Source organism: Gardnerella sp. c11Ua_71 (assembly GCF_055818025.1).
The window spans coordinates 230686-288356 of sequence record NZ_JARFVR010000003.1 but is presented as its reverse complement, the minus strand read 5'-3'; the positions used below and the strand labels follow the sequence as shown (position 1 = coordinate 288356).

Below are 57671 nucleotides of genomic sequence, written 5' to 3'. Positions count from 1 at the left end.
GCTTTCATAGGGCAGCATTTAATTTCACGTATATGCTTGGTACAACACCAAACAACATAGGCTCCATCTTTTTTATGCCGGTCGTGTTTCTTTAACCTACTATGACAATTACCGCAGTAAAGTTTTCCTGAAAACACATATCTAGCAAGATATTTATTACTACCGCCGGTAATATTTAGTTTTAATTTTCTCTTCTGTCTCAGCTCATGCACAAGATTAAAAGTTTCATGACTGATGATAGCCTCGTGATGGTTTTCAATAACATACTGTTTTTTCTCGCCACGGTTTTTATGGCGGTTAAAATTATCGTCTGTAAATGTCTTTTGAAAAATCACATCCCCTGTGTATGTTTTATTGTTCAAAATAGCGTTCACGGTAGTCGAAGACCATTTAGCTCCTTTTTTCGCAGGAATCTTTTTAGCCGTCAGCTCATTAGCTATCACATGCCCGCCTTTACCTAAAAGTGCCATACTAAAGATGTCTTTTATAACCTCAGCTTCCTTTGGAACGATAATCATTTTCCCGTTCTCGTTTTTATAGCCATACGATGGGGAAGAAATGACATAGGTTCCGTTTTCGAACCTTTTTTGAATTGACCACATGCTGTTTTCCGAGATGGATCTTGACTCACTTTGTGCAATGGAACTTAAGATAGAAAGCATGAGCTCTGAACTCATATGCTCGGTATCAATGTTTTCTTTCTCAAAATACAAATAAATACCGAGACCGGTAAGTTTTCTAACTATTTCAAGACAGTCAACCGTGTTTCTTGCAAGCCTACTAATAGACTTTGTAATAATCCTGTCTATCTGACCGCTCTCGCAGTCTTTAAGCAGTTGTTTAAGACTTTCACGCTTATCGATTTTCGTACCGCTAATACCCTCGTCAAAGTAAAGTCCCGCATACTCCCAGCATGGATTAGACTTAATATAGTTTTCGTAATGCTCCTTCTGCACTTCTAGACTGAGAAGCTGTTCATCACTGTCGGTAGAAACTCTCGCATACGCTGCAACCCGTATTTTTCTAAGAGAATTATCCGGCTGTTTGGCTTCCAGTTTTGTTATCATTTTCATCATCTCACCTCACTTTCTTACAGTCATATACATCACTCTAAAAGCAGTGTTTATCAAGCTTTTAGCCCAATAATTCCTTGTAAAACGGGTGAAATTTTTCCCTGTTAAGACGGCTTATTTTTTCTTTTTCTTGCTCGTTGATAAGCCCTTTTTTAAAGAGTGAAGCGGTAAGTTTTTCGGCTATTTCAAAACGAAAATCCGCCTGCATACTCTCTTTCGTCCAAGCCCTCGCTTTAACATCCGTTAGCCCGTGAGCATCATTACTTATTTGCATGATGCTCACCTCCAAAACGATGTTCTATATAGCAGGCGTGGCAGCAGTATTTTCTGGTTTTATTACCGTAAGAGATAAAAGAATTTTTGCAGTTAAGACAAGTGCACTCATAGTTTGCCTGTCTTTTTACCAACTGTGTATGCTTGTTCCACCACGTGTTTCTACACGCATCAGAGCAGAAACGTTTAACTTTTCTTCCTGTGTTTTGCTTGATTGGTTTTGAACAAGATTCACATAATGCCGTCTGTGTTTTCGTAGACTGGATTACGCCCAGGCTGTTACGTTTGCAGTAGCTTTTAATCGTATTAACGGAAATATTCATACGGTTTGCAATCTGCGTATAGCTAAGGCCTTCATCTCTTAGCAATTTGACCTTGCGTTGTTCTTCCATATTCATAAAAAGGCCACCTCCTATGAGGTAGCCTTGGGAAAGAATAAAATCTGACGGTTTTTTAATCTTTTTTGTAAAACTCGCACTCGTAGCCGTCAGCTCGTAAAACAAGCCCTTCTGCCCAAGGTGGTGTTCTTCCCATTAGCTCACACACGCTTTGAACACTCACGCTTTTATCGGCTTCGATAATGGCTTCATCATGCACGTGAGCAACGATGCAATATTCTTTCAGCGTTTGCATGGCGTAAAGTAGAATGTCACGAGCTATAGCTTGCGTAATGTTTTCCACAAATTTAGGCCCGTAGCTTTCCAGCCGCTCCCATTTTTTAGTAGACCCCACACCCTCATAGGTGACTGATTCACCACCGTACTTGTTTTCTTCCACACGTGGCTTCACATAGTAAAGGCATCTTTTAGACGGCAGTTTGATGATAAGAAACCCACTCTTGTAAGTGAACACAATATTGTGTGTTCGAACAGAAATGTGTTCGTGTACGCACTGTTTTACCGCTCTGTCCACATCCCACCACAGTGTGGTTACCATCGGGTTAGATTTTCTCCACGCGTCAACAAGTGGCTGAAGCTCATCCTCTCTAAGACCCATGTCGAGTGCTCCCATAGCTTTTAACGCACCAACAGAGCCGCCGTATCCAAGAGCGAGTTCCGCAATCTTACCTTTCTGCCGCAGGTGCCCGTTTACTCCATGTTTTTCAACAGGTACGCTAAACATTTGAGATGCTGACGAGCAGTAAATGTCTTTACCTTCCGCGAATACTCGCATACGCCATTTTTCACCCGCAAGCCAAGCCAAGACTCTCGCTTCGATCGCTGAAAAGTCTGCGACAATAAACTTCAATCCCGTGCGTGGAATAAAAGCAGTGCGAATAAGCTGGGATAAAGTATCCGGAATATCCTCATAAAGCATTTCCAAAGCTTCAACATTTCCCTGTTTAACAAGACTTCTAGCCTCCGCCAAATCAGGCAAATGGTTTTGTGGTAGATTTTGTAATTGCACAAGCCTTCCCGCAAACCTTCCGGTACGGTTTGCACCATAGAAGCGAAACATGCCACGCTCCCGATAATCCATACAGGCAGCGTTTTTCATCGCCGTATACTTTTTCACCGAAGATTTAGCAAGCTGCTGGCGAAGACGTAAAACTTCCGCCAACTCTTTACCCACTGTTTTAAGCTCTTTAGCGACTTCTTTTTTACCAAGCGACTCCATTTCAAGACCATGCTTTTTAAGCCAAGAGCGCATTTGTAACACTGAGTTCGGGTTTTCTAAACCTGTAATATGCTTAAGCTCATCCATGAGATGCGTTTTCACCTCCTGGTCGAGTTTTATGGCTGATTCAACAAAAAGAGAATCTATTCCTATCCCACGATCGTTAATGGTTTGGTCGAGATAAAACTCCTGCCATAAAAAGTCCGGTACGGGAAAGCGTGAGAGCTTTTCTTGAATACTCATCTCAACTTCCACATCACGCTTGTTATACGATTTAAACAGCTCCCACTTTTCCTTATCGTGAAAATACTTGTTTCTTGTTCTTCCACCGTTTACTTTCGTAGGATTACACGGCAGGCAGAAATATTTAATAAGATTCTTACCCTCAGTGAGCTTCTGCTTATCAAGCCCCAATACTGCTCCCACGCTTTCCAAAGACATGGGAAGTCCCAGGGTGGCTGACCAGATCATTGTGCAATGCCAGGAGCTTGGGTTTAAAAACAAGCCTTCACTTTTTCCTGTCTGACCGGGGTTAACATTGATGCCTTTATCTCGCAGGTAGCGTGATAAGCAGACTCTTTCAAACTGAGCGTTAAACGCCCACTTAGTCACTGTTTCATCCGTTAAAGCAGAAAGCACAACCTCGGGTATGGTTTCACCTTGTGCTAAGTCAACGACTTTAACTTCACTACCGTCCACACTGTAGCCAAAGAGCAGTATTTCAAAATCATCCGATTCTGCGTACTTGTAAACACCACATTTACCAAGATTTACACTCGAAAACGTTTCCAAATCCACACTCAAATTTTCCAAATTACATCACCTCCAAGCTTATAAAAGAGGTGACAGAAAACCTGCCACCCCACTTATAGAATCTTCTAAATCCTATTTTCAGGAATCTTCTAATTCCTATTTAGAATGTGTTTAATATCAACGTAAAGACTCACGAGTTTCTTTACCGTGAAATCAAGAAGTAATACTCCTATAAACACTGAAATAAAAACCGCTATAACAATTTCCATAATTAACTCACGCTCCTTATGCTAGAAAATCATCATCTTCTAAAGTCGTAAAATCATCAGTTGCGAGACTACGTCCGCCGAGCGGCTCACCGTCTCGAATTTTTTGAATATTGCCAAGACCGCAAGCGATACCCTTATTACCGTTAGAGTTAAAAGCGTAGAAGTTGATGGAAACCCTCGCATAGCAGCCTGAATACACTTCACTACGGTCCATGATTGGTTTTACCTGTTTGTCTACAATCTGCGGAGCCGTGGTTGAGTTCGCGTTAATGAAGTAATGTCCTTTATACGCTTCATCATCACGCTCAATATCCCCGTCCCTCAGTGGTGTTTTAAGAGCAGCCTTGTTTGGTTTCTTACCGCCGAACTTGCCGACACCTTCCTCAATCGCAGCATCAATAGCTTTCTCAATAGCGTTTACTGTTTCAACATCACTTTTAGGGATAAGCAGTGAAACACTATATTTTTCAGGGCCGCCGTTAATAGACTTTGGCTCCCAACCATTGAAATAGGAAAGACGCGTGTTCTTACCAGTGATAACCTTCGTGTTATTTAATTTAGACATAGTACTAATTCTCCTTTTTGAATTCTTGATTTACATTTGTTACATTGACTTTTGCCCGCTTATCCGAATCGGGTACGAGCGTAAGTTTTCCAGACGGTTTTATAACGAGGTCGCCCAGAATATCCTCAAATTTTTTCTTGCCCATCAGCTTTTGCATTTCCGTTAAACCGATAAGACTAGTTTTGAAAATGTCGGTAAAGCCATGAGCTTTCGCTTTCTCAATAACAGCTGTCTCATCCTTAAACTTGCGAACTGAACGTCCTTCCACGAGTTTGAAACCGCTCCACTCTTTACCATGGTTTATAGCGGAATCTGTGGCGTAAGCTAAAACATCATCAGCCCACTTCGTTAACTGCGGAATAAGCGTGAGCACTTCTTCAATCTCACTATCTGTTAAAACAGAAGGCGGTTTGAACTCAAATTCTGCAAGTTTAAGGTTTTCTTCCGCACGTTTACGGCACGTGGCTTTTGCCCTGCAAAACCTGCACCAGTCACCGGCTTCAAATTCACCTTCGCCTTTAATAGCAAGCTCTGCTTTAGGTTTAAGCACGCTTTCAGCCCAAGAAATAAGCTCCGCGACAGGTAGTGTGAAAGTGGATACGTTGTCACGTCTTGGCTGAAAAATACTCATCTCAACAGTTTGAATCTCGTACAAGCTGTCGAAAAGCGTTAAAGCTCCAAGAGCGTAGCATTTCATCTGAGGATTCTCGTAAGCATCCACTAGCACGCCTTGACCGTATTTAAAGTCGATAATCTGCAGCGTTTTTTCGCCTACAATAATGCAGTCCGCTGTTCCAAACCCGTCAGGCACGTAAGCTGAAAAATCAACCTTCTGCTCGATGAGAAGGATAGGATCTTGGCAGTTAAGTTTTGCCTGCTCGTATTTTTCCATTACGAAATCCACGTAAGCATCCGAGCATTCCTGCATCTCGTTTGAGTCATACTCGGTGGACGGTTTTTCGCACGGACGGTTAAGAAGCTTATTCAGCTTGTACTCACACCACGCGTGTGCCGCCGTTCCTTCCTCAGCCGCTGCAGAAGTAGTGTTTTCAAACTTTTCTTCTAAAACAGCGCTAGGAGTACACTTAATCCACCTGTGAGCAGAAGATGGGGAAAGTAAAGCATGCTTAGTCACCTTTAATTCCCTCCGCTTCATGCAACAGGCTCTCATACTCGCTTTCAGGAACATCCGAGAGCTTTTGCGCACCGTGCTTAACGATGAGTTTCTTCACCTCAGCTGTCTTTCCCATCTGGCTAAGTTTTGCTAAAACCGCTCGAACCTGCTCAAGACTGACTGTATTCTGCTTTGGTTTCTCTACCGGTTTAGATGGTTTTTCTTTACTAACGTTAGACTCATCAAATAGCGTTTTAAGATGAGCTGTTAAGTTTTCCAAGTCTTTGATGACTTCTTTCATAATTTTCTTGTTCACGGTTTTTCCTCCTTAAACTTCTTTGACATCAACTGACTGAACACTCTTCCCGGAATCTAATAGGTAGACTTGCGAGTAATCACCAAACAGCCAGCGGATAAACCGCTGAGGTAATCGCATCACAGCTCCACGTAGAACCTGTTTCTTCTCACCGTTTTCACCGGTGACGTTAATAACGATCTTGTGTTTCACGAGTTTTGCCTCCTTTCTATAAGGGGTTTCTTCCTTACACATCACAGGCAAAGAAAAAGGAGGAGTTTTTAACCTCCTCCTAAAAAATTTCTAGAATTTTTTTTAACGCGTTTTTCTAAGCTTTTCGAGAGCCTTATCCAGATGCTTTTTCACGCCAGCAGACGAGATACCAAGCATGCTTGCAATCTCTGACTGAGTGTATCCTTCAATAAACATCAAACGAATAACCTGACGTTGCTTGTCAGTGAGTGTTGAAAACGCATTCTCCATTTCTTCTGACATTTCAAAACCATAATCGTTGGTAATAAAACCATAATCATCAGTAGTACTGAGAGCTTCAGCAAGATGACTTTTATCTACTTCAAGCTCACCATCTGCATCGAAGTCAAGCGAAAGATTATAGTTACGCGGGAAATGCTCTTCAGCAGCATAATCAACATCATCCTTGTTAGGCTCATAACCGTGCTTAAGATTAAAATTCCGGATATATTCTTCTTTCCACGCCTTAATCTCAGCTTTTTCTTCAACAGTTCTAGTAGGACGCAGGTTCTTATTGTTGTAGTAAACCTCACTGTCATCCATTGAGTGAAGCATCTTAATATCAGCTTCAGTGACACCATTTTCGCCCGGCTTAATCTCGATAGTTTCTTCACTATAACTACCATCTTCATTACGAACACAACTTGTATACTTATACGTTGCTCAATCATTGCTATTAGTTTTGCGAGTCCTCATGCTCACCCTTCCCGCCTGCAGCGGTAGGGTGAAGACACATACAAAAAAGAGCCGATACTTTATGAAGTACCGACTCTAATACCTGAAAAACAGCCATAGTAGAATAGAGGTACTTCATAGGAGTCATGAAAAACCATGAGGATCCTATTGACGTATCTCATCGCCCTATAGCTAATCAGGCTTTAACTGTTTATTAGTAGTGTCTTATTGATTAATCATTAACCACAATCTTGTTAATTGTTCCAAAAATTCTTACAGCATTTACCCGCTCTTTCTTAAAACCCGTATCATGAGTGTGAAAAAGAGTGGAATAATCTCGTTTTTATAACAGTTTGACATGTAAAAACCACACTTGCCTTGAAAGCTACGTGCTTTGAGGTTTAAGCGTTAACAATGTTTTCACCCCCCTTCTCGTTAAACAACACTCGTTTTAGAAAACAAAACGAGCATTAGCCACGCTCTAATAGAGTCCCAACCGTAGCTAATAAAGTCCAACTGTATTTAATACAATCCCAACAAATCTAATATAATCCCAACCGTATTAATATCAGAAATCCTCACTCCGCAAAAAGTGTTATAGGCCTAACTACTTTTAGTGTTACCGTTAGAGCTTCTGATTAAAACACTTCAGATAAAACGTTAAAGTTATTACTATGCTAAAGAGGCTCTTCAAAAACCTGACAAATACGCACATATACGGGGTTGCATACACGAGATTGCAGGGAAAGAGTATTGCATATTTTTTCATAGAAGCGTACAATAAGAGCAAGGTGTTTTACTATTGTAAAGATGCATAGTATGCCTTCTTATCGAGAAAGAGATATTATGAAAAATATAATAATGCGAAGTCTATCTGTAGTTGTTTCTGCTGCTTGTTTATTTACTTTTTCCCCATTGGCATTTGGACAAGATAATAATGAGAATTATCAGCAAAGACTGGGGGATATATCAACTTATCTGAATCACACACTCAGTGAAAAAGAAATTGATGAGCAGATAAAGGAGACCTCGCGTCGCACTGGTGAGAGCCCTGACTCGATTGCTAGTAGGGTGGAGAAATCGGTTCGTGATTCAGTGTTAGATACTGCGAGGTTCTCTGTAAGAAGTGGGAATACACAGTTACCAAGAGCTCGTCATACAGGAGATATTTTTGTTTCTAATAATTCATCATTTTTCGTTTGGAAGCATGGGCATACTGGAATTTATGTTAATCGTGATGATATTGTCGAAGCAGTAGGGATGTTCCAGAATGCTCATCGAGTATCAAGGAAAAATAGTGTCGCAGCCGGCGGTGCCTCTATTCTTGAAGTAAAAACTTCCCAGGGAAACCGCGATAAAGCGGCGCGTCGGGCAATTGGTTATATTGGTAGGGGTTACAATGCAGATATTACTGATACTAATAGAAATGATTGGGGAGGTCTTAACTGTTCTCAATTAGTGTGGGCTGCATATTATTATGGTGCTGGTATTGATTTGGATACTGGTAGTGGTGAATATGTGTGGCCATATGATATTAAAAATTCTGGATATGTTAGGGAATATCAATATGTTCAGTAGTTGAGGTGCGGTCATTATGTGGAAAAAATTTATTCATGAATCTGAAGCTCACAAGAGAGTGAATGATGATTATGTGCGTAATGCTGCACCTCAATCTTCATTCACAACTGGGAATAAAACTCATAGAGTAGTAGTCTGGATTTTCGGGGTTATAGGTATAATTGCTGTAATTGCAGCCGTTACTGTAGGTGCCTTTCATTGGGTTTTATCGACAGAATATACAGTATCTGCTCATTCGGAGAAATTTGAAAATCTTCGGTTGCAGCATGCGGTTGTTGCAATCCCGCTGCATAACCCTCAGACATCTCTTATTCCCAATGGCAGCGCATTTATGTCAATTGTTTATGAAGATGGCAGTTTTAAGCTGCATAAGGTGAGCAATATAGAAGGCCAAACGCCAATTTGGAATACTGAGGCGCTTCACTATACAGATTCCCGTGATAGTTATTTCATACCAGTGAACGCTGGAAAACCTACGGTAAACTCTATAGAAAAGGTGCAACGTCAGAATTTTGCATTTTCTCTTGCTAATGGCGGTTTTGTTGATCTGTATGACGAAAGCATGATGAAGCATAGAGGTAAAACAACATATAAGATTCTTTCTACGACTTCTAAAGGTGAGAGTAAGCAGCAAACAATACAATTTTCAGAGAACCTATTTATTAAAACTTGTTCTACCTGTGGCAATCAAGCGTATGCAATTGCTCAAACAGACAAGCATGAAGTTGTGTTGTATCGCATGGTCAATGAAGCAAATGTTGGCCTAAATGAGGTATCGCGGCACCATGAAAAAGACATGGTGGGTGAGCAATTATATCAAGGAGAAAATGAATCTACAGGAGTAATTGATGCTGCTTATAGCCCACGATGCAACAATGGTGTGATTACTTTCTTATATTCGTATGGTCCATCGTCTGCTCGCACAAAGGATATGGCAGTAGAACACAGCGATTCTGCTGATGATGTTAAAGCTATTCAGGAACATTTTCTTGTGCGATGGGATGTGAAAACTGGTAAAATAACAACAATTCCATTGAAGAACAGCAAAGGTCAAGTGTTGTATGGTCCGACCACGGTCTCTTATGAGATTGCTGGCTACATAAACGCACAGGCATACGATGAAAAGCTTCTTCATATTGTTGATACCGAGAATGGACGAGTGTTTACTCTTGATACGCAAACAGGTGTTCTTCGCCGATTGTTAGATAAAACTACGCGTCAAGAGTCGTCAGCGGGCGTCAACTATCGTTTGCTGGTAGGAAACCATGAAATAGTTCGTATACCATCGATTATCGATACCTCTGATTTGAAAGATTTTGTTATCGAACGATTTGATAGGAAGACTGGAAAATTATTGAAAAAAATAAAAGTTAATAAAGATTTTCTCTATTTGACAGCTCAGAAAAATACGAATTTATATCCGGGAATTCCAGCTGTGAATCCAAAATGGTTGCAATGATCGGAAATTGACGTATTGGGCTTGATGCTTGTGAATGATTTTGCAGTGTCAAGCCCGATTTATCCTGTCGTGCGTGTAGGGGGAAACTAAGGGTAAGCGGCAAAAAGTGTGTCTATTAGTCGGCGTGTCTTTAACACATAGTCCCTTTTCTGATTGCAATATCTGGATGATAGTCAGCTTTACATAAGTTAAACCCAGTGTCTAAATGAGCTGGTCCAATTGGATTATCATCAATAATAATTCTTTTAGTTTTTGGTTTAAAACATTCAGCAGTTATAAATTGTTTAGGATCTGAAGGATTTTCACTATTGAAGTAACACCACCACTCTATAGCTCTACGCATGTGATCTTCAGATAACCCTTTATGAACACTTACCAATTTATCTATCTGTGAATTTATACCACCTTCTAAAGCATTAGTAGTACTAGGAGAATAGGAACGCTAGTTTTCTCTAACAGTAAAGGATCAAGAAAGGTAAATAGCGTACCATTTTTAACTTGTATAGCAAGCAGATTATAAGCTTTTCGTGCTTTCTGGTGCGTATACCACCATTGTTGATTACTTCTTACCCAAGAAGGAATATTCTCTTCAGAAACATTCCTACGGAACGTTTTTTGATTAAGCCAATCTTTCCACTGGTTATAAGATTTCTGTAGTAAATTAACCCATAAATCAGATTCTTTCAACGTTCTGATTTTAACTAACTTTTTAGCTAAACCCCACAAAGCCTTATGTGATTGCAGCCTAAGCTTGCTTGTAGTTAATACGCGTATATTACGTTTAACATGTACTAAACAGCGTTGTACTCGAGTCTCTGGCCAAACTTGTTTAATAGCGCTCAACGCGCCAGCATTCCCATCAGTAATAACAACAGTAAGAGCTAATAAATTATTAAGTAAACTCTTATATGCTTCAGTATTTTCTCTAATGCAACAACTGGCAAAATAATTCCACTTAAGCAACGTATTGGACTTTTAGAGCGCAAGATTAGAGTAGTTAAAGAGAATAATTATAATGAAACAGACTGGCTCAAATGGTCTAAACATGCATTTTTGAATCTATTTATGGTTTTTAATATCAAGAAGATAGCCTGCTTCTGGCAAGAGAAAACCTTCTTGCAACATAACTGGGATAGTACAGAAGGATTACGTCAAGCTATTCATACTTATATTGATTTTTACAACAATCACAGAATTAAAATGGGGCTTAAAAGACAATTATGGAACATCGTGCTATGATTGCACAAAATGTCTAAAATTGTCCTAAGCCCCTTTTGTTTTCAATGTCAAGTAATACTAAATGTTAAGCTTTTTTAGCTTAACTACAGCAAGTTTTCCTTGGTATTTCAACGAAAACTCGGTTTTTTAGCACACTTTTTGCCGCTTACCCTCAAAAATAGTTCCTTCATTAGGCAACGACATCGTTGTCATCAAAGCAAGCATAAACATAAGCGGACCGAGCGCATTTCCATACGTTTTGAACATCACACCAAAATCATGGCCGAATACCACCATCGACAAGTAAAGGAACATAAAATTCACAGCTGTAAACATAACCAACTTCAGCACGAACATAAGAACCTTGTACATGAGAATATCCTCCTCACTCACTAAACGGAGTCGAACACCAAATAGCAGAAGCTGCTAAACTTGTAGCTAGACCCATAACTCCACCTCTAAATGCGGATGAACCAACTGCCTTTAAAATATACATAGCAGCTTGCTTCCAAAGATGCTTTTCAAGTAACTTTTTGAAAGTAGCAGTAAATACTCCAGTAATACCGATTAGACCAGTAGTCTTAATTATACATTTAACATAATCCTTCGAACGCACTGCATGATTATCATTAGACGAAATCTCACCAACAGATGCATTTGCATTGAGCTTATGAATTAAATTCTCAAGCACTTCTTTCGGAACATGAGAAAACTCCCCTGCTTGTGTTACAGTCCATTTTTTATTAATTTCATCAAACTTGAGATACTTTGAAAAAATAATTTCAAGACGCTTAGCATAATTATCTATATTCGCATCACCGACATTGCTTTCTACAACACTTGGTACGTTATCCACTATCTCATTAGCTTGAGCAGTTGATACCAGAGAAACACAGATTGATAATGCTGCAACAACTACAGCAGTAGACTTAAAAATATGACATTTCATAGAAATTCTCCTTTGTAATTACAATATATAAAAGACCTATCATTGGGTTTAATACTCATTCTATCCAATAATTTTTTGCCATACAATTGTTGTTGTTATTTTTGATAACACATAAAATGTATAAGGTGTTCTAAGTTTTACTTGTAACAAATAGAAATAGGGTTATTCCCCCAAATACTAAATTATGCAAATAGACTACAATTAGAATACTCTAATGAAGCTAACCTAATCTACTGTTGTAATTAAATGATGAACTCTTGCAATAATCCCATTGGTAGTGTATGTAGCAACAAGATGGTTAAGAATGGTAAAACCGGTGCAAAGAAAACACGATGGAGATGCAAAACATGTGGCGCTTATTCAAAGCAACATCGCCAATATATAACACGTCAAAAACCGTTACAATTGGTCATGAAACGACTGTTAAGTTTTTTTAAACAAGAAACTATAAATACTCCTCACGAGGAAAAGAAGAAATAACAGGGTACGGTAACGCGATTAATCCCGTACAAACCATGGGAGGATTCATACTTGTTTATACGAAAAGGGTTGGCAGGAATATGAGAATATGGTAACGACACACCAATTCTATGCACACTTTCTAGGAAATAACCATAAAAATCAAGCATTTGCATTATTAGTTATTCTGAAACAAGATTTCTACTAATCCACATCTCTAGTTCTTTAAGAGAGAATCCGCCATGCTCCTCAAAATCTAGTTTTGTTAACAATTTTCTATGATTATATATAGCCAACGTCGGAGTACCTTTAATGTTATACTTCTTCTTAAACTGAAGCCATTCAGATTTATTTTCGTGAATCCTCTCAACATTGACATAATATAATCTATCACTAATTTTATATTTGTCGATCATTTCCCCCAATATTTGATCAAATTTATTACAATCACCACAACCCGGCCTTCCAAAATAAACTATAAGCTTCTTTCCATCATTATTGCGCAACACAAAATTTTTTTCCAACAGGCTATTTAACTTATCATACATAGTCAATGTAGGATGCGTCATATCCTTTTCGTAAGTTTGTCCAACAATAAAATAAGCATTTGCAATTAGACTTAATACTAAAACAATGTATAAAATAATCTTCTTCATCGCTACTAGCTTTCTACAAAAGTCTTTAACTCTTTCAAATTCTTATATCCTTGAGAAATTACCAGTTTCCCACGCTTCCTCATTACAATAGTTGGAGTATTGTAAATCTTTATTTCAGCTGCCTTTCTCACAATTTTCGTGTCTGTGGCATCCCAATAATAAATTTTAGTATGCGTTTCATCTTGATATTCTTTTAGAACTTTATTGAATTCCTGACATGCTCCACAGCCTGAACTACCAAAATAGAGCACTTCTCCAGTTTTAAGATTTGAGATATTATTCTCCTGTAATACTGAAAATGAGGGTCTTAAGCCACTCAAATGAATATATGCAATAAAACCAACGAATAACATTATGACAATAGCTGGAAGTATACGAGATACTACACTTTTCATAACTCAGTACTCCTTTTTCGTAAATTGTAATAACGACAATAGGAAAAACACAACAATATACATTAGAGCAATAATACAAGTTGCAGACGTAAGAGCGGTGAACGAGTCTGGTGATAAATAATAAAATATCTGAAAAGAATACACGGATGTTTGAGACAATATTATGTTTATTAAATTCGGCAATATCCATAATAATATAAAGGAAAGAATCATTGTAACACCAACTTTTTCAAAATATATCAACAGATTCATATTTATAGCAATATACAAAAGGAAAATTATCGGATATACGAGCAGTTGATGCATAACTATCCCTAGAGACGAGTATTTTAGTGACAAAAATACCAAATTTACGACTAGATAAATGCTTACGTATTCACCATATATAAAACACAATAATTTAATCCTATTAGGAATATACTCTAGATAATGATGAATAATTTTCTTCTCTTGCCATTCACCAATTGATAATATCTGATATAGGCTTAAAAATAGTATAGTTATCGTTGAAAAGAATTTATATTGTGATAAAAATGCACCTCTTTTAGACTGAAATACTATAAACACGCAACATGCCAAATACAAAACAAAAGACAATAAGAAAAGCTTCTGATGACTAAACTTAATAATTTCTGATTTTATATAGTACTTCATCATCATCTTCCTCCAACATAAAATCTTTAATATCATGCGTAATATCACTGTATTCCACGATTTGTACCCCATGCTCAATCAGCAATTTAAGAACCTTGGCAATATCCTCTCTAGGCAATTTAATTCTAAAAGTTGATTCTTTGTTATCTTTGCTACGACAAAAAACCTCATATCTGTTAGAAAGCAATTCACTAATATCCACACCATTTACAACAATCACATTATAAATTCTTAGATTATCATTAAAATTAACAATTTTTTGAATTTTCCCTTTTTTTAAATACCATACAATATCAGCAATTTCACCTAACTCATCTAATATATGACTTGAAATTACAAGGCTTTTACCTTGTGAGCGCAATGACAAGATAGTGTCTTTTAACTGCTTTATAGTAAGAACATCTAATCCATTGAAAGGTTCATCAAGAAGAATAATTTCACTATTTGAGAGCAATATTCTAGCAATATTTAATTTTTGCTTCATACCTAGCGACAATTGTTTAAACTTTTTATTTTTTGCTTCGTCGAGACTCACCTGATGCAATAATTTATCACAATTAAAGTCTTTTCTCCCCATCAAAGCAGCAAACACTCTAAGATTATCCTGTACAGAAAATTCGTCATAAAAAGATGGATTCTCAATAGCAAATGAAAGTGAACCGTCCAATTCAATATTGCCTTGATAATCAACTATCAAATTTGCAATGCACTTCATTAACGTGGTTTTTCCTGAACCATTATTGCCTACTAACGCAATAATTTGCCCAGCACTGCTTTCCAAAGAAATGTCATCTAAAACGACTTTTCCCCCATATGATTTTTTCAAATGAGATATCTTCATAAGATTACCTTTTAACAAATGAAACTAAAAATTTCCGATCTCCTTTTACAGAAATCTTACTATCTTCACCAATAAAAATTTTAGGACTCTCTTCGTAGATAACAGCATTTTTAACATTTCCTGGCTGTTTCTGAGCACGCACAAAAAGAGCATCATCAAGCTTGTACAGCTTTCCAGCAAAGCGTATCTCTCCTTTGCCTCTCTTTGCATAAATAGCATACACTCCTGGCTTTAACGATAAGTTATCGTTATTCTTATAATCTCCTGAAACTAGTGTTGGCAAATCATCACGAATTATACCAAAACGAACATTATTTGTCTTATACCCTACATACAGCAGACTGATAAGACCGAGGATTACTATGGTAGCTGCAAATATCCATTTTTTGCTTTTCATTTCTTAATCACATCCAAATCTATTATTTCATCAGCAATTTTATCGAACATTGCATCATGAGTAACAATAAAAATCATCGCAGTCTTTTTTAACTCCAAGACTTTGTCTATAAAAATCTTCTTAGAAGAATCATCCAAGTTTGAAGTAGGCTCATCAAAAATATACACATCTGCTTCTTTATTCAAACTTCTAGACAATAAAACCTTCTGTCGTTCCCCTTGCGATAAATTCACACCGTTATAAAAAATTATCTTATCTAAATCAAGTTTAAAAATATTATCTACTGGCTGTCTTGCATTCTTATAAATATCATATGCAACATTCTTACCAATAGAAGCATAGTTTAAAAATTGATTTTGCTGATAACAACTTATTCTACTCTGAATCATTTCTATTGGATAACCATACAAATCCCTATCAGAGTCATAATAATGCACACTTCCAGCAGACACTGGTACTACGCCCATAATAACATACATTAAAGTCGATTTGCCTATTCCATTCTTCCCTTTAACCAAAATCAAGCTATGACTACGAAATTGCTTTGATATTCCAGAAAGGACTGAGACTGAAGTGTCTTGACTGTACGAAACTGAAACATTTTCTAAAGATATTCCAGTAATAGTAAAATCTGCTGCATTGTTTCTATCAATAGCAGGTGGTTTACGATAATGGGAATCAAGCGAAGAATATCTCTCCAAATCTAAAAATTTTTGTATAGCGGGCTTGCCAAGACTATAAACCATATAAACGATTACAAAGCTGATAAAAACGCTGACAACTTTCATATCCATTTTGATGGAATACATAAGCATTACATAAACAAAAATCAAACTTAAATTCAGATACATAACCCCATCATAAAGTGTCAAAATATGAGCTGTGCTTTCTCGCTGTTTAGCAAATGAATCTTTCACTTTGAGCAATATGCTTTTCAGATAAGTAGATACTTCCTCTTTACTTGAGAATATGGATCTATCCAGCTTATTATGAATCGATTCCTCAATGAAAACAGAAAGCTCTCCCATATTATTGAAATAATTCCTATTATAATTTTTTCTTGTCACGATGCCTTTTTTGAAGATAATGACGTAGGTAAGCATGCATACGATCGACAACAAAGCTATCCCTCTACTAAAAGCAAAAGTCGCACTAAAAATAAGAACTACACAAACTAATTCGAAATATGAAAGATACCTCTTTAACTGCCAGTCCGACGCATTAAAATTATTCCAAAACTTTATCAGCCTATTATAGATATTCTCATCTTTTTCACTTAACTGGTCTATATCTTCCAAAAAAGAAAAAGCCAACGCTTCTTGCTTTAGAGAATCTTCATTTGATACAATTCCATTATATTCCGTCTTTAATTTTACATAAATACACGTGAGCAATGTCTCAAAAATAAAGATTACCAATACTTGCCATATAACTAGATTCCGCAATTGATAAATCAAAAAATATTGAATTGAGAAAATAATTATAATTGGAATTATGCATAACAACACTGTTAAATATAAAAGATCAACATGTAATTTAAGATTCTTTTTTACATGACTATGTTTTTGCAGTAACTTTTCCTGATGAGTACGCTCCACAACATTTTCAATTATGAAAACATACCCTTTAAATACCCCTTTTAACTCGTTTAAATTAACCTGTTCTAGAACTACATGCGAAGGATCAGATACAATCGCTTTACCGTCTTTAACACCATACGATAGAATATAATGATTTTCGCCATTGCTATCAACCAGTAATATCATAGGCTTAGTAAAATCAAGAAGATGAAAATCTTCAACTTCATAACTAGAACCGTAAACTCCGAATTGTTTCAAAACCTCTTCAATATTAAACAAAGATAAACCTTGCTCAATATCTAAACTAGAAACAACCGATTTAAAACTTCTTTCATTAAATCTATGATAATTTTCTAGCAATGATTTGATAACTGCAATACCGCAATCTGAAGTCAAATTTTGCATATTATGAGGATAAGCCACCATCTATTGAGCTCCTCAAAGTTTCAAGGCGTGGAGGCTATCATAGCCTCCAAGCTACAGATTTAATCACAAATGTTAAAAAGCATCATACAATCAAATCAATTTTCTCAAATACTAAATTACGCAAACAGATTACAGTTAGAACACTACAATGAGACTAACCTAATCTACTGTTGTAATGAAATCTGGTAATATAATCATATGCAGAACTAGAGAATCATCCCCAGCAGATGAAACCCCAGACAACGCACATCCATCCAGCTCTAATCGAGCGAGATTCTTCTAGTGTTAGCTTCTTCATAATAATCATCTCCTCTCTTTCAAGTAAAAACCTCCTATAGAGCTAAATCCGCAACATCATAGACGAATGTTGCATTCTCAACTCTCACCATAGTTATAAATCATTTATAATGTCTTGTCAATACACTGCAACGAAAATGTTATAACACATATATACCAGATATTTCCACCAACTTTCATCCTGGCATTAATGTAATTATCGCGAATTATGTATGATTTTGAAAATAAAATTCACATGAAAATATGCAGACTATCCTCTATTACGATTGCTCATTTTTCTCAATTATCGGGTTATAGACCAAAAAATAAGGTACGACCACACCTTATATGTGAAATCTTACCTTATTTTTGTTTTATGACTTCAATTTCCCACTTCACCAGCTGGGTGCAAGGTGGGTGCACTTTTTAACGTTAACATCCTGTGCACTCAACCCTAGAGCGTCGACATGTTCCCTCATACAGAAAAATCACGCTCAAAAATCGCAAGAACCCAGCTTAAAGCCACCACACGCTAAACCTTTTAACGATAGACCCTGCAAACCCCTGCTACACAAGGGCAAAAATGCACCCACCTAATCAGCCTTTGACATCAATACAACACTCTCGACGTGATGAGTTTCCGGATATAAGTCGAATGCGCGCAAAGACTGAACGCTGTATCCAAGCTCTCTAAACGTGCCAACATCGCGAGCAAGACTAGTCGGATCGCAGGCAACGTACACAACAGCTCTTGCTCCAGACTTCGCAATCTGCTTACAAACTTGAGCTTTAGCACCAGCGCGCGGAGGATCCAACACAACAACATCTGGATGCGCAAATCGGCGCACAATTTTAGACGATTTACTCGCCTTAAACACCTGCGATTCAAGCGTTTGCGCAACATCCCCTTCAAGCGCTTCAACAATATCTCTGCTAAGCCCTGCGCGCCCAATGTTTCGCCTTGCGTTCTTTACAGCAATCGGCGCACCCTCAATACTAAGCACGCGCGCTGGCTCTGCAGAACCAAAAGTGCCAGTAGTACCAAGAGCACCCACAGCACTAGAAGAATCTCCTCCAACATTAGCCAAAGTCGCAAGCGGAATCGTAAACAAACCCGATCCAGAATACAAATCCCACAAAACCGTATTCTTAGTACGACCACCAAGCGCAGAACGAACTAATCCCAAAACGTAGTTCACCAAATGCTCTGGAGCTGCGCGATGAATCTGCCAAAAACCGCGGGCGTCAACATCGTAATCAAAAGTACGCATACGCGATGAATCTCCATCAACAGCAACGCGTACACGCTCACTCAACAATGCCGATCCTGCAACCAACTCATCATTTACTATAAGCGCATAATTTTCGCCAATCGCACTAAGAAGCGCAGCCTTATCATTAAAATCAAAACCATCAACTCTAGGCTCTGGAACAGCAAGACGAATTTGCGCATTTGGCGAGAAAGAACGATTCCACAAGTCCAAAGAATCCGCAACAGCCAAAACCGCGCGCGACGCAAGTGGCATAGTATCAATCGCAATGCGATCATGCGACTCGCGCTTACGCATAGACAATCGCCCTTCATCATCCGCAACCAACTCCATGCGCGTACGCCAATTAAACCCGTTAAGCTCCTCATCCCCCGGCATGCGCTCAACAGTAATATCGCTATCCGCAACATCCATATGCGCTAAACGCTGGAATTGATTGGCAATTACGGACGCCTTCCAACGAATCTGCCCAGGCAAAGAAACATGAATTAAATCCGCGCCACCAACTCCGCCACCCTGAGCCAAAGGACCAGCGAGTTTCCATTGCGGCTCCACACGATCCGCGCTAGGCTCCAAAACTTCTACAACTTCTCCAGTGAAAAAGTGCGCTTTTGCACGCATTGGCTCATCCATGCGCACAACAACCAGCTCACCAGGTAGCGCAAATCGCACGAATACAACGCGTCCGTCAAGATGACCTACGCATCTTCCTTGATCCGCATATCGCTCGATTCGCATCGTCACTTGCATAAACTACCCCTTAGTTTTGCGTTTTGTTAAGCCGATTCTCTAACGCTGATTTTTGTTAAGCTGATTTTACTTCACTTGAATTTACATCGTTTTGATCTTCGTCAATTTGATTTTCTTCACGATAATTTTCTTCGCGATTTTTATGATGAAGACGCATAAACGGCGTTGCAATAATCAAGTAAGAAACCCAAATTGCGAGCGCCCAGAATGGCAATCCCATAAGCAATCGAACTGTACCGAGCCAGACAACGTTATTCGCCAAATACAGCGGCACTTGCAAAACAAGCCTAAGCGCAAAAACACCAATCCACAATCCAGTAACATACATATACGCTCGCTTAAGCGGCTTATAATCAAGCCATTTGTGCAGCCACGAGCCAAAATTTTCCGTAGGCATTTTGCGAATCGATTCAATCACAAGCCCAAGCGCTGGCACGCGCACAATCAGAGAAATCGCAAGAAGCGCACCATACACAGCGTTTGTAATAAAGCCCATCATGTAGTAGTCGCGAGCTTGATGACTCGTCCACACCCAAATAAGGCAAATCCCTACAGAAACCAACCCACTTAGAGCACCCATAATCGACTGGCGTTGAATAAGTCTAGCTACAACTTGCAAAACTGCAAGAGCTGCAGACGCAATAACCGTTGTTTGTACGTTTCGCGTTACAACAAAGCAAATAACAAACAGCAAGCCTGGCAGCATGGATTCAATTACGCCTCGAACTCCTCCAAGGGAGTCAATAACAGAAAACGTGTTTCCTTCAGATCCAATAGAAGCCAAAGAGGCTAATCCTGAGCGTTTTTTGCCGCGCGAATCTTTTTCCAAGACAATATCCTTTGCTGCCTGACTTTTACTATCGACTCTTAACTATCGACTCTTAACTATCTGATTTCAGAAAACATTGGTCCACGAGTTAGCGTGGTTTTGACTTCTACTTGCTGATCTGCACCAAGTGGACCCTTTGGACGACCTAGATTTTCTTCAGAATCGTCAGAACCAGCAGAACCATCTTTACCTGCATTACTTGGAGCAACCAAATCGTGCATTGGAATCATATCTCTAGGAGCAAGTGGCTCTGTTCCGCGGTCTATAACAATATCACTAAACCACTTGTTAAGAAGCACAGTCTCTTCGCTTGTTTTTTGCGACTCTAAAGCAGCACTCCCAGAAAACACTCCGCGAAGCATCCAACGCGGACCATCCACACCAACAATTCTAGTTTCCACTGTCTTATCGTCAACCTTGACTGGAAGTATGAGTTCCTTGCCAAAAACTCCATTCGCTTCCCTAGCATTAGAGTTTCCCTTAAGCAAATCCGCACGAACTTCACTCCATATTCCTTCTGTTTTAGGAGCTGCAAATGCTTCAACCTCAATGCTAGAAGATTTATATGTAACAGTTATGCCAAGAACTTGACCAGTTTCACGCTGCTTTTTTACTCGCAACTCTATACCTTGTAAATATGGTATATATATGGAGCCGAAATCAACATAAGTACCTAAATTAGGTAGTTTCTCATCAGACATGTCCCATGGACCTCTAAGACTTCCGCGTCCTAAGTACGTGTCTGCATCATATCCGCCTGCAGTCAGATCGCTTAGAGCGGAATTTTGGGATTGAAATTCTGCAAGATTCTCAGCATCATCTTTGGCAGCTTTCGACTTGCGCTTGGATTTAAACCATCCCATGGCTCCTCTTTTCTAATGGATTCTTCTTAATAAGCTCTAATTGCCATTTTTCGATGAATACTTTACATATTTCTAATGGCTATTTTTACTCAACTTCACCAGCCTATCACAAGCAAAGCAAAATCACACATTATATTTTATGTTTAAAGCAGCATGGTCAGACCAGCGAGAATCGTAGCTTTGAGCACGATCAATCACGAATCCGCACGCAGTTTCTGCAATTTCAGGTGTTGCAAACTGATAGTCTAATCGCCATCCAACGTTATTATCAAAAGCTTTACCTCGTTGACTCCACCAAGTGTATGGTCCTTGAATATCGCCAGCAAGCATACGCATAACGTCCACAAATTCATACTCGTTAATCCAACGATCAATATAAGCGCGTTCCTCTGGCAAAAATCCAGCACTTTTCTCATTCGCTTTAGCGTTTTTAATGTCAAGAGGCGTGTGTGCAATATTAAAATCACCGCATAAAATCGCCTGATTTCCGCCACTTGCAGCAATATCTCTAAGCTCCCCTAATCGCTTTAACATAGTATCTAGAAAGCGGAATTTTTGCTGCATTTTCTGTGGATCATCAACGTTTCCAGCGTGAACATACACAGATGCAACAGTAATATCATACCCTTGCGGAGTATGTACGTCGGTTTCTACCCATCGCCCAGAATCAACGTCTTCACTTAAACCAGGCAAACCGTAACGCTGCTCTACAACTGGCAAAGTCGTTACAAGCGCCACACCAGCTCTACCTTTTATTTCACAAATCTGATTTGTAACAGAAAATCGCCTGTCATTTTGACCAGATTCACCACTTTTAGACGTATACAAATCCTTGATTTTACTCATAATCGGATCAATCGCATCTTGCGGAGCGCGAACCTCTTGCATACACCACACATCTGGCGTGTGATCTTGAACCCAATCGAGCATCCCCTTGCGCCAAGCCGCACGAATCCCATTCAAATTTGAAGTCGTAATTGTAATCATAAGTTCCACTCTAATATGCACACAACACAAAGTACGCAAAAATAAAGGTGCAGAAGTTTTGACTCCTACACCTTTATTTTAAATTTAAATTTATTTTAAATTTATAGTTTATAAGACACTAGTTTTAAGGCCCATAAACCAGCTTGCGACTAATCCAAGCCAAGTTCCAAATTTCCACCTGGAATTGCATCGAGAAGATCGCGAGTGTACTCCTTTTGAGGATGATCAAACACTTCGTCGGTTGTAGCATGCTCAACAAGTTTGCCATGTTGCATAACAACAACCTCGTCCGCAATCTGACGAACAACAGCCAAATCGTGAGTGATGAACAAGTAGCTTAATCCTCGCTCCGCTTGCAAATCGTTAAGCAAATGCAAAACCTGATCTTGCACAAGCACATCCAAAGCAGACACAGCTTCGTCGCAAACGATTACATCCGGATCCAATGCCATAGCACGCGCAATCGCAATGCGCTGACGCTGTCCGCCTGAAAGCTCGTTCGGGAAGCGAGTCATAACAGAAGCAGGCATACGAACCATGTCCAAAAGCTCGCGCACACGATTCTGTCTACTCTTTTTATCGCCAATCTTATGAATTCGCAAAGGCTCTTCAATAGAACGATAAATCGAATACATTGGGTCTAGCGAACCATAAGGATTTTGGAATACTGGCTGCACATGTCGACGGAAGTCAAGCAAATCAGCACCCTTGAAATCAGCAATATTCTTGCCTTCGTAAGTAACTGTTCCACTTGTTGGATTTAGAAGTCGCAAAACCATGTTTGCAACAGTAGACTTACCAGAACCAGACTCACCCACGATTGCCAACGTTGTTCCGCGCTTAATCGAGAACGAAACATCGTCAACAGCCTTGAAAAGCTCCTTCTTGCGCGGAAGCTTAAACTCGCGAGTTAAGTGATCGACTGTAATAATATGCTCGCTCTTTTCAAGAGCTTGCTCGCCTACTACGTGATGCTCAAGCAAATTATCCGCGTTACCACCATGCTCCTTAACAGAAATGATTCGTTGAGAAGCAAGACTTGGAGCGGCAGCAACAAGTCGCTTAGTATAAGGATGCTGAGGATGCTGCAAAACGTCCAAAGATGGACCAGATTCAACAACGCGACCCTTATACATAACAACAACGTGCTGTGCGCGAGCTGCAGCCAAACCTAAATCGTGAGTAATAAAGAGCACAGAAGTGCCGAGAGAATCAGTAAGCGTATGCAAATGGTCCAGAATGCGCTTTTGCACAGTAACGTCGAGTGCGGAAGTTGGCTCGTCTGCAATCAGCAAATCTGGTCTGCAAGCCAAACCGATAGCAATTAACGCGCGCTGACGCATACCGCCGGAAAACTCGTGTGGGAATTGCCTTGCGCGAGTTGCTGCATCTGGCAAACCAGCTTCATCAAGCAAACCAGCAATGCGGTCTTCAACACTTGCTCCAATAACATACTTTTTGGCGATTTCCCAAGCTTTGTCGTCGTCTACGCCATACTTGATTAAATCGTCGGCAACGCGCCAACGAGTTTCGGAACCTGGAACCCACTCTTTTTTGTAGTATTCCATAGCTTCATTAAACTTTTCGGCATTTGTTTGCTCACTAAGACCAACCTGCGCCAAAGCTTGCTTTGCAGCGTTCAATAATGCGCTCAGTTCTTTAGAGCCAAGGAAGATTTCATCTTCATTGCTTTTGACTTCTACAGCGTCTCCTGCTAAAGCTTCTGCAAGTGCGGAGCGCTTCTCATGACTAACGTCAACACCATTTGCAAGAAGAGCTTCTTTAACTTGAGTTCCAATTCGCCAAACAGGATTAAGGTTGCTCATAGGGTCTTGCGGAACCAATCCCATTGCTGTACCGCGCAAAGCCGCATAATCTTTAGGCTTTAGATTGCTTATTTCTTGACCTTTAAGCTTAATAGAACCACCCGTAACGTGACCTGTTCCTGGAAGCAAGCCTAAAACCGCCATTGCAGAAGTTGACTTTCCAGAACCAGATTCACCCACGATTGCAACCCATTGACCTGGGTAAACGTTGAAGCTCGCATCGCGAACAGCGTGTACGGCTTTTTTAGAATCCGTTGTAAAGTCAACTTGAAGATTTTTAACTTCCAGCAAAGGACCCTGCTCACGTTGCATTGCAAGGGTATCTACATTTTTACGTGTTGCTGTGTTCATAATCACTATTCCTCCACGCTAACTTACGCCTTACGGCTCTTTGGATCCAACGCATCTTTTACGGCGTCGCCCATCATAATAAAGGCGAGAACAGTAATAGCGAGCGCAATAGACGGATAGAACAAAACTTCTGGATTTGTAGTAAGAACATTCCTAGCGGTAGAAATATCTACACCCCAGCTAACGGTCGTAGTCGGCAAACCAATACCAAGGAAGCTAAGTGTTGCTTCCAAAACAATGTAAGAACCAAGGGATGTTGTTCCTACAACAATGATTGGAGCCAGCGAGTTTGGAATAATATGACGGAAAAGATTACGCATTGGAGTTGAACCTAAAGCTGTAGAAGCCGTATTAAACTCAAGATTCTTGGATTCCATAACGGCACTTCTTGCGATTCGAGCAACGCCTACCCATCCAAAGAGAACCATAACAAACACGATTTTCCAAATCGACTTAGATGTGCGGAACATTTGCAAAACTACGATTGCACCCAACAGCATTGGTAGAGCCAGGAAGATATCGGTGATTCGGCTAAGAACCGCATCAATCCATCCGCCAAAGAATCCAGCCAAAGCTCCAATTAGCGAACCAACTAACACCACTAAAGCCGTTGCGAGCAAGCCAACGCTTAAAGATGTACGTGTTCCATATACAACTCGAGCGTAAATATCGCATCCTTGCATGTCGAATCCAAACGGATGTGCAGCAGAAGCTGGCTCAAGCGAATGCTCCAAAACACAGTAATTAGGATTGTGCTTTGTGAGAGCGCCTGGGAAGAGCGCAACAAAAATAATTGCAATAATCAAAATTGCAGAAACAATAAACAATGGATTTCTGCGCAAAGATCTCCAAGCATCAGCCCACATGCTTGTAGCTGGAGCAGATTCGTCTACAGAATCAACTTCTTGAAGAGGCGTATCGTCAAGAGGAGCAACATAGCGTTCCTGACCTGGCAATGTGTTGTAATTTGCATTATTTGTAATCAAATTATCTTCCATAATGTGCTCTCCTTACGCGTAACGAATGCGCGGATCTAGAGCCGCGTACAACATGTCAACAAGAAGATTGCTGACTACAAATATCAACATAAGAAGCGTAACTATAGAAACAACAAGGTTTCCTTCTCCCTTTAGAATTCCCTGATACGTAAGGAATCCAACGCCATGAATGTTGAAGATTGTTTCCGAAATCATTGCGCCGCCCATAAGAGCGCCCAAATCTTGACCTAAGAATGTAACAACAGGAATAAGCGAGTTACGCAAAATGTGTCGAACAATAACGGAACCTTCTTTTAAGCCCTTTGCACGAGCCGTGCGCACGTAATCAAGCGATATGTTTGACGAAATTTCCGACCTTGTAAGTCGAATAATATATGCCATTGAAACGGATCCAAGAACTATTGCAGGAAGAAGAAGATCGTAGAATCCAGGATCATTGCTTGCAGTAACAGGCATAATATGCCACTTAACACCAAACAAATATTGGCCAATAAAGCCAGTAACAAATGTTGGCACAGAAATAAGAAGAAGTGATACAACCAGGATTACGCTGTCGTACCACTTTCCTTTCTTTAAGCCAGAGATTATACCGAAAGCTACGCCGAACAAGGCTTCGAAAGCAAACGCCATCAACGCAAGCTTAATGGTTACTGGGAATGCGCGGCCAATCTCGTCAATTACTGGCTGACCAGCAAACGTATGACCAAAATCAAGAGTAAGCGCATTCTTTAAGAACAACAAATATTGAATAATAAATGGCTTATCCAAGTTATACTCGGCACGAATTTGCGCTTCTACAGCATGGTTAATTGGCTTATCGCCAAACATTGCTTTTACTGGATCTCCAGGCAAAGCAAACACCAAAGCGTATACCAACAATGTTGTGCCGAGAACCACAGGAATCATCTGCAAAACACGGCGCAGAACATATTTACCCATTGGTTTCTCCTTATATATTTACTTAAAAATTAGCAAAGCACACACCCAACTTGTGGCTTGCATATTGATTTAACCCAACCTAAGTAAAAACACAAAGTGCTGCCTCGAACAGCGGATAGAATTTTGTAATTTTATTCGCCATTCGAAGGCAGCAGCACGTTTTTACATGCTATTAAATTATGGTTTATTTTTTAATAGCTACTTGATATTAATAGCTACTTGATTTTGATCTTTACTTGTGGAGCTTGTAGTAAAGTGGCATATTCTGCCAATCCATTACAAAGCCCTTCAAGCTTGGAACCATAACAGCCTTAGCGTTCGAGTAGAACAGTGGTACGTATGGAAGATCCTCAAGAAGAATCTCGTTAGCTTGCTGATAAAGCTTAGTTGCCTCAGCTTGCTTAGAAGAAGAAGCCTTCTTAAGCAAAGCATCGAACTTAGGATTCTTGTAATCAGCTTCGTTAGAACCATTGCCATCTGCAGCAACGGAAGCAAATTCCTGAGTCAAGTAGTTTTCTGGGCTTGGGTAATCTGGCATCCAGCCTGCACGCCATGCACCTTTAATCTGACGCTGTTCGCATGCGTTACGGAACTCTTGGAATGTTGGAACTGGAGTGGTTTCAGCATTAATTCCAAGATGATTCTTAAGGGAGTTTACAACTGCGTCGAACACAGACTTAGCGTTGCCATCGGCGTTGTAAGTAAAGGTAAGAGGACCATCATACTTAGAGATCTTATCTGCCTTTGCCCAAAGTTCCTTAGCCTTTGCTGCATTAAACTTAAGGTTTTCGTGACCCTTAAGATCTGCCTTGTAGCCTGGAGTCAAAGGAGAAGTGAACTCGTTTGCAGGAGATGCAGTGTTGTTAAGAACCTTCTTGATGATGGTTTCACGGTCGATTGCCATAGAAACAGCTTGACGACGCAAGCGGCCTTCTTCGGTAGTTACATCGAAGTGTGGCAATTTTGCAGGAATACCGAACTGCTGGATTACGGAACCTGGACGGTTGTATGCCTTCACAGTGGTGTCCTTTTGGAAAGTCTTGGTTTCGGTATCTGGAATGTTATCGGTCATATCAAGATTGCCAGACTGAACATCGCGGTAAGCAGCGGTGCCGTCGGTGTAGATCTTAAAGGTAATGCCGTCATTCTGAGCCTTACGTGGGCCATCGTAATCTGGGTTCTTTACAAGTTCGATCTGCTTGTTGTGATCCCAAGACTTAAACAAGTATGGTCCAGAAGAAACTGGTTTTTCGCCATAAGCCTTTGGATTCTTGTAGAAGGATTCTGGAAGAGGAGCGAATGCAAGGTAACCAACCTTAATAGCAAACACAGAATCTGGCTGGTTCAAATCAACAGTAAAGGTGTACTTATCTACAACCTTTAAGCCAGAAAGCTGCTCGTCGCCCTTAGTATCATTCTTCTGCAAGTCTTCGTAGCCCTTAATGGTCTGGAAGAAGGAAGAGCACTTCTGAGCATTCTTAGCGTTTGCTACAAAGCTCCAAGCCTTAGTAAAGCTTTCTGCGGTGATTGGAGTGCCATCGCTGAACTTCTTATCTTTTTTAAGCTTAACAGTGTATTGGGTTGCATCGGCGTTTGGAGTTACGCTCTCGGCATCTTCATTTACCGTGTTGCCCTTTTCATCAAAAGTGACCAACATGGAGTTGACCAATAGAGCAGGACGACCACCAGCATTTTCGTTAATGTTTCCAGGAACAAGCTCGTTCTGAGGCTCGGAGTTGTTTACAGTAATAACAACCTTGCCACCATTTGTTTGAGCGGTCTTCGAGGCAGAAGAACCGCATCCACCGAGCAGCATAGCAACCGAGCACGCAGCTGCGGCAAAAAGTAATGCCTTATTCTTCATATGTTTTCTCCTAACGTCGGGTATGGCAGGATTCAATTAAATATCACGAAAAAGTCTCATTACAAGCTTTGCAGGCTTTTACAGGCTTAATAAATAAAATCCACCTAGTATTTATTGCCAGATGGATTCTTTGCAAAGCCAATAAGGAGGCCTCTTCGTTGATTAAAATTCAATCATACGGATTTTATTAAACAACGCAAGCTAAAAGTCTAAATGTAAAATTTACTGTTATTTTGTCTATAAATCATAAAAACAACTATTATAATAGAAAAATATTAGATTAAATCGTATTTTAGATGATATTTTGCCAAGTCTTTTACATTTGTATAGATATTACAAAAATGTAAATTTGCACTAGAAATATGTAACAATTATGTTAAACGATGCAAAATATGCAACAAGATGATTAAGTATTAATCAAAATAAAAGTGGTGTAAATTCGCACCCAAATGTACGATTCTACACCACTTAATAAATAAAATCAAATGAATATTGAAATTATTTTTAAAATATTTTTATTATATTTTCACCTATTGGTAAATACTACTTAGACTCGCTAGCCTGATGTTCAAGAGCAGCCGCCACTAAACCAGCAAACAGTGGATGAGGCTTAGTTGGTCGAGACTTAAACTCTGGATGAGCCTGAGTTGCCACATAGAATGGGTGAACTTCCTTTGGAAGCTCCACAAACTCAGTCAAATTACCATCTGGGCTTTGACCGCTAATACGCAAGCCGGCTTCACGCAAACGATCTTTATACGCCACGTTCACTTCATAACGGTGACGGTGACGCTCAGTAACATGCGTAGTACCGTAAAGCTCAGCAACAATAGAGCCTTCTTCAAGAAGAGCAGGATAAGAGCCGAGTCGCATTGTGTGACCCATATCTCCCTTACCGTCCACAATATCCTTCTGCTCTTCCATAGTTGCGATTACTGGATCGCCACAATCCTTCTCGAACTCAGTGGAATTAGCATCCTCAAGACCGAGAACGTGACGAGCGTACTCAATAACCATAGATTGCAAGCCAAGGCAAAGACCAAGCGTTGGCAAACCATGCTCGCGAGCGTAACGCAAAGCGCCAATCTTACCTTCAATACCGCGAATTCCGAAGCCGCCTGGAATAACCATGCCATCCATTTGGTCAAGAGCCGCCGCCGCACCTTCTTGAGTTTCGCACTTGTCGGCAGCAACCCAGCGCACGTTAACCTTAGCCCAGTTTGCAAAACCGCCAGCCTTAATAGCCTCAGTAACAGAAAGATATGCATCTGGCAAATCAATGTACTTGCCAACAATTGCAATGTTTAGCTCATGCTTTGGATGATGCACGCGCTCAAGCAAATCTTCCCACTCGTTCCAATCAACATCGTGGAATGGAAGCTCAAGCTCACGAACAACGTAAGCATCCAAGCCCTCGTTGAACAAAATCTTCGGCACATCGTAAATGCTTGGAGCGTCAACGCAGTTCACAACGCCTTCAGCGTCAACATCGCACATAAGCGAAATTTTGTCTTTAATGCCTTGATTAAGCGGACGATCCGAACGCAAAACAAGCGCGTCTGGAGAAATACCAAGAGAGCGGAGCATCATCACAGAATGCTGAGTTGGCTTAGTCTTTAATTCGTGAGCTGCGGCTATATAAGGCACCAAAGAAACGTGCACAAACATGCAGTTTTCAGGACCTAAATCGCGACGAACTTCGCGAGCAGCCTCCAAAAATGGCTGGGACTCAATATCGCCAACAGTACCGCCGATTTCCGTAATAATCACGTCTACATCGTCGCTAGCCTGCGCGCGCATACGCGACTTAATTTCGCCAGTAATATGCGGAATAACCTGCACGCACTGACCCAAATATTCGCCAGCACGCTCCTTACGAAGCACAGACTGATAAATCTGACCAGTTGTAACATTCGCTTTTTGACTTAAGAAAACATCGAGGAATCGCTCGTAATGACCAATATCAAGATCTGTTTCTGCGCCGTCTTCTGTAACGTAAACCTCACCATGTTGGAATGGGTTCATTGTACCCGGGTCAACATTGATATAAGGATCGAGTTTTTGTTGTAAAACGTGAAGACCACGACTACGCAAAAGTCTGCCTAATGAAGATGCAGTAAGACCTTTTCCGAGGGACGAAACAACGCCACCAGTGACAAAAATATGCTTTGTAATATGCTCCTGAGAGTTACCATGTTTTCTTCTAACCATGGAACTCCATAGTATCTTCGAGCCTCGACTCGGAAGAATAATTGAAAAGTCAAATCAAAGTCAAATCAAATGAGCAACAGCCTCGAGCGCAAGCTTATATCCATACAGTCCCATGCCTGTAATAGTTCCAGTTGCAACAGGACTAATCACGCTTATTTTCCGGAAAGAATCGCGGGCAGAAGGATTAGAAATATGCACTTCCATTAGTGGCACTCCAGCATCTAAAACCATGTGCGCAGCATCCGCGAGCGCATAACTGTAGTGCGTAAAAGCAGCAGGATTCATAACTACTGGCGTATGAGTATCAGCAGCTTCGTGCATCCAATGAACCATTTGCGCTTCGTCGTCGCTTTGGTGAACTTCCACTTGTAAATTAAGCTCTTGTGCCCACTTTTTGCAAAGCGCGCACAACGTTTCAAAATCTTGACTGCCATAAACGTCTGGCTGACGAACGCCTAATCGCCCCAAATTTGGACCATTTACTACTAAAACTTTACGGATGTTTATAGTGTTTTCTGCATCTACCATTTTCTAACCTCTAATCTTATTAAACGCTTCGCGAATCGCCTCCAGCGGCGGATTATCTAAGTGAATCGGGTTTCCAATCCCGTCTAAAACAACAAATCGTAAGGTGTTGCCTCTAGCTTTTTTATCTTTATGCATCAAGTCAAGAACCTTAGCAAAAGCATCGTCATTATTGCCGCCGCCATTCCAAGATATTGGCAATCCAAGTGATTTCAAAAGCGAGCGATGATACTCAACGTCTTCTGGACTTAAATAGCCCAAAATTTGCGCAAGGCTCGCCGCAAAAACCATTCCCACAGCAACCGCGTTTCCATGACGCCAAGAAAAATGCTCGATTTGCTCAATCGCATGCCCTAAAGTATGCCCATAATTCAAAAACTCGCGCAAACCTTGTTCTTTTAAGTCGTTAGAAACGTGGTATGCCTTAACGCGCACGCTTTTTTCTATTAGATCGCAAACCATATCATTTAAATCTGCATCGTCTAAAATAGAAGGACCATCAACAGAGCGCAACTTGCTAGCATTTTGAGGATCTTCCAGAATTTTTAAGATGCTAGAATCGCCAATAAACCCTGATTTTGCAACTTCTCCAAGTCCTTCAACAAAAATATCGTTAGGAAGAGTAGAAAACGCGCAAGTATCTGCCAAAACGCCAGCAGGAGTGTAAAAACTACCAACCAAATTCTTGCCAGCTGCAGTATTTACACCAGTTTTCCCTCCAGTCGAAGCGTCTACCATTGCAAGAAGCGAAGTCGGGCAATTTACGTAGCGGATTCCACGCATCCAAGTAGAAGCAACAAATCCAGCTAAATCCGTAGCTGCTCCACCACCCAAACCAACAATCGCATCTGAACGCGTAAAACCAGCGTTTGCAAGGCGCGACCACACAAAATCCGCAACCTTAACAGTTTTACCAGCCTCTGCGTCTGGAATAAGAATATCGAAAACATCGTAGCCAGCTGCGCGCAAAATAGATCTTGCTTTATCGCTATGTCTTTGAACAGGCTGAGTGTGAATTAAAGCTACTCGAACAGGCTGTTTTCCAAGCATTTGAGGTAAAAGACTCATAGCGCCTGCGCCAATATGAACATCGTAATCTTCAATACCTTTACCATCTACATGAACGATTCGTTGCATAATCATATCTTTTACCTTTCTTGCGGCAGGTTTTGGCGTTAATCCGTAAACGCGAGCGTGTAAATTCGCCACTTTGCAAAACACAGGATCACGCTTATCAAACAAATCCATCCATCGTTTTGCGCCATCTTCGCCGCTTAACATAGGACGATTAGAATTCCAGCTTACGCGCTCAATTGCATCACTTGCATTTACTTGCAAATACACAACACGACCGCCTAGCTTTGTATATTTTCTTAAGACATCTTGCGTCTCCTTACGCATTGGAGCACCGCCACCTAGGGCGACTATTGGGGCGGATTGCTCAAAATCTGGGAAAATAGCATCTCTAACAATTTGAGTTTCAATATCTCTAAAAGACTCTTCGCCAAAATCCTTAAAATATTGAGCAATCGGCATATTGATTTTTTGCTCAATTAAATCGTCTGTATCTATAAAAGGAACATTCAAAATATGCGCTAATTCCTTGCCAACACGCGTTTTTCCAGCTGCAGGCATGCCGATTATAACGGCTAACGGCATTTGAGTTTGCGATACATCTTGCGAAATGTCTTTCAAAGAATATCTAAGCGAATCTGGCAAGGAATCATGCAAGGAATCTTCTTCGCTCATCTCATATGCTCTTTCCAAGATTGAACGTAATTTCTAGCATTTCTAGCGGTTTCTTCTAGTGAATCTCCGCCGAACTTTTCTAACGCATACTTTGCAAGCGTTAATCGAACCATTGCCTCTGCAACTACGGAAGCAGCTGGGACTGCCGTAAAATCGGAGCGCTGATTAATTGCCTGCGCTGGCTGGCCAGTAAGCACATCTACCGTTCGCAAAGCGCGAGGAATGGACGGAATCGGCTTCATTGCAGCGCGCACGCGAATTGTCTCTCCATTTGACATTCCGCCTTCAATTCCTCCAGCACGATTGCTAAGGCGCGTGATTTTGCCATCTTCGCCTGTTACGATCTCGTCGTGAGCAACCGAGCCAGGGCGATTTGCTTCTTCGAAACCGTCTCCAATCTCCACGCCTTTAATAGCTTGGATTCCCATAAGCGCCGCAGCCAGTGCCGCATCCAAACGGCGATCCGACTCTACATACGTTCCAACTCCAGCAGGCATGCCGTATGCCAAAACCTCTACTACGCCGCCAAGCGTATCTGCATTTGCTTTTGCTTCATCAATACGAGCAACCATGCGAGCTTCGGCATCTTTATCTAGAGTACGAACTGGCGAAGCATCCAACGCATCAACATCGTCTGGAGTTGGTAGGGGTAAACTTTTGTTTATATATTCGCCGCCAATTCCAATAACATGCGCAACTGTTCGCACACCCAACGCTTGGTGCAAAAACGCATCAGCTACAGCGCCTAAAGCCACGCGGGAAGCCGTTTCCCTAGCGCTCGAACGCTCCAAAACCTCGCGAGCATCACTAAAACCATACTTTCGCATGCCCGTTAAATCCGCATGCCCTGGGCGAGGGCGGCTTAAAATAGCATTTCTACCAGTTCGCTCAAGCTCATGATCCAAAGGATCCGCGCTCATCACTTCCACCCATTTTGGCCACTCACTATTTGCGATTTCTATAGCAATTGGAGACCCAAGAGTAACACCGTGGCGAACGCCTGTAAGCAAACGCACTTTGTCTTGCTCAAACTTCATTCGCGCTCCGCGACCATATCCAAGTCGTCTACGCGCAAGAGCAGAAACAATGTCTGCGCTAGTAATCTTAACTCCTGCTGGCACGCCTTCAATCATTGCCACCAGTGCTTCACCATGCGACTCCCCTGCCGTTTGCCATCTAAGCATGCCTTCTCCAATCGCGTTGTGCGTTATATTTATTGTTATACTTCTTGCACTTAATACTGTACTTTATTTTAAATCAATACTAGATTCTAAATTCTTTATTTTACTAACAACTAAGTATTGCTAATAATCTATGAAATAAATCGCAAAAAGCCTTTAACCACATTGAGTAAAATTTGTTGCAATGCAATTTTCGCTTATTTAGCATAATCAAATGAGTCAGTTTATTATAGCGTGTTTATTTGCAACACCAACGCTTGTATGCACGATTGCACTGTGCGCAACGGATTTAGTAAACCGCGTTGTGCCTAGACTTTGGGTTCTACTAGCTGCTTTTGCACAATCTGCAGCAAACCTTATTTTTTCGCTTATTACTTTTCATAATGTTAATTTTCTTTTGCGCGGATGGCTTTGTGCAGTAACAGTTTTTGCAATCTACGTTTTGACGCAAAAACTTTGTGTGCGCGGAGCACTTGGATTTGGCGATGTTACGTGCGCTTCTATGATTGCTCAAGCTTTGGCGCTATTTGGATTTGATTGCATAATCTACTGGTTTGCATTAGTTGGAATATTTGGATTAATTTGGATTTTAGTGTGGAAAATCTGCTCTAAAGTCTGCTTGCGATTTTTCCGAGTGCATCTTGTGCAAAATGAGCAAAATAAAATCCCGTTCGTACCCGTATTAGCTGCATCTTCCATAATCGCCGTTATGTTTTGCGGTTTCTGTTGCTCATTAAGTCTGTAGTGCGATTGCGCAACAACAAGCAAAGAAAACCGAACAGCTAGTTGGCGTTTTCGTTAGAACGCTTATACTCGTCGCGAATCTTCAAGAAATCATCGTAGTTATCCGCAAACTTAGTTTCGCCGGTCTTTAAGTTAGTGGTAACAAAATAAATCCATGATCCTTTTTCTGGATTAAGCGAAGCCAGAATAGCATTATCTCCAGGAATACTTATAGGAGTAGGCGGCAATCCTTTGCGAATCCTAGTGTTGTATGGATTACTTGCATCATCTAATTGTGTTTGCGTAAGGTTAATTGCCTTAATTCCAATACCGTAAGCAACCGTAGTGTCCATTCCCAAAGGCATGTCTTTAGCTAAACGGTTTAATATTACGCGCGAAACTTTGCCATAGTATTCACGATTATTTACTTCCGCTTCCGCAATAGACGCAATTTTGAGAATATCTTGACGCAGTTTTCCTTTAGGAACTCCCAATGAATCAAGTTTCTGAATACGCTTATCTACCATTTTGGCAAGTATTTTAGTAGCAGATTTCATGGATTTTACGTTGTAAACTCCAGGCTCCAACCATCCTTCAAAACTTCCACCTGCTTCTGGCGGCAAAATCCCCGCTCCGTCTGTTTTTTGAATCGCGTTAAATTGAGCAATGTCTATTCCAGAGATTTGTGCAGCCTTACGAATAACGTCTGTTGATCGTTCTCCTGCTTTAACGTCTAAGAATCCGCCTGCTTTACTTTGATCTGAAAGAATATTTACAACATCAATTGAGTTCATATGCTTTTTGAGCGCATAAATCCCTGGGTATAAAATCTTGTTGTTCGCAGCAACAATATTAGAAAAAGTTGATTGTGACTTTACAACTTGCGCTTTAACAAGATTGTTCCCAACTTCTACAGATCCTTGACCTGGCTCTATCGTAAACTCAACGAATCCGTCTCCAGGTCCTGGCCAATCGTCCATAATCGTAGACTGATTGTTAGTTTTTATGTAAACCGCAACCCTGTATAATCCATATCCAAGAACAAATAGTACTGCAAAAATTAGCGTAAGAATAAACGCTATTATACGTTTTCTCTTACTTTTACGTCGTTTTTGTGCTTTTAAATCTTTGCGCGATTTTGGAGGCACAGGTGGATTAGGAGTTTCGTGACTCCACTTAGCGTTTCGATCGAAAAAATCGTCGATATTCTCAGTCATTAAACGCTTCCTCCCGCTTGGACTGCTGGTTACTATTTCACAGTGACATTATTTCAGAATAACATTATTTCACAATATTGTCGTAGCTATTGTCTGCTTTAATTATTTTTGCAATCATTCTTATAATCGTCAATCGCAGATTGCAAAATTAACACTGCTGACTGCTGATCAACCATAGGACGATGCTTCCTAGTAGAAAAATCTGCATCTAACAGTTGTTTATGCGCCGTAACAGTTGTTAGTCTCTCATCTTTCCAAACAACTTCTGGAATAAAATCGAGAGACCAATCTCCATAATCAAAAAGCGACTTCATTCTTTTGACTAAATTAGTACCCCAACGACGCGCTTTTTTAGCAGATTTTCCTTCAGTTCCGTCTAATTGCAAAGGAAGACCTATTACAACACGACTAACACTATTATCTTCGATAATGTTTAAAACATCTTCAATCGCATTAAACGAATCACCATAGGATTGAACATTCCCGGCAGGATGAGCGAAAGTGAGCTCAGGGTCGGAAAGAGCTGTTCCGACCCTTGCGTCACCTAAATCAATACCTAACCACACCATTTTTTGTGCCGCTTTTGGTAAAGATCGCATCGTTTTATTTAAGCTGATAGAAACACGCTAAGCAAGCTGCGCAACTTGCGCCTTAACAGCATCCAATGCTTCGTCAATCTTAGAAGCATCAGTTCCGCCGCCTTGAGCGAAGTCTGGCTTGCCGCCGCCACCGCCACCAAGCACCTTGGAAACAGTACGAACAAGATCGCCAGCCTTGGCACCAAGACCACGTGCGGCGTCGTTAGTCGCCACCGCCACCATTGGACGATCCTCCTCATTCACGCCACACAGCGCCACAATCACAGGAGCATCCTCACCTAAGCGAGAACGAACATCAAGTGTTGTTTTGCGCAATGCATCGAAGGAACCAAAGTTTCCAACATTCTTTACAGCAAGCTTAACCGTTGCGCCACTTTGTTTAGCCGCCTCAACCAATTCTGGAACAGCATCATTAAGCTGAGACTCATACACCGAAGAAAGCTTGCGGTCTGAATCCTTCATCTTGTTGAGCAAAGACTCCAAGCGCTCAGCTAACTCATCTGGGCGTGCATTAACCATGCCAGCAAGTTGCGCCACCAAAGCGTGCTCACGAGCACCATATTCATACGCCTCTTCGCCGCACAATGCATCAATACGGCGTACACCAGAGCCAATGGAAGATTCCGAAAGAATGGTTACCATACCAATCTTTCCAGTGCTCTTAGCGTGAGTACCACCGCAAAGCTCGCGGCTCCAACCGTCGCCAATCTCAACAACTCGCACAATATCGCCGTACTTTTCGCCGAACAAGTGCATTGCTCCAAGCTTGAAAGCGTCATCGATTGGCATTTCCTTTGGAACAACCTGCAAATCGTCACGAATACGCTCGTTTACGCGAGCTTCTACACGGAGCAGCGCATCTTTATCAACAGCCTTTGGCCACTGGAAGTCAAAGCGCAAACGATCTGGATCAACTACAGAACCGCGCTGAGTTGCCTGTGGACCAAGCTCTTCGCGCAAAGCCTTGTGAAGAGTGTGAGTAGCAGTGTGGCTTCGAGCCAAAGCAGCCCTGCGAACCTGGTCAATATTGGTGTTTACTGGAGCACCAACACTAAGAGTACCTTCAGTAAGTCGGCAGCTGTGAACAATCAAATCCTTGATTGGACGCTGAACATCGTCAACTTCCAAAATTGCGCCGTCGCCGGAAATAATCTCACCCTGATCAGCAATCTGACCACCGCGCTCAGCATAGAATGGCGTGCGATCAAGAATAACTTCAACGTTTGCAGGAGCGCTAACGCTTTTAACAGCACCCTTACCGGCTTCAACAATTGCTAAAACGTTTGAACGGCTGGAGAAGTCAGTGTAACCGAGGAAGTCGATTGGCTTTTCAAGCTCCTTCTTAATGTCGTCGTAAACGCTAACATCCACATTGTGACGCTTCTTCAAAGCATCCGCGCGAGCGCGACCTTTCTGCTCGCTCATAAGCTCGCGGAACTTAGCTTCATCAACCTTAACACCCTGCTCAGCAGCCATCTCAAGAGTCAACTCGATTGGGAAGCCGTAAGTATCGTGCAAAGTGAATGCGTCCGAGCCGCCAACAATAGGGTCATCCTTGTGTTCTTTCTTAGCTTTTTCAACAGCCAGGTCAAGAATAGTTGTGCCCTTTTCAAGAGTTCTGCGGAACGCGTCTTCTTCACCATATGCAGCTTCACTAACCTCGTGGAAAGTGTTGTTAAGTTCTGGGTAGCTTGGTTCCATTGCAGCCTTAGAAACTGGGAACAAGGTTGGAAGAACTGGGTCCTGAACGCCGAGCATGCGCATTGCGCGAACGGTTCTGCGAAGAAGACGACGAAGCACGTATCCGCGTCCAACGTTACTTGGGCGCACACCATCGCTCATAATCATCAAAGCGGAACGTACGTGATCTGCTACAACGCGGAAACGCACGTCAGCATCATTATTATCGCCGTACTTTACACCGCTAAGCTTTTCTGCAGCTTCAATAACTGGATAAACTTCGTCTGTTTCGTAAATATTTTCCTTACCCTGCATAAGGTAAGCCAAACGTTCCAAACCTGCGCCGGTATCGATATTCTTCTGGTCAAGCTCACCAACAATATGCAAATCAGTCTTAGACTTGACGTTATCTACCTGGAAGTTTTCGAAGACCAAATCCCAAATCTCAATGAAACGAGATTCGTCAGCAGCAGGACCGCCATCCTTACCGTATTTAGGACCGCGATCAACGTAGATTTCGGAGCATGGGCCGCCAGGACCAGGACCACCAGTGGTCCAGAAGTTATCTTCCATACCGAAAACTTGCATGTGCTCTGGGTCGAAGCCTTCGTTCTTCCAAATTGCGCGAGCTTCATCATCGTCGGTATAAGTAGTTACCCAGAGCTTTTCAGGGTCAAATCCGTATCCGCCCTTATCTTGCGGAGTTGTTAAAAGCTCCCAAGCGTAGTGAATCGCTTCTTCCTTAAAATAATCACCAAACGAGAAGTTACCAACCATCTGGAAGAACGTGCCGTGACGAGTAGTCTTGCCGACTTCGTCAATATCAAGAGTACGCACGCACTTCTGGTTAGACGTCATTCTGCGAGAAGGAGGCGTTTGCTCTCCCAAAAGATAAGGTATGAATGGAACCATGCCTGCAATCGTGAAAAGCGTCGTTGGATTTGGTGAAATCAGCGATGCTGAAGGCACGACCATATGACCATGATTACCAAAGTAGTCAAGATAACGCTTTGCAATTTCTGCTGTGCGCATAGGTACGAACTCCTTGTGTTATATTAAAACGCCATGCAACAGGGCGGCACAAAAGAATATCATACCATCATGCTTTAAGGCGCGAGTCGCAGAATGATTAATCTGCAAGACCAATTTTTGATTATAAAACTTTACCTATAAAAACTTTAGTTATAAAAAACTTTCAAGACTTATTAACAAGCTTATTTTATTTAGCATACTTATTAGCATACTTAGAATTAAGCTGCGACTCGTGAGTTTTTCTGCTGGAATTAAAATCCTTAAATAAAGACAAAATCGTGGTTAAAGTAAGATTCTTCGGATCTTTATCAAAGAAAAAATCTCCAACACTTTCTGGGAATTTTCCTTTAATATAAGCGCGAGCCTTAGTAACAGACATCACGCCTATTACTATTCCTACGCAAAGCCAGAATAAACGCTTAAACATCACTCCCCCTTAGACTCACTCGACTCACCAGAATTAGCTGCGTGGCGTGCAGAAGATTCTGAAAAATCCGTTGGAACTGTAGGCTTATTGAAGAATGCGTTAATAGTGTCCTTAAGAGCATATCCAGCTGCAGCAATCTTAATAATAGGTTTTCCAAGAAAAGCACCATACAAATCTGTAAGAGCACCAACATTAGTCGCAGTGGTGCGAGCAGCATCCGTAACAGCATTAACATCTTCTAAGGTTTTGTTTACTTGCTTTACTGTAGTAACAGACTCATCAATAGCAGGCAAAGCATGTTCACCTGATTCCTTAACGGTTTGAGCAATCTGATTAAACATCTTACCCAACCTAATCAGAGGATAAATCATAAAACCAGAAAGAACCGCAAACGAAATCGCGGCAATTAGAGCAGCTATGTCTCCAACGCTCATCGTAACCTCTTTCCTGCTGTTTTTTACGCGCGACTAACCCACGCAATGTATTTAAAAGATTAACGAAGAGTCAAGACTCTTCGGGTAAACCACTAACACATATCTTTCTTAATATATCAACCTTAATATATCAATATATAAAAGTGGATTTACAGTACGCTCTACTCGTTGTAACCCTTAATAGTTATAGACTGATCAAGCGGCTTAGAAGTGTCAAAATCTAAACGAGTCACACTACCATTTTGCGGACGCTCGCTCAAATCGTAACCAGCAGGCGCAAAACGATGCATAAGACTTAAAAGCGTGTTCCCGTGAGATATTTGCAAAACACTATCCCCATCTTTTAACACTGGATTGCTGGCGATTATTTTAAAACCGCCCTCAACACGCTTCCAATACTCAATATCCGACTCAGCATCATGGAATGGGTCTGCCTCTTTAAGCATATCTCGAGTTGCAGCAAGACCAAATTTTTCAACAATCTCGTTATATGTTTTAGCACCATGAGGAGCACCTGCAGCCCACCAAGCCATATTCATGTCTTGGCCTTCAAAATAGCCGTAGCATTGCTCACGAAAATGCATATCGCTTATGAGTTGTGGTCGAGCATGAGTGTGTTTTTCGTTTTCGCTTAAAATACGCTCAGCAGTGGCTTGCGCACGAGTTGTATCTGAACAATATGCTGCAGCAAAAATGACATTAGCTAATTTTTCTGCTGCACGATCTGCGTCTGCAAGTCCTTTATCGGTAAGAGGAGAATTTGACCAACCTTGAAGACGATTGTAGCAATTAAACATGGTTTGACCATGACGAACTAAATAAAGGTGCAGCAACATAACTTAATCATCTCACTTTTAATAAAGTGTTCTACACAATGTGTTATGCAATGCTTTAAACAGTGCTTCCCACAGTGCTTCACACAAATTGACTTTGTTATTTGTTTAATCAGACTAATACAGGTCAGACTAATCCAAATCAACATCGCCTAATTCTTGGAATCTACTTGCAATCAGCTCTGGCGTTGTATCAGAAATCCAAGATGCCATCCCAGCTTCCGATCCAGCCAAATACTTGATTTTGTTAGCATCTCGCATAAACGAGAAGAATTGTAAATTAAGACGATAATGCGCACGACGAGAATCATGCACAGGAGCCTGATGCCATGCTGCAACATAAGGCAAATCAACAAATTCGCTAGAATTTGCAGCACTCATACCAGAAGATAAGTCGAAAGCAGCCGAACCTGCAAACGATTTAGCACTAGAGTCGCCATTAAAACCAAAGAACTTATTAGCACGTCTAAGAAGTGTTATATAAATTTGTGCCAAATCCCAACGCTCTTGGTCGTCAAGCTGATCCAAAGTAAGAACATCACGAACAGGAGCAACATGTACTTCTAGAGGCCAACGCGCTGCTGCTGGAACATACGCAACCCAACTATGATTATGCATAATCACACGCTTTTTAGCCTCAATCTCCGAATTCATCAAATCCTTAAGAAGATTACTGCCAGTACGCTCAAAATAAGCCTCCGTGTGGCGCAACTCCTGCTCCAACCTAGGAGCAATAAACGGATAAGCGTAAATCTGACCGTGAGGATGATTCAAAGTCACACCAATTTGGCTGCCGTGATTTTCAAAAGGATAAATCTGCTTAATGCCATCAATTTGGCTAATTTCCGCGGTTCTAAACGCCCAGGCTTCAACAATCGTACGCATGCGCAAAACAGAAAGATTAGCTGGAAGCATGTTTTCGTTGGAACTAAAGCAAATCACCTCACAACGACCAGCTGCAGGAGCCTGCTTCCACAGCGGATTGCCGTCAACGTAGGTTGTTGTGTTTGGCACTCCTGCAACCTGAGCCATAGCTGGATAACGGTTTTCAAAAACAACAACGTCGTAGTCTTCGTCTGGAATTTCACCATCTTGATACTCAGATTCTGGCTTTCTACCAGCGAATGGGTCGATTCTTGATTGCTGATTACTATCACTATTTAAGCTATCGCTATTTGAACTCTCTCTAAGAACAGGGGCTGGTCGTTTTGCCCACAGCCTAGACATAGGAATCCAGTCTCCTGTAAGCGGATCCTGACGCATTTGCGGAACTTCGCTAGGAACCTCATTACCTTCGCTATCAAAATGAGATGTAAAGCGATACGCCAACTTTCTAGGGTCGATCAGCTCCCTTGTTTTGTGCCCGCTAACATATTCTGGGTTGTCGTCGATGTAGAAAAAGTCACGACCGTCGGAAAGCTTTGTTGCCGTAATACGAATATGCTCACGTGCGTATGTTCCTGGACGATACAACTTATACGGATACTCTCCACCGAAATCTCGAATAGGAGTTTGAACAGTCGGAATTTGTTGCGTTTGATAGAAAGCATTATCTCCTATCGAAGAATGCATTGGTGACTGTAATCCTTGGTATGAGTCCGAATGCATAGTGGATTGCGCAGACTGCACGTTTTCAGCCGCCTCTTCTTCTGCTTGAGCTACAAGACTACTCAGCGAAGAATCTCCAACACCCGTGCTGGTTATTTTGTTAATAACCGAGTGGTTTGCGCCGCCAGCCTTGTTCCTAGCGCGAATTGCATTAATGTCTATTGCATCAAAAGCATCTGTGTCTTCCAAGCTTTTTTCAACTTGACGCTCATCTGCCTTCTTATGCGTAGTGCCGTCTTCATCAATTTCAAATCCTGCTGCAGCGCCACCTTCAAATCCACCACCAGGACCAGCGAAACCAGCTGTTGTTGGAATATTGTGAAGTCCTGCAACTTTTTTAGGCTTTTCCACAAAATCATCCCCTTCAAAAACGTTATTGCTTAACACGTCTTTTGCGTCTCTTACATCTTCTGCATCTTCTGCATACTGTGCGTTGTGCGCAGTCATATATTGCTGTGCTTCTTGCACCGCTTTCACATCTTCTTCATTGCTAATTTGAGACATCTTTGACTCCATCGTCTCTTTATTCTTCTTTATCTTCTTTTATTTTCGTATAACTTCTTATTCTTGTATCTTCTTACTTACAACGCTTACTAGACGCTCAGTTATCTATTATATATTTTCTGATTCAACACTCGCAGAATGTTATATTTTGTAATATAACGAATATTATTGTGAATAATTATATATGATTTTGTTTTTTTATTAAACTGTTTTGTTACAAAATGTACGGTTGCTGGCGACTAATCCCAAACAAAAGTTAATGTGCACCAACATGTAACCAACTTTTACGTAGTTCATACTGCTCTTGCAACAGTGCTCACTAAGTCAACCAAAGCACACATCACAGATTTATGTAGTGCGAGGCAGGTCATCGTTCGCGCGGTCTAAGCGCGCGAACGTCTTCGCTTGCGCTCCATTCCTCGCGGCTATTAGTAGCCGCTCGGCTGATTTGGCACATAAAGTCCACTGGACTTTATGTGCCAAATCACGCTTTGAAGGAGCTTGAAATGCGTTATGCAATTTCAAGCTCAGTCAAAGCGCACTGTGCTTTCAACCTTAAGCAAGCTAAGCGCTCCGAATTGCCTTTTCGCGCTACGCTCTAAGCGAAAAGGCAGGTCGTCGCGCAAACGCATTGACCCCCACTATGCAATGCACAGCAGGGGTCAAGCGGTATGTCCTTAAGAATGAAATCCAGAATTTAGCGAGCGTAGTACTCGACGACGTACTGGATGTTGACTTCAACTGGAATCTGATCGACTTCCGGCTTACGAGTCAAAGTAGCCTTCAAAGAGGCAAGATTCACATCGAGGTAACCAGGAACTGCTGGCAAAACGTCACGATGAACGCCTTCAGCAGCCATCTGGAATGGCACCATTGTCTGGCTCTTAGCGCGAACCTGAATGGTCTGGCCTGGCTTAACACGGTAGGATGGGCGATCAACAAGATTGCCATCTACCAAAATGTGACGATGCACAACAAACTGGCGAGCCTGAGCGGTTGTGCGAGCAAAGCCTGCGCGCAAAACTAAAGCGTCAAGACGGGTTTCCAAATCGGTGAGCATTGCGTCACCAGTCTGACCTGCAGTGTGCGTACCCTTTTCGTAAGCTGCACGAAGCTGCTTCTCGGAAAGACCGTACTGAGCGCGAAGACGCTGCTTCTCGCGAAGACGTACTGCGTAATCGGACTCGGTACGACGACGAGTGCGGCCGTGCTCACCTGGAGCATATGGACGCTTCTCGAAAATACGCTGAGCCTTTGGGGTCAAAGCGATGCCGAGGGCGCGAGAAAGACGCACCTGACGGCGAGAACGCTGAATATTAGTCATTACTAATCCTTTATTCTGTCGTTATCTGAACGGAACGTGAACCAAACATTTACGATTGTTCACGCTGAGCCGGCCTCTCCAGTGCTTCTTCGTGCTAACACACGAACGCGAAAGCATTAAAACGCTGAAATAACGCCATAATTCTTGCGCGCCGACCCACTGATGGGCTAAGGCTCCAGATAATGCCTACGAAAAATAGGCATCGTTCCTTATACTACTCCGCGCCGTAGATACTCGCGCTCACATCAACGTCATCTTTTGCACGCATATTACACCAAGCTAGGTGAAGATTCGAGGTTTTTCGCCGTGAACGAGGTGAGCCTCAGCGCCGAAGGTGGTGACTCGCCGAGAGAGCAAGAAAAATCGAGAATCTCGGTGATAAAAACCACGCAATTGTTCAAGCATGTAAGAGGGCTGGGTGATTCTTGGTCGAACAGTATAAGAGCGGCAGCCGATACCAAATAATCCAATGATCAACCACTACAAACAAACATCAACCTAAAAACAAAATCAAAGACAAAACGGAACAACCGCAACACAAGATAACACGTAAGAGGCAGAGCGTTGTGAGACAAGAAACACCCAGCCCTCGAACAACATCAAATAGGAAAACCGCGCAACAAAGCTCAGTCACAGAGTGCACGAAGTATGCCAGAGTCCATTGTGTAAACACTGTTAGCGCTTGCAGCAACCGATTCATCGTGAGTAACGACTAAAACAGCCGCGCCAGAATCCGCACAATCGCGCAGCAAAGACACCACAGTTTGAGTGTTTTGCGAATCCAAATCGCCCGTAGGCTCATCCAACAGCAGTAAACGCGGGTTGTTAATCAAAGCGCGCGCAATCATAACGCGTCTCATTTCTCCGCCAGAAAGCTCACGTGGATAACAATGCGCAAGATCGTCCACATTAAGTCGCTTAAGCAAATCCATAGCGAAGGAAGTCACATTCGCACAATCTTCTGGCTCAAGTTTTTCCGTAAAATCGCCTATTCGCTTAGAAGAAGCATCAAAAATCTTAACAGGCAAAATAACGTTATTTATCACATTCAAATTAGCAAGCAGCGTCTGCGATTGCGTAACAAAACCAATGCTTTTTGCGCGAATCGCAGAAATTTGCTCGTCGCTTATAGAAGGCAGTGAAATATTGCATCCAAAAATCGTAACGTTTCCACGCGTCGGCTTTAAAAGACCTGCAATCATGTTTAAAAGAGTAGATTTTCCATTGCCAGACTTGCCCACAATCGCAACAAAGTCGCCAGCTTTAAGCGAAAAATTAACATTGTCTACAGCAATAAACTTCCTATTTTTGCGTTTAAATTCGCGAGTGACATTTTTAAGATTTACTACTAAATCGTTACTAACAACTTTATTCGCCATTTTATTCGCCATCTCTTAAAGTCAAATACGCTTCCCTGCTTGCGATTCGCCCCACAATAATCGCAGAAGTTACCAAAACACTAGCGAGAGAAAACGCTACAGAAACTGCCGCAAGCGCGCACACAAACCAAACATTCGACTCCAAGTACGGTAGTTGCAACTGTTGAGAAATAACAACATTATATGGGAACAAAATAAGCGAAGCAAAAGCAACGCCAATCACGCCTCCGCCAAAACCAATCGCAGACGATTCACGCGCGACCATCTTTAGAAGCATGCGCCTATTTGCACCAAGAATCCTCAATGAAGCAAATTCCCTCTTGCGCTCCGATGTAGAAGACGCAAAAACGCACACAAGAATCAACACGCCCACAAGCCAAAACGCAAGAATGCCAAGAAAAATCGCCTTATTTAGCACCTCTAAGCTCTTTTTAGTCTGCTCTGTAATTCCGCCTGGAAAGACCACTCCAAGACTTTTAATTCCGCTAGTTTTACGAATATTTTCCGCAACTTTTTGAGCGCTAAAACCCCTGCTCACTTTTACAAGAACAGCGCTAACTGCCTTGCGCGCATATTTTGCAGGAATCGCAGTGTGCCCAACTTTAGAAGAATATTTAATAACCGCTGGAATCGTGTCTCTGTTTACAAACACTGAGTTATCTAAGCTAGTGCCCGTTTTAGCAAGTTGCGCAACAATCGGCCATTCGTGCCCATACAAGCGAACAGTATTTTTGTAAGACACAAGCACGTTTGCGCCTGCAATCATCTGCTCTTTTTTAAGCTCGCTTTTGTGTTGCGAATAAATCCATGGCGCGATTACAAAGTCACTCGTAGGGTCAAAACCTATGATTTGCAACTTTTCTGCGCAGCATCCAGCCGATAGAGAAGATATGTAAGTTTGTACGCTTGCTTTTTCAACGCCTTTTGATTTTCGCACAAAATCCTCAATATTGTTCGTAAAGTAAAACGTGCTCGATCCGCCATTAGTTAGCAACGCTTCCGCACGATTGTAAGTGTTTTGCGGAATAACCATAATATCCGCGCCAAGGCGAGCGCGCATACTACTTAAACCATTAGAAAGATTAAGGGAGATTAGCGAGCCGCCAAAAAACACTGCAGCTAAGCACGCGGAAACCACGATTAACGCGGCGGTTCTAAGCGGCTTTTGCTTTAGGTTTTCTAGCGGCAATCGCTTTAATGTAATATTGTGCATAGTAAATTACTTAGATGCGCACTAGCAAGCAGATTTAGTGTCAAGATACACGCTAACAGATGCAAACACCAACGCTAGTACAGATAGCACAATCAACGTTGGACGCATAACAGATGCGCAATGCATCATTGGACTTTTGCAAACACCAATAAGGAATGTTGTAGTAGCGATCATAAACAGAGAGTTAACGATTACAGCAATATTTAAGCCAGCACGAACGTGTTCTTTAACAAATAGCGCAATAATGCCTAGAATTGCAATAACTACGCCAATTCCAATAGCCACGCGGCTGGTGTAGTAGCATGCCATAGGTTGCATCATCATAGGCATTTTTTGCATTTTATGCATGCCTCCTGTTGAGCATGGTTTTGCAAATGTCAATGGCGCTATAGCAATAAGAATTCCAAAAATAATTGCATGAAGCGATGCGAATAATTTGTTTTTCATAATAAATACCTCATTAAATCTAGTTATTATTTTTTAGTGTTGCTTTTTAACGCAACACGCTTTACGGCACTTACGTTTGTAAGCGCCACGCCTTTTAAAATCTCTTTATAAATACAATCGCAATGTTTAAGAGCTTAATCGACTTACTCTTGAGTCACGAATCTTACACATTTGCGGTTTCGTCTACTTCTATATTTTTCCTACTTTTATATTTTTTCGTATAGCTTAATAGAAAACAAGTCTTGAATATTTTGTTTTAGTGTATATAATCGCGCACTAGTTATAACAATATTACAATTGACAATTTAAAGTAATCTTCAATAGGATTTCATTATTTTAAGTGCAACATTTATAAAACAAAAAATTTTACAATTTTACAATTTCTCAATTGGTGCAACTCTTAACATGAGTCTTTTTACACCATCCGAACCAAAGTCAACTGTAATAATTGAGTTTCTTCCCTTGTCTTGCGTCTTAAGAACAGTTCCAAGACCGTAAGTGTCGTGCGAAATTTTATCACCTTCGTGGAAATCGTTGATATTTAAGTGATTGTCCTTTTCTTGCAAACCCTGTTTTTTATAAGACAATGATGATGCAGATGACTGCAAATTTGAAGTGAACGATTGATGCTGGTATGATGCACTCGATTTTCTGGCGATACGCGTGGTGACTTTGCCAGACTTTGAACCATACGATTTGCCATATGAATTGCCATATGAATTAGAGCCATAAGACTTTGAGCTATACGACTTGCCATAATGCGATTTTCTGTAACTCGATCCGCCGTAAGTGGTGTACGAATCGTCGTCCCAACCACCATCGCTTCCAAAATCACTGTCAAAATCGCGGTCAAAATCACTGCCCGCTCCCCTAAGCCCAGCACGCATAACATCTGCTTCCTTGCGCTTCCAAGAAATCAAATCGGCAGGAATCTCGTCCAAAAACTGACTTTGGATCATTTCCGCAGACTTGCCCCATTGCGATCTCTCAGCCGCCCAAGTGACGTACAAAATCTTCTTAGCGCGAGTTATGCCAACGTATGCAAGACGACGCTCCTCGCAAAGCTCCTTTTGATTGTCAACACAGCGCGAATGAGGAAAAGTGCCCTGCTCCATTCCAGTCAAAAACACAACAGGATATTCCAAACCTTTAGCCGTGTGAAGCGTCATAAGCGTAACTTTTCCAGTATCTTCGCCCTGGTCTGGAAGCTGATCCGAATCCGCAACCAAAGCCGTAGTCTCCAAAAAACCAGCAACATTAGCATCAGGCGTATTCTGCTCATACTCGGCTGCAACCGATTGTAATTGAGACAAGTTATCTACTCTAAATTCGTCTTGAGGGTCCTTAGACTCTCGCAAATCCTGCAACAATCCGCTCTCGTTAAGCACGTTCTCCACAACCTTAGAAGGCTTGGAATCGTTAGCTTTCATAAAGTCAATAAGCGAAGTCATAAGATCCCTAAAACTCTTGAGCGCATTAAAAGTTCTAGATGAAATACCAATTTGTTCTGCAATCTTATCTATTTGACTAAGAGCAGACCAAAAACTTATAGAATTTTCTTTTGCATAAGACGTAATCTGCGACTCAGCGCGCGCACCAAGACCACGCTTCGGAACGTTTAAAATGCGGCGCATATTGACATCGTCATCAGGGTTTGCGATCGATTGCAAGTAAGCAAGCGCATCTTTGACTTCGCGACGCTCATAGAACTTAGTTCCGCCAACAAGTTGATAAGGCAAGCCCGACTTAATAAGCGCATCTTCTAAGCTTCGAGATTGCGAATTTGCGCGATACATAATCGCAATATCTGAATAGTTTACGCCATCTTCGCCTGCCAAACGCGCGATTTCTTGAGCAACCCAAGAAGCTTCACCTTGCGCGTTATCTGCTACATAACCGACAATCGGCGAGCCTTTGCCTAAAGATGTCCACAACTTTTTAGGTTTTCGATTAGCGTTGTTGGAGATCACAGCATTTGCAGCATCCAAAATGGTTTGCGTAGAGCGATAATTCTGCTCCAACATAATTGTTGTAGCGCTTGGAAAATCCTGCTCAAAGTCTTGAATATTGCGAATATCTGCACCGCGGAAAGCGTAAATTGACTGGTCGGAATCGCCAACAACCGTGATTGAAGATTGCGGAAGTTGAGTGGAATCTGGTGAAACTGATGAAACAGTGGAATCAGTGGAATAATCATCCACACCTGCAAGCTCACGAATCAACACGTATTGCGCGTGATTGGTATCCTGATATTCGTCAACCAAAATGTAACGGAACTTTCGCTTGTAATACGCGCTAACTTGCGGATTTTGGCGCAAAAGCTTAACCGTTAACATAATCAAATCGTCAAAATCAACAGCATTCGAAACGCTAAGCCTATTTTGATACTCCGCGTAAACAGCAGCATAAAGCGCATCAGCATTGCCAGCAGCATTAAAGCTAGATGCACCAGATACAGACGCGCCTGGCTTATAATCTGGTGCGTAATTTTTAAGATTTTCCTGCCAAGTAACCAAATTATTTTTGAAATCAGATATCTTAGACAATAAAAGTTTAGGCGTAAACTTTTTAATATCGATGTTCAATTCGGATGCGATTATTTTGACAAGACGCTCGCAATCGGAAGAATCGTAGATAGAAAAACCTGATTTTAAGCCGATTGAATCGCCATGAGCGCGAAGAATTTTAACGCAAGCAGAATGGAAAGTGGAAACCCACATGCTATTTGCACTATTGCCTATTAAGCTCGCCAAGCGCTCGCGCATCTCCGCAGCCGCTTTATTTGTAAACGTGATTGCAAGAATTTGGCTCGGCCACGCCTTGCGATTAGCCAAAATCCACGCGATTCGGCGCGTAAGAACACGCGTTTTGCCGCTGCCTGCGCCAGCTCCGATTAAAAGCGCTGGGCCAGTGTATTGAACAGCCTTGGATTGCTGTGGATTTAAGCCTTCTAAAAGCGATTGTGGGTTGATTTCAGGAATGTTGGAAGATTGTGCGGATGTTTGAGCGTATTGGGCAGCGGCAGAAGATTGAGCTGTTTGGGAAGATTGTACGGAATTTGAATATTTTGCGGAAAAATCGCCAGCAACCGTAGAAGCAGAAACTTCGCTCGTCATGTCTTTATTAATAGGTGCATCGCTAATAGAAGCATTGCTAATAGAAGCATCTCTCTGCTCGTCGGCATCTTCTGGATTGCCAAACAAATCAAAATCGTAACCGTACTTGCTCAAAAGCCCCTCACTCCCGTGTTCCAAATCGCAAAAATTAAACTCTAACCAATTTTAACGAACGGCAGCCAAACACAAATCGTGCGTTTTGCACTATACGCATTACGCAACTTACGCACTTTGTAGCACATTTGACCCAAATCACGTACAAAAAGCGGAAAAACTGACGCACTTTGTAGCTCTAAACAACGTTTTGCATCGTTCGCGCGCTACGCTCTAAGCGAAAAGGTAGGTCTTGTCGCTCGCGCGTTACAGCGCGCTCACGTCCTCGCTTGCGTTGAAAGCACACTGTGCTTTCAACCTTGAGCAAGCTCAGCGCTCCGAATTACCTTTTCGCGCTACGCTTCTCAAGCGAAAAGGTAGGTCGTCGCGCAAGTGAGTCAAAGCTGGGGGTAAGCTATACAAATACACGCTACACACGCAAAACACGGCGCAATTTGAAAGGAATAATCGTGCAAGAACTTGAAGAACGTATCCAAAAAGAAGGCATTGTTAAGCCAGGAAATGTTTTGAAAGTTGACGCATTCCTTAACCACCAGTGCGATTGCGCGCTTTTTGACGCAATGGGAGCTGCATGGGCGCAGCATTTTAAAAACACGCAAATCAACAAAATCCTAACAATCGAGTCTTCGGGAATCGGAATCGCGTGCGTTGCTGCGCGTCATTTTGGCAACGTTCCAGTGGTTTTTGCAAAGAAAGCGCAATCAATCAACTTGGATGGCGATCAATACGTGTCTACCGTATTCTCGTTCACAAAGCAACGCGAATTCCCTGTAATTGTGTCTAGAAAATATTTGAGCGCAGACGACCGCGTTTTAATTTTGGACGATTTTTTGGCTAATGGCAAAGCTTTGCAAGGGTTGATTGACATTTGCGATCACGCTGGAGCCACGGTTGCTGGCATTGGCATTGCGATTGAAAAAGGCTTCCAAGGCGGCGGAGATGCGTTGCGCGAAGCTGGATATGACTTGGATTCGCTGGCGATTGTGGAGTCGATGGATCCTAACGATGGGTCAATCACCTTCCGCCAATAGCCAAGTCAATATGATTGTGCGCGATTTGTGAAAAAATTAAACATAATTCTTCACAAATCGCAATTTTGCGTAAAAATACGATAAAGTAGTTCGGTTGGTGTTTGAAACCTATTACTCTAAATGTGCTAGCTTTCAACATGCAATTTTTAATAATTTTCAATAAGATAGCTTGATCAAGATAGCTTTAATCGGCTAGTTTTCAACTGATTGGCGGCTAAACGTATGAGTGATGTTGTGATTGTAAGCGCAGCGCGCACACCGATAGGAAAATTCGGAGGCGCGTTGAAATCGCTCACATCTGTTGAGTTAGGAACAATCGCAGCAAAAGCCGCAATCGAACGCGCAAAAATCAGTCCAAAATCTGTAGATCAAGCGATTTTTGGCAACGTACTTCAAGCAGGCAGCGGTCAAAACGTTGCGCGCCAAATCGCCCTTAGCTCGGGGCTTGACGAGTCAAGTTGCGCAATGACAATCAACGAAGTTTGCGGATCTGGTCTTAAAGCCATTCGCCTTGCGCAATCTGCGATTTGCATGGGAGATGCAAAAGTGGTAGTTGCTGGAGGCACGGAAAGCATGAGCAACGTGCCGTTTTACGCGCAAAACGTGCGATTTGGTGGCCTTCGCTACGGCAACAGTGCACTGGTTGATGGACTAAAAAAAGACGGACTTTGTGACGCTTTTACTGGCAAAGAAATGGGAGTTACTGCCGAAAACGTGGCCGCAAAGTTTGGCATAACGCGCGAACAGCAAGACGCTTTTGCACTAAAATCGCACCAGAAAGCCGTTTTCGCGCAAAATAACGGCGATTTTGACGCGGAGATTACACCTGTTCAGCTTTTGGACGGAACTGTGATTAACAGAGACGAGCATCCGCGCGCCAACACTTCTATGGAGAAGCTTTCTAAGCTTAAAACGTTGTTTGAGGCGGATTTTGGCAGGTGCGAAACTGGTGGAATGCGCGAGGCAGATGAAACTCGTGAGGCGTATTCTGGAGCAAAACACTCGCCTACTGTGACAGCCGGAAATGCAAGCGGCATCAACGACGGCTCAGCAGCACTCGTCTTAATGAGCAAAGACTACGCAATCGCGCACGGAATCGACTATTTGGCAGAAATCGTAGGATTTGCAGAAGGTGGAATCAGTCCAGACCTTATGGGCTACGCGCCAAAACACGTTATGGAACGCATGCTAAAAAACACGGGCTACACCGTTGAAAACATTGACCTTTTTGAGATTAACGAAGCGTTTGCCGCACAAAGCATAGCCGTGTGCCAGCAGCTGAACATCAACGAAAGCAAACTGAACATAAGAGGCGGCGCGATTGCGCTCGGGCATCCTTTGGGCGCTAGCGGAGCCAGGATTTTAACAACACTTCTTTACGCACTTAGAGACAATCACATGCAAAACGGTGTTGCAGCTCTGTGCGTGGGAGGCGGAATTGGAGTGAGCATGCAAGTTAGGATGCGAAAGTAGACGTGTGATAGACGTGCACGTGTTGTGACACGCGCGAAGTAAGTCGCAGAACGCATACGGAGTGTTGTGATACGCGCGGTTGCTGGCGGTGAATGTGGCGGTTGCCGGCGACTTGAATAGCGTCAATAGCGTCAAAGCAACATTGCAAAAGTGAAAATCGCGAAAATGACGTCAAAAAAAAATGGAGAAACATGGCAGCTTTTCGAGAATTAAGCGTAGAACAGCGCATAAAAACGCTGGAATCAGAGGGCGCGCTTAGCGGCGATTACGCGCAACTTCTGCTCGCACAACTCGCGCAAAGCAGCGAAACGAACATTCCTGCAAGCGTTGCAAACAGCATGATCGAAAACCAAATCGGGCGATTCAGCCTGCCAGTAGGCGTTGTGCGCGGCCTAAAAGTAAACGGAATTATGCGAAACGTGCTGATGGCTACAGAAGAGCCATCCGTAATAGCTGCCGCATGCAACGGTGCAAAAATCACATCAAAAAGCCTAGAAAACGGCGTTGTAGCACACAGCGCACATTACGTTACGCGCGCGCAAATAGTTTTTGAAGACGCGGACGGAAGCGTAGCCAAAAAACTAGACGAAATAATGCGCGACGAGTCAAAACGCACGGCGATTAGTGAGGTTGCGCGCTCCGCACACCCATCAATATACCAACGCGGCGGCGGATTAGAACGCGCGCAGGCGGCGGCGTTAACAGGCTTCGCCAAGCTAACACTAGACATAAACGCATGCGACGCAATGGGAGCAAACATAGCAAACACCATTGGCGAAGCTGTTAAAACCCAGCTGGAAAGCTGGGTTGGGCGCAAGGCGCTGGTGGCAATTCTTGCCAACTCCAGCCGCGCGGCAACAGTCGCCGAAGTGCGCATACCCGTAGAAGCGCTCGTGCCTAGCGCAAAAACAGCCGCGGCTGGAGATGCCGACGGCATGCGCCTTGCGCGCCGCATCGCCGCCTTAAGCTCCCTGGCCGCCGTAGACGCGGAGCGCGCTGCAACCCACAACAAAGGAATCCTAAATGGAATAGTTGCAGCAGCACTCGTATCTGGTAACGACACGCGCGCATTACAAGCCGCCGCACACGAATGGGCAGCAAAATCTGGTCGTTACATGCCTCTTTCAACCTGGACCTTGCAAAATTCAGGTCAAATCCTTTACGGTCGTATCGAAATCCCGTTGCAAATCGGCACAGTGGGCGGCGCAATCGCCTCGCTACCAATGTCAAAAGTCGCGTTGCAAGTTTCTAAAGTCAATAACGCCAATGATTTCCGTAACGTTCTAGCAGCCGTAGGACTCGTGCAAAACCTGGCGGCCCTTCGCGCACTCGCAGGTCCTGGAATCCAAGCTGGTCACATGCGCCTTCAAGCCGCAAATATCGCTATAGCATCTGGAGCGCGCGGAGACGAAATTCAAAAAGTTGTGCACGCGCTTCTAAACGAAAATTCTTCCGATTTAAACACGAATTCTGCAAGGATGATTCTTGATAATTTGCGAAAAGACAAAAATACTTAGAGTTTAAAATGATAATTACACGTGTTACTCGGTTAACTGCGACTTCCTTCTGTTTGGGATAAGTCGCCAGCAACCACGCCGTAAAATTTACACCACTAAAATCGTCCCTAAAAAAATCGCCTTAAAAAAAAAATAGGAAATCATGAGCAATACTTCAAAAAACACGCCAAAAGTCGGAATCGACCGCATAACTTTCGCAACTCCAAATTGCTATCTAAGCATGCGCGACCTTGCGATTGAGCGCGGAATAGACCCGAACAAATTCACAATCGGAATCGGTCAAAGCCAACAGGCAGTGCCACCAAACCACCAAGACATCGTAACACTTGGCGCTCAAGCTGCGCTGCCGCTGATGCCGTACATCGACAGCAACCGCCTCAAAATGGTGATCGTTGGCACAGAAAGCGGCGTCGACGCCAGCAAATCCAGCGCGCTTTACATTCACAAACTTCTAAACCTTAGCTCGTGGGTGCGCTGCGTGGAAGTAAAAGAAGCGTGTTATGGCGGAACTGCGGCGCTTATGATGGCTCGTGACTACGTTTTGACACATCCTGGCGCGCAAGTTTTGGTGATTGCTGCAGACATTGCGCGCTACGGCGTTGGCACTCCTGGCGAGGTGACGCAAGGCGCTGGTGCTGTGGCGATGCTTGTAAGCGAGAATCCGCGCGTGTTGCAAATCAACGACGACAGCGTTGTAAAATCAGCGGAAATCCAGGATTTTTGGCGGCCCGTATATCAAAGCACGGCGTTGGCTCGCGGAAAGTTTTCAACCGAACAATACATTCGCATGTTTTGCGACGTGTGGCAGCGGTACAGTGCGGAAAACGCCTGCAATTTCAACGATTTTGAGGCGATTTGCTTCCATCTTCCATACACAAAAATGGGGCTTAAAGCGCTTCGAGCTGGGTTGGAGGAAAATTCTAGCGCGCCTATTACAAGCGATACGCGCGAACGTCTTCTTGCGCGATACCAAGACAGCACACAATATAGTCGCCGAATCGGTAATATTTACACTGGTTCACTCTATTTAGGATTAATTTCTTTACTTGATTTCGATTATTTTAGGAATTTTGACGATTCTGCGGTTGATGGCGATAGTGAGGTTTCTTGCGACTTATCTTCCGCAACACACACAAACGAATCGCCGACATGCCTGTCTCCTTTACTCTCAGGTCAAAAAATCGGCTTGTTCTCCTACGGTTCTGGCGCTGTAGCAGAATTCTTTAGCGCAACACTTGTTCCAGACTGGCGTAGCGCGCTGTTTTCTGATCAGCACTTAAAGTCGCTAAACAATCGCACGCAATTAAGCGTTTCGCAATACGAGGAGATGTTTAACAGCGCAGCGCCTTATTCTCCGCAGGATTTTATAAGCAGCCAGAAGAATCGAAGTGGCGCGCGATTCGTACTTGACTCCATCGCATCTCAAGAGCGTAACTATCGTTCTATCTAGTCTCTCCGCATTTTGTAGCTCAAAACCACGTCTCAAACAACAAAAAGCGGAGTTAATTGACGCACTTTGTTGTCAATATTTTGATATTGCGCGTTTCGTACAAATGTACTATAATCAAATTTTCAAGGGTTTATATAGTTGTATAGAGTTATACAGAGTCTTACAGAATTTTAGGAGGATTTATGGGAGATTTTGGAAATTTTAACGGCAATTATGCTGGCAATTTTGTGCAAAACCCAACAATTGTAGACGCGCAGGCTACTTATGTGCGCGAGCATGCTGAGCGCGTGAGCGTGCGTCGCGTTTACGCAGAGATGACCGTTGGCTTAATAGTTACAACGCTTGTGGCAATGTTTACACAAAGTACGGGTGCGCTTTACTCTTACTTGTATGCTACGGGTCGATTTGGATTCTTCGGCATTATTATTGCGCAAGTGGTGCTTGCTGTTGTTCTTGGAATGCGCGTTATGAAAATGAGCGTTTTTGCTGCGCGTGCGATGTTCTATGTATATGCTGCGCTTACTGGCTTTACGCTTAGTACGATTTTTACTGTGTTTAGTCTCGGCTCTATTGCAATGGTTTTGGCTTTAACTGCTGGATTCTTCCTGTGCCTTACAATGCTTGCGCTCACTACAAAAGTGAATATGCTTAAGGCTGGCCCGATTCTTATGGTGGCTTTGCTGGTGTTGTGCGTGAGTCAGGTAATTCTTATGTTTGTTGCTCCAAGTGCTGGAACAATGCGATTTATTGCTGCGATTGCAGTGCTGATTTTTGCAGGTCTTACGGCTTACGATGCACAGAAAACTCGTGCGATTTTTGAAGCGTATGCTGATCAGCCAGAAATGATTAAACGTATTTCGATTATTTGCGCGTTTAATCTTTATTTGGACTTCATCAACATGTTTGTGTACTTGCTGGAGTTGCTGGGAAATAGGCGCGACTAGATACGAGTATGTGCGTTTTCCTAGGGATTATGGTAGGCTATTCGCTTGTGTGATTGATGCGCATATTGCGTAGCAATCACACATGGATGGGTGTCCGAGCGGTCTAAGGAGACGGTCTTGAAAACCGTTGTAGGGAAACCTACCGCGAGTTCGAATCTCGCCTCATCCGCGAACGGGGTTTCTAGCAATTTGCTAGAAACCCTTTTTTGTTCTTTCCATTTATAACAACAAAAAGCGGAAGATTTTCCCGTTTTTGTAGCTCTAATCAGCGTGTTGAGCAACAAAAAGCGTAGATGATTAATCGAGAATGTTGTAAATCACGCAACGGCCACAGGAACTCCCGCAGAAAGCAGCTTCTTCTTAAACTCAATCGGATTCAAGATATCGCAATAATCAAATCGCACAACCCTAACAACTCCGCAATCCATAAGACACCGCTCTCTATTGCGTTCCTTCCTAACTGCATCACGATTATATCTATATAAGTT

At 42.2% G+C, this 57671-nt stretch carries 51 protein-coding genes, 1 tRNA gene and 2 pseudogenes (2 of these 54 only partly in view); 11 read left to right on the top strand and 43 right to left on the bottom strand.

Features of this window, described 5'->3' with window-relative positions:
• From P0106_RS03725 to P0106_RS03685, 9 genes and pseudogenes are all read right to left on the bottom strand, one after another.
• Window positions 1-1073, bottom strand: the 5' portion of a protein-coding gene (locus P0106_RS03725) for a recombinase family protein (protein WP_415680550.1). Its footprint begins 520 nt before the window's first position; the window shows 1073 of its 1593 coding nt (coding positions 1-1073); it begins with the start codon at window positions 1071-1073; the stop codon falls past the left edge of the window.
• Window positions 1074-1134: 61 nt separating this feature from the next.
• On the bottom strand, window positions 1135-1347 hold the full coding sequence (locus P0106_RS03720; protein ID WP_285085360.1) for an SHOCT domain-containing protein: 213 nt from the start codon (window positions 1345-1347) through the stop codon (window positions 1135-1137).
• Window positions 1334-1744 carry a sigma factor-like helix-turn-helix DNA-binding protein gene (locus tag P0106_RS03715; protein WP_285085362.1) on the bottom strand — a complete coding sequence of 137 codons (411 nt, stop codon included), beginning with the start codon at window positions 1742-1744 and terminating at the stop codon, window positions 1334-1336. The genes P0106_RS03720 and P0106_RS03715 overlap by 14 nt, the downstream gene beginning before the upstream one ends.
• A gap of 55 nt (window positions 1745-1799) precedes the next feature.
• Entirely contained in the window at window positions 1800-3776 is a 1977-nt protein-coding gene (locus P0106_RS03710) for a DNA polymerase (protein ID WP_473730455.1), read from the bottom strand.
• 225 nt (window positions 3777-4001) lie between these two features.
• Window positions 4002-4550: a DUF2815 family protein gene (locus P0106_RS03705; RefSeq protein WP_004117141.1), complete on the bottom strand. Its 549-nt coding sequence runs from the start codon at window positions 4548-4550 to the stop codon at window positions 4002-4004.
• Window positions 4551-4554: 4 nt separating this feature from the next.
• Window positions 4555-5685 (bottom strand): DUF2800 domain-containing protein, encoded by a 1131-nt coding sequence (locus tag P0106_RS03700; protein ID WP_473730454.1) that lies wholly within the window; start codon window positions 5683-5685, stop codon window positions 4555-4557.
• Window positions 5678-5980: a hypothetical protein gene (locus tag P0106_RS03695; protein WP_014554450.1), complete on the bottom strand. Its 303-nt coding sequence runs from the start codon at window positions 5978-5980 to the stop codon at window positions 5678-5680. The genes P0106_RS03700 and P0106_RS03695 overlap by 8 nt, the downstream gene beginning before the upstream one ends.
• A 12-nt stretch (window positions 5981-5992) precedes the next feature.
• Complete coding sequence (locus P0106_RS03690; RefSeq protein WP_473730453.1) at window positions 5993-6172, bottom strand: hypothetical protein; 180 nt, start codon at window positions 6170-6172, stop codon at window positions 5993-5995.
• Between the two features lie 102 nt (window positions 6173-6274).
• A pseudogene (locus P0106_RS03685) lies at window positions 6275-6907 on the bottom strand (sigma-70 family RNA polymerase sigma factor).
• 789 nt (window positions 6908-7696) lie between these two features.
• Here P0106_RS03685 and P0106_RS03680 point away from each other — a divergent pair.
• Both P0106_RS03680 and P0106_RS03675 read left to right on the top strand, forming a co-directional pair.
• Complete coding sequence (locus P0106_RS03680; RefSeq protein WP_004117145.1) at window positions 7697-8464, top strand: hypothetical protein; 768 nt, start codon at window positions 7697-7699, stop codon at window positions 8462-8464.
• A 16-nt stretch (window positions 8465-8480) separates the two neighbouring features.
• A complete protein-coding gene (locus tag P0106_RS03675; RefSeq protein WP_004125695.1) occupies window positions 8481-9923 on the top strand; it encodes a hypothetical protein in 1443 nt (480 codons plus the stop codon).
• A gap of 130 nt (window positions 9924-10053) precedes the next feature.
• Here the strand turns inward: P0106_RS03675 and P0106_RS03670 are convergent.
• Window positions 10054-10856: pseudogene (locus tag P0106_RS03670) on the bottom strand (transposase); the annotation flags it as partial.
• Window positions 10857-10988: 132 nt separating this feature from the next.
• Here P0106_RS03670 and P0106_RS03665 point away from each other — a divergent pair.
• Complete coding sequence (locus P0106_RS03665) at window positions 10989-11162, top strand: IS3 family transposase (protein ID WP_410311419.1); 174 nt, start codon at window positions 10989-10991, stop codon at window positions 11160-11162.
• Between the two features lie 126 nt (window positions 11163-11288).
• Here P0106_RS03665 and P0106_RS03660 read toward each other — a convergent pair whose 3' ends face one another.
• Together P0106_RS03660 and P0106_RS03655 are read right to left on the bottom strand one after the other, a co-directional pair.
• Complete coding sequence (locus P0106_RS03660; RefSeq protein WP_230455139.1) at window positions 11289-11534, bottom strand: hypothetical protein; 246 nt, start codon at window positions 11532-11534, stop codon at window positions 11289-11291.
• Window positions 11527-12090 (bottom strand): hypothetical protein, encoded by a 564-nt coding sequence (locus tag P0106_RS03655; protein ID WP_410311418.1) that lies wholly within the window; start codon window positions 12088-12090, stop codon window positions 11527-11529. Before P0106_RS03655 ends, P0106_RS03660 begins: the two co-directional genes overlap by 8 nt.
• 246 nt (window positions 12091-12336) lie before the next feature.
• On the opposite strand from P0106_RS03655, the gene P0106_RS03650 reads away from it, so the two are divergent.
• Window positions 12337-12570 carry a transposase-like zinc-binding domain-containing protein gene (locus P0106_RS03650; RefSeq protein ID WP_415681754.1) on the top strand — a complete coding sequence of 78 codons (234 nt, stop codon included), beginning with the start codon at window positions 12337-12339 and terminating at the stop codon, window positions 12568-12570.
• Between the two features lie 161 nt (window positions 12571-12731).
• Here the strand turns inward: P0106_RS03650 and P0106_RS03645 are convergent, their stop codons facing one another.
• From P0106_RS03645 to aroC, 18 genes are all read right to left on the bottom strand, one after another.
• Complete coding sequence (locus tag P0106_RS03645) at window positions 12732-13205, bottom strand: thioredoxin family protein (RefSeq protein WP_004114696.1); 474 nt, start codon at window positions 13203-13205, stop codon at window positions 12732-12734.
• A 5-nt stretch (window positions 13206-13210) separates the two neighbouring features.
• Complete coding sequence (locus tag P0106_RS03640) at window positions 13211-13600, bottom strand: thioredoxin family protein (RefSeq protein WP_004114695.1); 390 nt, start codon at window positions 13598-13600, stop codon at window positions 13211-13213.
• A 3-nt stretch (window positions 13601-13603) separates the two neighbouring features.
• Window positions 13604-14254 (bottom strand): hypothetical protein, encoded by a 651-nt coding sequence (locus P0106_RS03635; protein WP_473730459.1) that lies wholly within the window; start codon window positions 14252-14254, stop codon window positions 13604-13606.
• Window positions 14223-15095, bottom strand: a complete 873-nt coding sequence (locus P0106_RS03630; RefSeq protein WP_016828760.1) for an ABC transporter ATP-binding protein — start codon at window positions 15093-15095, stop codon at window positions 14223-14225. Before P0106_RS03630 ends, P0106_RS03635 begins: the two co-directional genes overlap by 32 nt.
• A gap of 4 nt (window positions 15096-15099) precedes the next feature.
• Complete coding sequence (locus tag P0106_RS03625; RefSeq protein ID WP_004114689.1) at window positions 15100-15492, bottom strand: hypothetical protein; 393 nt, start codon at window positions 15490-15492, stop codon at window positions 15100-15102.
• A complete protein-coding gene (locus tag P0106_RS03620; RefSeq protein ID WP_014554440.1) occupies window positions 15489-17498 on the bottom strand; it encodes an ATP-binding cassette domain-containing protein in 2010 nt (669 codons plus the stop codon). Before P0106_RS03620 ends, P0106_RS03625 begins: the two co-directional genes overlap by 4 nt.
• 869 nt (window positions 17499-18367) lie before the next feature.
• Entirely contained in the window at window positions 18368-19795 is a 1428-nt protein-coding gene (locus P0106_RS03615; protein WP_004117453.1) for a class I SAM-dependent RNA methyltransferase, read from the bottom strand.
• A 55-nt stretch (window positions 19796-19850) separates the two neighbouring features.
• Window positions 19851-20624, bottom strand: coding sequence for a DUF3159 domain-containing protein (locus P0106_RS03610; RefSeq protein WP_014554438.1), 774 nt, complete (start codon window positions 20622-20624; stop codon window positions 19851-19853).
• Between the two features lie 56 nt (window positions 20625-20680).
• Window positions 20681-21487, bottom strand: a complete 807-nt coding sequence (locus tag P0106_RS03605; RefSeq protein WP_004114681.1) for a DUF3710 domain-containing protein — start codon at window positions 21485-21487, stop codon at window positions 20681-20683.
• 123 nt (window positions 21488-21610) lie between these two features.
• Window positions 21611-22474, bottom strand: a complete 864-nt coding sequence (locus tag P0106_RS03600; RefSeq protein WP_004113341.1) for an exodeoxyribonuclease III — start codon at window positions 22472-22474, stop codon at window positions 21611-21613.
• 149 nt (window positions 22475-22623) lie between these two features.
• Window positions 22624-24651, bottom strand: coding sequence for a dipeptide ABC transporter ATP-binding protein (locus P0106_RS03595; protein ID WP_116437078.1), 2028 nt, complete (start codon window positions 24649-24651; stop codon window positions 22624-22626).
• Between the two features lie 23 nt (window positions 24652-24674).
• Entirely contained in the window at window positions 24675-25649 is a 975-nt protein-coding gene (locus tag P0106_RS03590; RefSeq protein WP_004114677.1) for an ABC transporter permease, read from the bottom strand.
• A 12-nt stretch (window positions 25650-25661) separates the two neighbouring features.
• Complete coding sequence (locus tag P0106_RS03585; protein ID WP_004114675.1) at window positions 25662-26588, bottom strand: ABC transporter permease; 927 nt, start codon at window positions 26586-26588, stop codon at window positions 25662-25664.
• 232 nt (window positions 26589-26820) lie between these two features.
• Window positions 26821-28452, bottom strand: a complete 1632-nt coding sequence (locus P0106_RS03580) for a peptide ABC transporter substrate-binding protein (RefSeq protein ID WP_102720762.1) — start codon at window positions 28450-28452, stop codon at window positions 26821-26823.
• Between the two features lie 543 nt (window positions 28453-28995).
• Window positions 28996-30663 (bottom strand): CTP synthase, encoded by a 1668-nt coding sequence (locus P0106_RS03575; protein ID WP_004113351.1) that lies wholly within the window; start codon window positions 30661-30663, stop codon window positions 28996-28998.
• A gap of 60 nt (window positions 30664-30723) precedes the next feature.
• A complete protein-coding gene (gene aroQ / locus P0106_RS03570) occupies window positions 30724-31191 on the bottom strand; it encodes a type II 3-dehydroquinate dehydratase (protein WP_004117433.1) in 468 nt (155 codons plus the stop codon).
• A 3-nt stretch (window positions 31192-31194) separates the two neighbouring features.
• Window positions 31195-32937 (bottom strand): bifunctional shikimate kinase/3-dehydroquinate synthase, encoded by a 1743-nt coding sequence (locus P0106_RS03565; protein WP_285070167.1) that lies wholly within the window; start codon window positions 32935-32937, stop codon window positions 31195-31197.
• On the bottom strand, window positions 32934-34121 hold the full coding sequence (aroC, locus tag P0106_RS03560; RefSeq protein WP_285070166.1) for a chorismate synthase: 1188 nt from the start codon (window positions 34119-34121) through the stop codon (window positions 32934-32936). The genes P0106_RS03565 and aroC overlap by 4 nt, the downstream gene beginning before the upstream one ends.
• 211 nt (window positions 34122-34332) lie before the next feature.
• On the opposite strand from aroC, the gene P0106_RS03555 reads away from it, so the two are divergent.
• Window positions 34333-34863 (top strand): A24 family peptidase, encoded by a 531-nt coding sequence (locus tag P0106_RS03555; RefSeq protein ID WP_004574870.1) that lies wholly within the window; start codon window positions 34333-34335, stop codon window positions 34861-34863.
• A gap of 37 nt (window positions 34864-34900) precedes the next feature.
• Here P0106_RS03555 and mltG read toward each other — a convergent pair whose 3' ends face one another.
• The 12 genes from mltG to P0106_RS03495 all read right to left on the bottom strand — a co-directional run bounded on the left by mltG (window position 34901) and on the right by P0106_RS03495 (window position 50768).
• Entirely contained in the window at window positions 34901-36058 is a 1158-nt protein-coding gene (gene mltG, locus P0106_RS03550; protein WP_473730452.1) for an endolytic transglycosylase MltG, read from the bottom strand.
• 98 nt (window positions 36059-36156) lie between these two features.
• On the bottom strand, window positions 36157-36627 hold the full coding sequence (gene ruvX / locus P0106_RS03545) for a Holliday junction resolvase RuvX (protein WP_004113362.1): 471 nt from the start codon (window positions 36625-36627) through the stop codon (window positions 36157-36159).
• A 57-nt stretch (window positions 36628-36684) separates the two neighbouring features.
• Entirely contained in the window at window positions 36685-39369 is a 2685-nt protein-coding gene (alaS, locus tag P0106_RS03540) for an alanine--tRNA ligase (protein ID WP_473730451.1), read from the bottom strand.
• 187 nt (window positions 39370-39556) lie between these two features.
• Window positions 39557-39796: a hypothetical protein gene (locus P0106_RS03535; RefSeq protein WP_004113365.1), complete on the bottom strand. Its 240-nt coding sequence runs from the start codon at window positions 39794-39796 to the stop codon at window positions 39557-39559.
• Window positions 39796-40230 (bottom strand): DUF948 domain-containing protein, encoded by a 435-nt coding sequence (locus P0106_RS03530; RefSeq protein ID WP_004113368.1) that lies wholly within the window; start codon window positions 40228-40230, stop codon window positions 39796-39798. The genes P0106_RS03535 and P0106_RS03530 overlap by 1 nt, the downstream gene beginning before the upstream one ends.
• Before the next feature lie 161 nt (window positions 40231-40391).
• Window positions 40392-41066: a histidine phosphatase family protein gene (locus P0106_RS03525; protein WP_004117424.1), complete on the bottom strand. Its 675-nt coding sequence runs from the start codon at window positions 41064-41066 to the stop codon at window positions 40392-40394.
• A 129-nt stretch (window positions 41067-41195) separates the two neighbouring features.
• Window positions 41196-42590, bottom strand: coding sequence for a galactose-1-phosphate uridylyltransferase (gene galT, locus P0106_RS03520; RefSeq protein WP_042711366.1), 1395 nt, complete (start codon window positions 42588-42590; stop codon window positions 41196-41198).
• Between the two features lie 1282 nt (window positions 42591-43872).
• Complete coding sequence (rpsD, locus tag P0106_RS03515; protein WP_004113375.1) at window positions 43873-44499, bottom strand: 30S ribosomal protein S4; 627 nt, start codon at window positions 44497-44499, stop codon at window positions 43873-43875.
• Window positions 44500-45125: 626 nt separating this feature from the next.
• A complete protein-coding gene (locus P0106_RS03510; protein ID WP_064623536.1) occupies window positions 45126-45890 on the bottom strand; it encodes an ABC transporter ATP-binding protein in 765 nt (254 codons plus the stop codon).
• Entirely contained in the window at window positions 45880-47091 is a 1212-nt protein-coding gene (locus tag P0106_RS03505; RefSeq protein ID WP_473730450.1) for an FtsX-like permease family protein, read from the bottom strand. The genes P0106_RS03510 and P0106_RS03505 overlap by 11 nt, the downstream gene beginning before the upstream one ends.
• 21 nt (window positions 47092-47112) lie before the next feature.
• Window positions 47113-47538: a DUF4418 family protein gene (locus P0106_RS03500; protein ID WP_004113387.1), complete on the bottom strand. Its 426-nt coding sequence runs from the start codon at window positions 47536-47538 to the stop codon at window positions 47113-47115.
• Between the two features lie 374 nt (window positions 47539-47912).
• Window positions 47913-50768, bottom strand: coding sequence for an ATP-dependent helicase (locus P0106_RS03495; RefSeq protein WP_285060495.1), 2856 nt, complete (start codon window positions 50766-50768; stop codon window positions 47913-47915).
• A 449-nt stretch (window positions 50769-51217) separates the two neighbouring features.
• On the opposite strand from P0106_RS03495, the gene P0106_RS03490 reads away from it, so the two are divergent.
• The 6 genes from P0106_RS03490 to P0106_RS03465 all read left to right on the top strand — a co-directional run bounded on the left by P0106_RS03490 (window position 51218) and on the right by P0106_RS03465 (window position 57352).
• Complete coding sequence (locus tag P0106_RS03490; protein WP_004113391.1) at window positions 51218-51799, top strand: xanthine phosphoribosyltransferase; 582 nt, start codon at window positions 51218-51220, stop codon at window positions 51797-51799.
• Between the two features lie 222 nt (window positions 51800-52021).
• A complete protein-coding gene (locus tag P0106_RS03485) occupies window positions 52022-53272 on the top strand; it encodes a thiolase family protein (protein WP_473730449.1) in 1251 nt (416 codons plus the stop codon).
• 191 nt (window positions 53273-53463) lie between these two features.
• Window positions 53464-54789 carry a hydroxymethylglutaryl-CoA reductase, degradative gene (locus P0106_RS03480; protein ID WP_473730448.1) on the top strand — a complete coding sequence of 442 codons (1326 nt, stop codon included), beginning with the start codon at window positions 53464-53466 and terminating at the stop codon, window positions 54787-54789.
• Between the two features lie 142 nt (window positions 54790-54931).
• Complete coding sequence (locus P0106_RS03475) at window positions 54932-56239, top strand: hydroxymethylglutaryl-CoA synthase (RefSeq protein WP_473730447.1); 1308 nt, start codon at window positions 54932-54934, stop codon at window positions 56237-56239.
• Between the two features lie 182 nt (window positions 56240-56421).
• Window positions 56422-57183: a Bax inhibitor-1/YccA family protein gene (locus tag P0106_RS03470; RefSeq protein ID WP_473730446.1), complete on the top strand. Its 762-nt coding sequence runs from the start codon at window positions 56422-56424 to the stop codon at window positions 57181-57183.
• Between the two features lie 84 nt (window positions 57184-57267).
• A tRNA-Ser gene (locus P0106_RS03465) sits at window positions 57268-57352 on the top strand.
• 148 nt (window positions 57353-57500) lie between these two features.
• Here the strand turns inward: P0106_RS03465 and P0106_RS03460 are convergent.
• On the bottom strand, window positions 57501-57671 hold the end of the coding sequence (locus P0106_RS03460) for a hypothetical protein (RefSeq protein WP_257987295.1). 1149 nt of this gene lie beyond the right edge of the window; the window shows 171 of its 1320 coding nt (coding positions 1150-1320); its start codon lies beyond the right edge, outside the window — the gene reads right to left on this strand; the stop codon is at window positions 57501-57503.

Bases quoted from the DNA above. Each gene is read 5' to 3' on its own strand.
- P0106_RS03715 (WP_285085362.1), bottom strand. From the start codon at position 1,744: ATGAATATGGAAGAACAACGCAAGGTCAAATTGCTAAGAGATGAAGGC.
- P0106_RS03635 (WP_473730459.1), bottom strand. From the start codon at position 14,254: ATGAAGTACTATATAAAATCAGAAATTATTAAGTTTAGTCATCAGAAG.
- P0106_RS03625 (WP_004114689.1), bottom strand. From the start codon at position 15,492: ATGAAAAGCAAAAAATGGATATTTGCAGCTACCATAGTAATCCTCGGT.
- P0106_RS03475 (WP_473730447.1), top strand. From the start codon at position 54,932: ATGAGCAATACTTCAAAAAACACGCCAAAAGTCGGAATCGACCGCATA.
- P0106_RS03585 (WP_004114675.1), bottom strand. From the start codon at position 26,588: ATGGGTAAATATGTTCTGCGCCGTGTTTTGCAGATGATTCCTGTGGTT.
- P0106_RS03485 (WP_473730449.1), top strand. From the start codon at position 52,022: ATGAGTGATGTTGTGATTGTAAGCGCAGCGCGCACACCGATAGGAAAA.
- P0106_RS03680 (WP_004117145.1), top strand. From the start codon at position 7,697: ATGCATAGTATGCCTTCTTATCGAGAAAGAGATATTATGAAAAATATA.
- P0106_RS03535 (WP_004113365.1), bottom strand. From the start codon at position 39,796: ATGTTTAAGCGTTTATTCTGGCTTTGCGTAGGAATAGTAATAGGCGTG.
- P0106_RS03620 (WP_014554440.1), bottom strand. From the start codon at position 17,498: ATGGTGGCTTATCCTCATAATATGCAAAATTTGACTTCAGATTGCGGT.
- P0106_RS03590 (WP_004114677.1), bottom strand. From the start codon at position 25,649: ATGGAAGATAATTTGATTACAAATAATGCAAATTACAACACATTGCCA.
- P0106_RS03510 (WP_064623536.1), bottom strand. From the start codon at position 45,890: ATGGCGAATAAAATGGCGAATAAAGTTGTTAGTAACGATTTAGTAGTA.
- P0106_RS03720 (WP_285085360.1), bottom strand. From the start codon at position 1,347: ATGCAAATAAGTAATGATGCTCACGGGCTAACGGATGTTAAAGCGAGG.
- P0106_RS03605 (WP_004114681.1), bottom strand. From the start codon at position 21,487: ATGGGATGGTTTAAATCCAAGCGCAAGTCGAAAGCTGCCAAAGATGAT.
- P0106_RS03525 (WP_004117424.1), bottom strand. From the start codon at position 41,066: ATGTTGCTGCACCTTTATTTAGTTCGTCATGGTCAAACCATGTTTAAT.
- P0106_RS03580 (WP_102720762.1), bottom strand. From the start codon at position 28,452: ATGAAGAATAAGGCATTACTTTTTGCCGCAGCTGCGTGCTCGGTTGCT.
- rpsD (WP_004113375.1), bottom strand. From the start codon at position 44,499: ATGACTAATATTCAGCGTTCTCGCCGTCAGGTGCGTCTTTCTCGCGCC.
- alaS (WP_473730451.1), bottom strand. From the start codon at position 39,369: ATGCGCACAGCAGAAATTGCAAAGCGTTATCTTGACTACTTTGGTAAT.
- P0106_RS03640 (WP_004114695.1), bottom strand. From the start codon at position 13,600: ATGAAAAGTGTAGTATCTCGTATACTTCCAGCTATTGTCATAATGTTA.
- P0106_RS03600 (WP_004113341.1), bottom strand. From the start codon at position 22,474: ATGATTACAATTACGACTTCAAATTTGAATGGGATTCGTGCGGCTTGG.
- P0106_RS03650 (WP_415681754.1), top strand. From the start codon at position 12,337: ATGATGAACTCTTGCAATAATCCCATTGGTAGTGTATGTAGCAACAAG.
- P0106_RS03675 (WP_004125695.1), top strand. From the start codon at position 8,481: ATGTGGAAAAAATTTATTCATGAATCTGAAGCTCACAAGAGAGTGAAT.
- P0106_RS03645 (WP_004114696.1), bottom strand. From the start codon at position 13,205: ATGAAGAAGATTATTTTATACATTGTTTTAGTATTAAGTCTAATTGCA.
- P0106_RS03470 (WP_473730446.1), top strand. From the start codon at position 56,422: ATGGGAGATTTTGGAAATTTTAACGGCAATTATGCTGGCAATTTTGTG.
- P0106_RS03615 (WP_004117453.1), bottom strand. From the start codon at position 19,795: ATGCAAGTGACGATGCGAATCGAGCGATATGCGGATCAAGGAAGATGC.
- P0106_RS03500 (WP_004113387.1), bottom strand. From the start codon at position 47,538: ATGAAAAACAAATTATTCGCATCGCTTCATGCAATTATTTTTGGAATT.
- P0106_RS03530 (WP_004113368.1), bottom strand. From the start codon at position 40,230: ATGAGCGTTGGAGACATAGCTGCTCTAATTGCCGCGATTTCGTTTGCG.
- P0106_RS03630 (WP_016828760.1), bottom strand. From the start codon at position 15,095: ATGAAGATATCTCATTTGAAAAAATCATATGGGGGAAAAGTCGTTTTA.
- P0106_RS03565 (WP_285070167.1), bottom strand. From the start codon at position 32,937: ATGAGCGAAGAAGATTCCTTGCATGATTCCTTGCCAGATTCGCTTAGA.
- P0106_RS03575 (WP_004113351.1), bottom strand. From the start codon at position 30,663: ATGGTTAGAAGAAAACATGGTAACTCTCAGGAGCATATTACAAAGCAT.
- P0106_RS03655 (WP_410311418.1), bottom strand. From the start codon at position 12,090: ATGAAATGTCATATTTTTAAGTCTACTGCTGTAGTTGTTGCAGCATTA.
- P0106_RS03505 (WP_473730450.1), bottom strand. From the start codon at position 47,091: ATGCACAATATTACATTAAAGCGATTGCCGCTAGAAAACCTAAAGCAA.
- P0106_RS03595 (WP_116437078.1), bottom strand. From the start codon at position 24,651: ATGAACACAGCAACACGTAAAAATGTAGATACCCTTGCAATGCAACGT.
- P0106_RS03665 (WP_410311419.1), top strand. From the start codon at position 10,989: ATGGTTTTTAATATCAAGAAGATAGCCTGCTTCTGGCAAGAGAAAACC.
- ruvX (WP_004113362.1), bottom strand. From the start codon at position 36,627: ATGGTGTGGTTAGGTATTGATTTAGGTGACGCAAGGGTCGGAACAGCT.
- P0106_RS03555 (WP_004574870.1), top strand. From the start codon at position 34,333: ATGAGTCAGTTTATTATAGCGTGTTTATTTGCAACACCAACGCTTGTA.
- aroQ (WP_004117433.1), bottom strand. From the start codon at position 31,191: ATGGTAGATGCAGAAAACACTATAAACATCCGTAAAGTTTTAGTAGTA.
- aroC (WP_285070166.1), bottom strand. From the start codon at position 34,121: ATGCTTAGATGGCAAACGGCAGGGGAGTCGCATGGTGAAGCACTGGTG.
- mltG (WP_473730452.1), bottom strand. From the start codon at position 36,058: ATGACTGAGAATATCGACGATTTTTTCGATCGAAACGCTAAGTGGAGT.
- P0106_RS03480 (WP_473730448.1), top strand. From the start codon at position 53,464: ATGGCAGCTTTTCGAGAATTAAGCGTAGAACAGCGCATAAAAACGCTG.
- P0106_RS03705 (WP_004117141.1), bottom strand. From the start codon at position 4,550: ATGTCTAAATTAAATAACACGAAGGTTATCACTGGTAAGAACACGCGT.